Raw genomic sequence first — 47,537 nt, forward strand, 5'->3', positions numbered from 1 at the left:
CCCCCCCCCCCCCCCCCCCCCCCCCCCCCCCCCCCCCCCCCCCCCCCCCCCCCCCCCCCCCCCCCCCCCCCCCCCCCCCCCCCCCCCCCCCGCCGGTGCGTTCAGGACCGGCGCGTTCAGGACCAGGCGGCGACGGTGTAGCCCACGCCGTACGGGGCGTCCTCGTACAGCAGCCGTCCGGCGAGCCCGGCACCCCGTGCGGCACCGCCGAGCAGCTGCCAGGGGGCGCGGCCCGCCGCCTGGAGTTCGTGCCCGAGCGTCGCGTCGAGGGCCGCGAGGGCGTCGAGGTCCGCGGAGCCGAGCGCTTCGGTGGCCCGGGCGTCGAACCCGGCGGCCCTCTCGTCGAGGTAGCCGGGCGCCTTGAGCGTGCGGCAGGCGCTGCCGTCCCCCATCACCAGGAGCGCGACGCGCTCCGCACGCCGGGCCAGTGCGCCTCCGGTCTCCGCGCACTCCCCGGAGCTGCTGCGGGTTCCCACGGCGAACCCTTCGACGGGGGCGCCCGACCAGTGGGCCCGGCCCAGCAGCCACGCGCCCACCGCGAGGGACTGCGGCAGCGGCCGGCCCGCCGGGGCGTCGTCCCCCGGTCCGTGGCCCAGGGTCACGTCGAGGTCCACGCCCAAGCCCCGGAAGGAGCCCCGCGCACCGGCCGGGTAGGCCCCGGCGACCCGCTCGTCGCCCGGACCGACGACGACGAGCAGATCCGGGCGGGCGGCGGCGAGCACCCCGAGGGCGTCGAGGCACGCGTCACGCGCGGCGTCGAGCTCGGGTGCGGCCCCGGCGGCCACCTCGGGCACCAGGAGCGGCGGACAGGGGCACACGGCGGCGGCGACAAGCATGCCGGTCAGCGTACTGGCCGGGGTGACGGCTCAGAGCGGCCCCCGTCGCCCCCGTACGGATCAGCCGACGCCGCAGGCGGGGGCCTCGGCGGCCGGGAGCGGGGCCGGGGCGCCGATGCCGGGGAGGCCGAGCATGACGCCGGCGGGCTTGGCCGCGGCGGCCGCGGTGCGCTTCTCCCAGGCGTCGCCCGAGCGGGTGGCCCGTACCGCGAGCGGCGTGCCCTCGGCGAGCAGGTGGTGCGGGGCGGCGTAGGTGATCTCGACGGTCACCACGTCGCCGGGGCGCACATCCTGGCCGGGCTGGGTGAAGTGGACCAGGCGATTGTCGGGGGCACGGCCGGAGAGGCGCTGTGTGGCGCCGTCCTTGCGGCCCTCTCCCTCGGCGACCATGACGTCCAGGGTGCGGCCGACCTGCTTCTTGTTCTCGTCCCAGGAGATCTGCTCCTGGAGGGCGGACAGGCGCATGTACCGCTCCTGCACGACCTCCTTGGGGATCTGGCCGTCCATGTCGGCGGCGGGGGTCCCGGGGCGCTTGGAGTACTGGAAGGTGAACGCGTTGGCGAAACGGGCCTCGCGGACCGCGTGCATCGTCTGCTCGAAGTCCTCCTCGGTCTCGCCGGGGAAACCCACGATGATGTCGGTGGAGATGGCGGCGTCCGGCATCGCGGCGCGCACCTTCTCGATGATCCCGAGGAAGCGCTCCTGACGGTAGGAGCGGCGCATCGCCTTCAGGACGCGGTCGGAGCCGGACTGCATCGGCATGTGCAGCTGCGGCATCACGTTCGGCGTCTCGGCCATGGCGGCGATGACGTCGTCGGTGAAGTCGCGCGGGTGCGGTGAGGTGAAGCGGACGCGCTCCAGGCCCTCGATCTTCCCGCAGGCCCGCAGCAGCTTGGAGAAGGCCTCGCGGTCGCCGATGTCGGAGCCGTACGCGTTGACGTTCTGGCCGAGGAGGGTGATCTCGGAGACGCCCTCGGCGACCAGGGCCTCGATCTCGGCCAGGATGTCGCCGGTGCGGCGGTCCTTCTCCTTGCCGCGCAGCGCCGGGACGATACAGAAGGTGCAGGTGTTGTTGCAGCCGACGGAGATGGAGACCCACGCGGCGTAGGCGGACTCGCGGCGGGTGGGGAGGGTGGAGGGGAAGGCCTCCAGGGATTCGGCGATCTCGATCTGCGCCTCCTCCTGGATACGGGCGCGTTCCAGGAGGACCGGCAGCTTGCCGATGTTGTGGGTGCCGAAGACGACGTCCACCCAGGGGGCCCGCTTGACGATGGTGTCGCGGTCCTTCTGCGCGAGGCAGCCGCCGACGGCGATCTGCATCCCGGGGCGCTTGGTCTTCATGGGCGCGAGGCGGCCGAGGTTGCCGTAGAGCTTGTTGTCGGCGTTCTCCCGCACCGCGCAGGTGTTGAAGACGACGACATCGGCATCGCCGTCGGCTCCCTCGGGGGCCCGGACGTAACCGGCGTCCTCCAGGAGGCCCGACAGCCGTTCGGAGTCGTGGACGTTCATCTGGCACCCGTAGGTGCGTACCTCGTAGCTCTTCTGGACGTCCACTGCTTCGCTCCGGTTGCCGCTGCTCATGGGACAAGGGTAGGCGGTCGCCGGACAGGGCCGTCCCTTCCCGGTCGCTGTGGGCCGGGCCTCGCCGGGAGACCTGGTCAGCGGGGCGGGTGAGCTGGCAGGATCGCGCGCATGTCCCACGCTCTGTCCCGATTCGGCCTCCGGCGCACCCTGCAGACGGGCGCCGTCCTCGCGGTCGTGCTCGGGCTGCTCGCGTGGTGGCTGCTGCCCCAGCGGGAGGGGGACCCGAGCGGGTCGCTCACCTTCTCCACCGGAGTGCCCAGCGGCGTCTACCAGCGGTACGGGGAGCGGCTCGAAGGGGCGCTGGCCAAGGACCTGCCCGAGGTGTCGATACGGCTGCGGACGAGTGAGGGCTCGCAGCAGAACCTCGCCCGGGTGGCGACGGGCGAGGCCGACTTCACCATCGCCACCGCCGACGCCGTGGCCACCTATCTGCGGGACGGCAGGCCCGGGGCCCAGCGGCTGCGCGGCTGCGTCCGGCTGTACGACGACTACGTCCAGCTGGTCGTCCCCCGTGACTCCGACGTCCGGACGGTCGCCGATCTGCGGGGCAAGCAGGTGGCCGTCGGCCAGCAGGGCTCCGGGGTCCGGCTGATCGCGGACCGGCTGCTGACGGCGGCGGGCCTCGACCCGGCCGAGGACATCACCCCGGTGCCGGTGGGCATCGACACCATGCCGATCCGGCTGATCCAAGGACAGCTGGACGCCTTCTTCTGGTCGGGGGGGCTGCCGACCGCCGCGGTGCAGGAGCTGTCGCAGCGCTTCGACATCCGGCTGGTGCCGCTGGAGGCGGCCCTGGTCGCGAAGTTGCAGGCGGCGACCGGCCCCACCCGCTTCTACCGGTCGGCGATGATGCCCGCCGACGCCTATCCGCTGGCCCAGCAGGGCCAGGCGGTGCCCACGGTCGCCGTCTCGAATCTGCTCGTCACGACCGACCGCACGGATTCGGCGCTGACCGAGGCCTTCACCCGGACCGTGATCAACAGCCGGGACCGGATCGGCCGTGAGGTCCACGCGGCGCAGCTGGTGGATCTGCGGACGGCGATCTACACGGATCCGCTGGATGTGCACGAGGGGGCCAAGGACTACTACCGGTCGGTGAAGCCGTAGGGGCGTAGCACCCCACGGCCACGGCCGTGAAGCGGTGAGCTTGCCCTCCCGTGGCGGGCGCCCCTCACCCCTGAGCCGGATTGCGCGGCACGGAGACCCGCACCCGCAGCCCGTGCGGTTCGTGGTGTTCGTACGCGATCGAGCCACCGCCCGCCGCGAGCAGCACCCGGGAGATGGAGAGGCCCAGGCCCGATCCGCTGACGTTCTGGTGGCGGGTGCTGCGCCAGAAGCGGTCCCCGACGCGCTCCAGCTCCGCTTCGGTGAGGCCGGGGCCCCGGTCGGCGACCACGACGGTCGTCGCGGCGGCTGTCGCGGCGACCGTGACCCGTACGTCCTGTCCGGCGGGGGTGAACTTCAGGGCGTTGTCGATCACCGCGTCCAGGGCGCTGGAGAGCGCGATGGGGTCGGCCCACGCGGTGGCCGCAGGGGCGCCGTCCAGGGTGAGGCCCACGCCCTTCCGCTCCGCCATCGGGCGCCAGGAGGCGACGCGCTCGGCGGTGAGCGGGACGATGTCGATGAGCTGGAGGTCCGCCTCGGCGTGCTCGGCCAGCGCGAGGTCCAGGAGGTCGTCCAGGACCCGGGCCAGCCGCTTGCCCTCGGTGCGCACGGCGGCGATCTCCTCGTTGCCCTCGGGCAGTTCCAGGGCGAGGAGCTCGATGCGCAGGAGCAGGGCGGCAAGCGGGTTGCGCAGCTGGTGGGAGGCGTCGGCGACGAAGGCGCGCTGCTGTTCCAGCACGTCCTCGACGTTGTCGGCCATCTCGTTGAACGAGCGCGCCAGGCGTCTGAGTTCCGGCGGTCCGGCGGAGGCGGCGACCCGGGAGCGCATCCGGCCGCCGGCGATGTCGTGGGTGGCCGCGTCCAGGGTCCGCACGGGCAGCAGCACCCAGCCGGTGAGCCGGACGGCCGCGCCGATCGCCACCAGCAGGGCCAGGGCCTCGCCGAGGCCGATGAACAGCCAGGTCCGCAGAATCCTGGACCGCATCTCGCCGGTGGGCGAGTCGATCACGACGACGGCGACCACGTCCCCGTCGCGTACGACGGGCGAGGCGACGACGACCCGGCCGTCGTGCCAGGGCCAGACCTGCGGGGGGTCGTGCGAGCGGCGGCCGAGGAGCGCTTCCTTGAAGGCCGTGCGTCCCTCCCCCGCGACGGGCAGGGTCCAGAAGCTGGGAGCCTTCGCCAGGGGCCGGTGGTCCCGGAAGAAGACGCCCGCCCGGATGTCGTAGACCGAGGTGTAGACCTCCAGGTCGGTCTGGAGGGTGCGGCGGCGCTCCTCGCTGTCCGGGGAGGTGTCGGTGATGGACTGTGCCAGGGCGGCGAAGCGCGCGGTGTCGTCGATCCGGTCGATCACGAGGCGCTGCTGTTCGGCGGCGGCCACGCTCACCGCGAGCGGGAGGCCCAGGGTGATCAGGATGGCCGCCATCAGGATGATGAGCAGCGGAAGGAGACGGGCGCGCACCGGGGACGTACCCGCCCGTTACGCGGACGGGGCGACGAGCCGGTAGCCGACGCCCCGCACGGTCTCGATCAGGGCGGGCAGCCGCAACTTGGAGCGCAGGGAGGCGACGTGGACCTCAAGCGTGCGCCCGGTCCCCTCCCAGCTGGTGCGCCACACCTCGCTGATGATCTGCTCGCGGCGGAAGACGACACCGGGGCGCTGGGCGAGGAGGGCCAGCAGGTCGAACTCCTTGCGGGTGAGCTGCACTTCGGCACCGTCGACGCTGACCCGCCGGGTGGACAGCTCGATGGCGACCGGGCCCAGGCGCAGGGCGGCCGCGGGGGTCGGCACGGTGTCCTCGCCGCCGGTGGTGCGCCGGGCGACCGCGTGGATGCGGGCGAGCAGCTCGCCGGTGTCGTAGGGCTTGACCACGTAGTCGTCGGCACCGAGGTTGAGTCCGTGGATGCGCGAGCGCACGTCGGCGCGGGCGGTCACCATGATCACGGGGGTCGCGGTGCGCTTGCGGATCTTCCCGCACACCTCGTAGCCGTCCTGATCGGGCAGGCCGAGGTCGAGGAGGATCACCCCGAAGGGCTCCTTCTCGGCGGGCAGCAGCGCGCGCAGGGCCTCCTCGCCGTTACGGGCGTGCACGACCTTGAACCCGTGCCGCGCGAGCACGGCGGACAGGGCCGCCGCGACGTGGTCGTCGTCCTCGACGAGCAGCAGTCTCATGCCCCTCCTCTCCGTCCTCCCGGGCCGTCCGGCTCCTCGGTCGTTCGCGTAACGGCGTTCACCGTCGACTAACGGGCTTTCACCGTCACATGGCGTCAACCTTCACCGGCGTCAACCGTTGCATGGCGTCACTGGATGAAGCCCGACATTAACGCGTGCTTCATCCACAAGATCCCAGGTGAGGCTCCCCGTTCAGCGGCGTTTCACCTATCTCTCGCATATCTCCCGCTCCAGGCATCCACGCCGATGACCGGCACGCCAGTCAAGAGCCTGTCGGTTACAGCACGGTTTCCGTTATGCACCCGGTACGCCTCGGGGCAGCGCGTGACGTCCCGTTCACACGGAGTGTCCGGTTGCGGCCGGATCGTTATGCTCAATTTCCGCTCAGATGTAATGACGCTGGTCGCACTGCGTCACTAAGGTCCTTGGCAACCGAGGAGGACGGAGCAAGAAGCCGATGAGCGGAGTTTCAGTGACCAAGGCCGCCGAGGGTGCCGCACCCGCGGCGAACGACCTGGTCGTACTGAGCAACGTCAACAAGCACTTCGGCGCGCTGCATGTGCTCCAGGACATCGACCTGACCATCGCCCGTGGCGAGGTCGTGGTCGTCATCGGGCCTTCCGGGTCCGGCAAGTCCACGCTGTGCCGCACGATCAACCGCTTGGAGACGATCGATTCGGGCGCGATCTCGATCGACGGCAAGCCCCTGCCCCAGGAGGGCAAGGAGCTGGCCCGGCTGCGCGCCGACGTGGGCATGGTCTTCCAGTCGTTCAATCTCTTCGCACACAAGACGGTGCTGGAGAACGTGATGCTGGGTCAGGTCAAGGTCCGCAAGGCCGACAAGAAGGCCGCGGAGGAGAAGGCCAGGACCCTGCTCGACCGGGTGGGCGTCGGCGTACAGGCCGACAAGTACCCGGCACAGCTCTCCGGTGGTCAGCAGCAACGCGTCGCGATCGCGCGGGCGTTGGCGATGGACCCGAAGGTCATGCTCTTCGACGAGCCCACGTCGGCCCTCGACCCGGAGATGATCAACGAGGTCCTCGAAGTCATGCAGCAGCTGGCCCGGGACGGCATGACGATGATCGTCGTCACGCACGAGATGGGATTCGCCCGCTCCGCCGCCAACCGCGTCGTGTTCATGGCCGACGGGAAGATCGTCGAAGAGGCCACGCCCGAGCAGTTCTTCAGTAATCCTCGCAGCGACCGGGCCAAGGACTTCCTGTCGAAGATCCTTCACCACTGACGGCCGAACGCCCGACGCCCGAGCGCTGGGCGATCGAATGCCTGACGACTTGGCGCCTGAACGCCCGACGACAACGACCCATGACCTAAGGACTGTTCACATGAAGCTCCGCAAGTCGGCCGCCGTCGCGGCCATCGCCGTACTCGCCCTGACCGCGACCGCGTGCGGCGGCAAGGAGGGCTCCGCCGGTGACAAACCGGGCGGCACGAAGCCCGGTTCCTCCGAGGCCCCCGCGCTGCCCACGTACACCGCGGCCAAGGACGTCGACCTGGACTCGCCGGTCTTCAAGAAGGCGAAGCAGCGCGGGAAGCTGATCATCGGCGCCAAGGCCGACCAGCCCTTCCTCGGTTTCGAGGACCAGTCGACCAAGGAGCGCTCCGGCTTCGACATCGAGATCGCCAAGATGGTCGCGGCGGACCTCGGCTTCACGGAGAAGCAGATCGAGTGGAAGACCGTCGACTCCGGCGTCCGTGAGACGGCCATCTCCAAGGGCCAGGTCGACTACTACGTCGGCACCTACACGATCAACGACGAGCGCAAGAAGCAGGTCGGGTTCGCCGGTCCTTACTACAAGGCCGGCGCGGACCTCCTGATCCGCAAGGGCGACGACTCGATCAAGGGCAAGGATTCGGTCAAGGGCAAGAAGGTCTGCTCGATCGTCGGCTCCACGCCGCTCCAGGAGATCAAGAAGCCCGAGTACGGCGCGAGCGTCGTCGAGCTGGCCAAGTACTCCGACTGCGTGCAGCAGCTGCTGACCAAGCAGGTCGACGCCGTCACCACGGACGACTCGATCCTCAAGGGGTACGCCGCCGCCAACTCCGGCAAGCTTGAGGTCGTCGGCGAGCCGTTCACCGATGAGCCCTACGGCGTCGGCCTGGACAAGGACGACAAGGTGCTGCGCGAGGCCATCAGCAAGTCGCTGGAGGAGCGCGTCAAGGACGGCACGTACAAGAAGATCTACGAGGGCACGCTGGGCCTGTCCGGCGCGGAGTACACCGACCCGCCGGCCATCGAGCGCTACTGACACTCGTCGGCCGCCCGACGGCTGACACCGGTCAGCTGCCGGGCTGCTGACACCCGTCAGCTGTCCGGCGGCTGACATCTCGTCACCGACGCCACGCGTGTGACCCAGGCGTCCCGTACCCCACCGCTGTCCGAGCTCCCTCGGGTACAGCGGGCGTGCGGGGCGCCCCTTCCCCTGCCCCCGATGCCGATGACCGCCGACGCGGAGAACTCATGAACGTACTGCTCGACAATTTCCCAGCGTTCCGCGACGGCTTCATAGGAACCGTGTCGATCACCGCCGTCAGCTCGGTTGTCGCCCTGGTCCTCGGTGTGGCCATCGCCGGATTCCGCGTATCGCCGGTGCCGCCGCTGCGGTACTTCGGCACCGCGTGGGTCACGCTGATGCGCAACACCCCGCTGACGCTGCTCTTCCTGATCTTCTTCTTCGTCGTGCCGGAGATCCTCTTCCCGGGGATGAGCCCGTTCGTTCTCGGCTCGCTGGCGCTCGGCTTCTACACCTCCTCGTTCGTCTGCGAGGCGGTCCGCTCCGGCATCAACACCGTGCCGCTGGGGCAGGCCGAGGCGGCCCGCTCGATCGGTATGACGTTCGCCCAGACACTGCGAATCGTGGTGCTCCCCCAGGCGACCCGGACCGTGATCCCGCCACTGAGCAGCATCTTCATCGCGCTCACCAAGAACTCCGCGATCGCCGGGGCCTTCAGCAACGCCGAGCTGTTCGGCTGGCAGAAGCTGATGAGTGACAAGGGATACGACATCATCCCCGTCTTCGTCTGGGTGGCCCTCGGCTATCTGGTCGTCACGTTTACCATCAGCGGCCTCTTCCGGCTGCTGGAGCGTCGCATGGAGGTCGCCCGATGAGCGCCAGCGTTCTCTACGACGCCCCGGGCCCCAAGGCCCGCGTCCGCAACCGGGTCTACGCCGTCGTCGGCACCCTCGCCATCGCGGCGCTGATCCTCGTGAGCGTGCTGCGGCTGGCGGACAAGGGCCACCTGGCCCCCGAGATGTGGGACATCTTCAACTACTCGGGCATCCGGCAGAACATCGCCGACGCGGTGCTCGCCACGCTGAAGGCGTTCGGGCTGGCCGCGGTCGGCTCGCTGGTCCTCGGTGTGCTGCTCGCGGTGGGCCGGCTCTCCGACCACCAGCCGATCCGCTGGGCGGCGACGACCTTCATCGAGCTGTTCCGCTCGCTCCCGCTCCTGATCACCATCTACGCCATCTGGGTCGGCTTCCTCACCGACCACTCGATGTGGGCACTGGCGGCGGGCCTGTCCGTCTACAACGGCTGTGTCCAGGCCGAGGTCCTGCGCGCCGGAATCAACTCGGTACCCAGGGGCCAGAGCGAGGCCGCGTACGCGCTCGGCATGAGCAAGACGCAGGTCATGGTGACGGTCCTGATGCCGCAGGCCATCCGGTCCATGCTGCCGACGATCATCAGCCAGCTCGTGGTGACCCTGAAGGACACCTCGCTCGGCTTCATCATCCTGTACCCGGAACTGCTCCAGACCGCGCGTCTGATCGCCTCGAATACGCAGGTGAACGGCCAGTACCCGTACGTCTCGACGATCGTCGTCATCGGCACCATCTACATCGCGATGTGTCTGGTGCTCTCGGCACTGGCGACCTGGATCGAGAAGCGCGGCCGTCGCGCCAAGACCGGCATCAAGGTGGCGCCCGGCGTCCAGGCCGCCGGCATCCCCACGGTGGACGACGTCCCGGCGGCGAACCCGGGGGGCGCAGGGGGCGCGGGCACCGGGGCCGACGGTGCCGGCGGGACCGATGTGACGAAGAGCTGATCCTCACCGGGCCGTCCCGGCGGGAGCATTCGAGGCAGCGGCGCACGCGTCGCTGCCTCGGTCACTTGACGCAAGCACCACCAGTGGGTTGCATACGTTCTGTGATCACGCACCCGGCTTCCCCTGCCACGTTCCGCATGGCCGTGCGAAACGTCAGCATGACCGTACGGCCCGTCAGCATGCCTGTGCGGACCGGAGGGTACGCGCCGTGGACCCGGTGATCGTCGTCGGCGCCGGACCGGTCGGTCTGACGCTGTCACTGACCCTCGCCGCCCAGGGGGTCCCCTCGGTCGTCCTCGACGAGGGCCCCGGCACGGAGGAGACCCGGCTCGCCCGCACGGTCGTGCTGCGGGAGGACACCGCCGATCTGATGGGCCGTCTCGGCTGCCGGGGTCTGGACCGGGCCGGGCTGCGCTGGGCCGGGTGGCGCTCGATGCGCCGGAAGCAACTGGTCCGGGAAGTGCCGCTGGGCGAGGGCCCGGAGGGCGAGGACGGCCTGCCTCGCCCCGCGCTCCTGCCCGCACCGCTCCATGTACCGCAGCACGCGCTGGGCACCGCGCTGCGGGCAGCGGTCGGCGCGGCACCGCTGGTCCAGCTGATGCCGCTGAGCCGGATCGACGCCCTGGAGCAGGACGCGCACGGCGTCACGGTGCACACCAGGGAGCCCGGTTCGACCTGGTGGCGCGGGAGTTACGTGGTCGGCTGCGACGGCGCCCGGTCGACCGTGCGCAAGCTGCTGGACATCCGGTTCCCGGGCCGTACTGCGGTGGAGCGGCACGCCGTCGCCGCGCTTCGGGCCGAACTGCCCTGGCCCGGCGAGGCCGTCCTGCACCGGCAGCCCCCCTGGCGCACGGGCGGCGCCGAGGCCACCGCCCGGCCGCTGCCGGACGGCGTCTGGCGGGTGGACTGGCTGCTGCCGCCGCGCGGCGAACTGGTCACCCCCGAAGCCCTGATCACCCGCATCCGGGACACCCTGGCGGGCTGGTGCGGCGAAACCCCGGCGTACGAGCTGCTGGACACCGGTGTCCACACCCTTCACCACCGGCTCGCCCGCCGCTGGCGGCGACAGCGCGCCTTCCTTGCGGGGGACGCGGCACATCTGCTGGGAGCCCTGGGCACCCAGGGCCTGGACGAAGGCCTCCGGGACGCCGAGAACCTGGCCTGGAAGCTGGCTCACGCCTGGCACCACGGCCCTGCCGAGCAGTTGCTCGACAGCTACCAGTCCGAGCGCCGGGCAGCGGTGGCCGCCCGGCTGCGCGCCGCCGACCAGTCCCTGCCGATACTGCGCGGCGGGGGCGGCCTGCGGACCCTGGTCCCGGGAGCCGCACGCGGCCACGACACCCTGCTCGCCGACGGCCATCTGGGCCGCGGAGCCCTGGGGGCGCCCCCCTCGTACTCGCACTCCCCCCTTTCACCTCCACGCGCCGAGGCGCACACAGCCGTCGGTACGCCCCCCGGTGCGCCGGTCGCCGATGTACGGGTGACGGCGCCGGACGGGACGACGGTTCGCCTGCGGGATCGGCTCGGGCAGGGGCATCCGCTGGTCGTCCTGGTCGCGCCCGGGACGGGGGTGTGGGACCGGCGGCACTGGCAGACCGCGGGCGTCATGCCGCGCCTCACGGACGCCGTGGCGGCACTGCCCGTCACGGCGGAGCTGCTGGTCACCGAGAACTACCCGGGGGCCTCGGCGCACACCGTCCTCCTGATCAGGCCGGACGGGCACCTGGTAGCGGCCTTCGGCGGCGTACGGCCCGCCGAACTGTTCGCCGCGGCCCGGGCCGCGCTGGGCGGTGCGGGCCACGGTACGGAGGGGGGCGCGGAACCGAAAGGACCTGGGGGCCCGGAGGGAGCGGAGCAGGCGGAGAAAGTGGAGACGGAAAAGGCGGAGAGGGTCGAGGTCGAGAAGGTGGACGAGCCGGAGGGGGGCATGGACGACGATGCTGCGGGGCACGAGCAGCGGTCCCAGGCCCGGGCCCGGGTCCACGCCGACGGGACCGCCGGGATCAATTGATCGTCACGGGCGCACATGCCGTACTCCAGATCATGACCGACACCGGTGTACGCCTGTGGCGGAGGTTCCCCTATGGACCTCGTCCGATACGCGGGCTGCGTGTGGCCCGCCCTGCTGAATCGCCCTCCTCTGCCGGTCCGTGCCGCTTCCCGCACGGCCGGGCTCGCGCGCACTCTCAGGGCGGTCCTCGTGTCTTCCCCTCGCCCCGCCGCGCCGACGGCTGCTTCCGTACCCTCTCCCGCCACCCCTGCCGCGGTGCCCCAGCCCCTGTGAGTGACTTCGGCCGACCCCCGGGGACCGGCGAACGGGCTGGCACGATCACGCCGATTCGGTCGGCGCGTTCACCACCGCGGCGGGCACGCTCAAGGAACACTCGCTGGCCGTGCGGCTGCCCACCGACGGACGGCTGGACGGAACCCTGGAACTGACCGACGGGGTGGACCGGTCCAGGGAACTGGCGGCCGACCAGGGCCGAGCCTTCGGGAAGCACTACGTCCACGAGGTGCTCAACGAGTCCGACACCCCGCACGCCGTCTCGGTCCACGCCCACTACCCGCCGCTGCCGCGCATCCGCCGGTTCAGCCGCACCGGCACGGTGCTCCGCCTGGAGCAGACCGAGAGCCCGGAGGACTGGCAGTGAGCGAGAACCGGACCGGAAGCACACCGGACACGAGCGCTTCGGCCACCGTGGGCATCGACGAACCGGCCACTGGGCATCGACGAACTGCTGGAGCGGGTCAGGGCCGGGTACGACCGGATCGGCCCGCACGAGGACGCCGCGGCCGCCGAGGCCGGGGTCCTCCTGGTGGACATCCGGTACGCGGCGCTCCGCGACCGGGACGGACTGGTCCCGGGTGCGCTCGGCGTCGAACGCAACGAGCTGGAGTGGCGGCTCGACCCCCAGGGCAGCCACCGCGCCGCCGAGGCCGTCGGCCACGACCTCCAGATCGTGGTGCACTGCAACGAGGGGCACGAGTCGAGCCTCGCGGTTGCCTCGCTGCGGCAGCTGGGGCTGCGCCGAGCCACCGACCTGATCGGCGGCTTCCAGGCCTGGCGCGCCGCCGGCCTCCCGGTCACCTCACCACCGCCCGAGGCCTGACGGAGCCCGGGGAAGCACGGTCACCGCCCTGACGGCGTCCGTTCCTCCCTCGGCCCTGGACCCCGAGGCCTGCGGCCCTGGGTGCCCCACACCCGAACGCCACGTTCCAGTAGAGCAATCGCCGTGCGTGACCGACATTCGCCTCACACAGAGGACCGAAATGTACGGAGATGACGCACCCATGGCGACCGCTGTCCTCACCCCCGGCCAACTCGACGACCAGGCCGCCCGGCTGCACGACACCCAGGCGTGGCAGCGGATCGTCACGGGCTGGGAGCACACCGCCCCGGAGCCTGCGCTCCCCCCGGCGAGGCCGACGCGGCCCGCGCCCCCGCGCCCCGCCGACTGGCGGAGCCTGCTCTCCGTCCCCGTGGACCGGCTCATCGACGACTCCTTGCGGGCGCTGCCGGCCGCGCCCCCGCACGAGCGTCCGCTGCCGGGGCGACTGGGTGCGATGCTGCCCGACCGCCTCCATGGCTGGCGGCGGGTCGGCCAGGGTGACCTGCGCCCCTCGACCCACCTGGGCTACGCCCGGCAGATCCTGTCCGAATGGGGCTGGCAGAACACCCCGTACCGGCTGCGGAACGCCCGTGGCGCACGCTGCGTCTGCGGTGCCATGGTCTCCGCGCACCGCCTCGGCTATGGCTCCCTCGACACGGTGAACCGGGCGGGCGCCTGGCTGATCACGGAGCTGCGCTCGCAGGGATGGCCAGGCCTGATCGGCCCCTGGAACCGCCACCCCGGCCGCACCGCCGCCGACGCCCTGGCCCTGCTCGACACCACGATCCGCCGCGCGGCCCTGGCCGGACACTGACACGAACGAGCCCCGTGCCCCGCCTTGCTCCCCCACCGCCTGGCTCCCCCGCTCCCCCTATGGCTCGGCTCGCCCGTTCCTCCGCTCCTCTCATGAGGCTCGACTCCCCGTTTCCCTGCTCCCATTCCCCGTAGGGCTAAGGCCCCCGTTCTGTCCCTCAGGGCTCGGCGCCCCCGTTGAACTCGGCTCCCCCGCTCCCCCGCGCCTCCCCGGTAGGGCTCGTCTCCCCCGTCCCCTCGCGCCCTGTAAGGCGCGTCCCCTCGTCGGCCTCAGAAGGGCTCGTCCAAGCCCTCCGTGTCCTCGCCCTCCTCCTCCAGCGCCTGACGCACCACGCGCAGGGCCATGCCCTCCCCGTATCCCTTGCGTGCGAGCATGCCCGCCAGTCGGCGCAGCCGCTTGTCGCGGTCCAGGCCCCGCGTGGAGCGGAGCTTGCGGGCCACGAGCTCGCGTGCCGTCTCCTCCTCCTGGTCCGCGTCGAGCTGTCCGACCGCCTCGTCGATCACGGCGGAGTCCACGCCCTTCGTCCGCAGCTCGCGGACGAGGGCGCGGCGGGCGAGCCCCCGGCCGTGGTGCCGGGACTCCACCCACGCCCCGGCGAACGCCGCATCGTCGATCAGCCCCACGTCCTCGAAGCGCGCGAGGACTTCCTCAGCGGCCTCGTCCGGAATCTCCCGCTTGCGCAGTGCGTCCGCGAGCTGCTTGCGCGTTCTGGGCGTGCCGGTCAGCAGCCGCAGGCAGATATTGCGTGCCTGCTCGACCGGGTCACGCGGCTCCCCCTTCTCGGCCCTCGACGAGGAAGGGGAGCCGCTGCTTCTGCTGGAGCGGGCACGGCGGCCCGCCCCCTCACTGAACCCGCCGTCCGCGTCTCCCCCACCGCGCGAGCGGCGCCCGGAGCGCCCCTCGCCACCGGACCCCGGCCCGGAGGCGAACGCATCGGTGGACCCGTCGCCGAATCCGGACCCGGCACCGGGCTCGGCGGGGCGGTCCGGCCACTCCGTACGACGTGTCACGGCCTAGCTCTTGGCCGCCGCGGCCTTGGCGGGCTTGGCCTTGGCCGCCGCAGCGGTCGTCGGCTTCGCCGCCCCTTCGGCCACCGGGGCCGCAGCGGTGTCACCGGCGGACTCGCCCGACGCGGCGTCCGGGCGGATGCCGACACCCAGCTTCTCCAGGATCTTCTTCTCGATCTCGTTGGCGAGGTCGGGGTTGTCCTTGAGGAAGTTGCGGGCGTTCTCCTTGCCCTGGCCCAGTTGGTCGCCCTCGTACGTGTACCAGGCGCCGGCCTTGCGGACGAAGCCGTGCTCCACGCCCATGTCGATCAGACCGCCCTCGCGGCTGATGCCCTGGCCGTAGAGGATGTCGAACTCGGCCTGCTTGAACGGCGGAGCGACCTTGTTCTTGACGACCTTGACGCGGGTGCGGTTACCGACGGCGTCGGTGCCGTCCTTGAGCGTCTCGATCCGGCGGATGTCGAGGCGCACCGAGGCGTAGAACTTCAGTGCCCGGCCACCGGTGGTGGTCTCCGGGGAGCCGAACATCACGCCGATCTTCTCGCGTAGCTGGTTGATGAAGATCGCGGTGGTCTTCGACTGGTTGAGCGCGCTGGTGATCTTACGGAGGGCCTGGCTCATCAGCCGGGCCTGGAGACCCACGTGCGAGTCGCCCATCTCACCCTCGATCTCCGCACGGGGCACCAGGGCCGCGACGGAGTCGATGACGATCAGGTCCAGGGCACCGGAGCGCACCAGCATGTCGACGATCTCCAGCGCCTGCTCACCGTTGTCCGGCTGAGACAGGATGAGGCTGTCGATGTCGACGCCGAGCTTCTTCGCGTACTCCGGGTCAAGCGCGTGCTCGGCGTCGATGAACGCCACCGAGCCGCCGAGCTTCTGCGCGTTCGCCACGGCGTGCAGCGTCAGCGTCGTCTTACCGGAGGACTCCGGTCCGTACACCTCCACCACGCGGCCGCGCGGCAGGCCGCCGACGCCGAGGGCGACGTCGAGGGCGGTCGATCCCGTGGGGATGACCTCGATGGGCTCGTTGGGACGCTCGCCGAGGCGCATCACCGCGCCCTTGCCGAACTGTCGTTCAATCTGTGCGAGTGCGGCGTCCAACGCCTTCTCGCGGTCGGTTCCTGCCATGGGTTCCACCCGATTTGCTTGAGTCGATCGCTTCACGTCAAAGACGCTAACCCCTGCCACTGACAATGGGCCTCGACGTCCTCCCGGCCTGTGGACAACTCCACGGTCGAGCCCGGGAAACCCGGCCGGAAATCCCATCAGAATGGATGTTCGATTTCCATGTCAAGCGCACCACGCGGGACCTGTGGACAGCGCCATCAGCCACGGTCGAGGCTGCACTCGTGGTGGATTCACCCTATATTCGGCCAGTATGGGAGTGAGTGCGGAACGCGGAACGCCCGGCCCTGAGCCTGCGGACGAGTCCGGCCTGCCCGGCCCATCCGACCTACCCGGCTCGTCCGTCCCGGCCGACCTGTCCGACCTGTCCGGCCGTGTGGCACTCGTCGCGGGAGGCACCCGCGGGGCCGGCCGGGGAATCGCCGTGCAGCTCGGCGCCGCCGGGGCGACCGTGTACGTCACCGGCCGTACGAGCGGTTCCGAGCGCTCCGAGATGGACCGGCCCGAGACGATCGAGGAGACCGCGGCCCTGGTCGACGCGGCGGGCGGCCGTGGCATCCCCGTCCAGGTCGACCACCTGGACCCCGACCGGGTCAGCGCGCTCGTGGCCCGTATCGCGAGCGAGCAGGGGGCCCTGCACATCCTGGTCAACGACATCTGGGGTGCCGAGATCGAGTGGAACAAAACGGTCTGGGAGTCCTCGCTCGACACCGGGCTGCACACCCTGCGGCTGGCCGTCGACACCCACGCCATCACCAGTCACTTCGCGCTGCCGCTGCTGATCGAGACACCGGGAGGCCTGGTCGTCGAGATGACCGACGGCACGCACGAGTACAACGCGTCCCGCTACCGCGTCTCGTTCTTCTACGATCTGGCCAAGGCTGCGGTGAACCGGATGGCCTTCGCCCTCGCCCACGAACTCGCACCGCACCGGGCGACCGCCGTGGCGCTCACCCCGGGCTGGCTCCGGTCCGAGGCGATGCTCCAGGCCCACGGAGTGACCGAGGCCACCTGGCGCGACGCGATCGCGCACTCACCCCACTTCGCGATCTCCGAATCCCCCGCGTACGTCGGCCGCGCGGTGGTCGCCCTCGCCCTCGACGCCGACAGGGCACGCTGGAACGGGAAGTCGCTCTCCAGCGGCCAACTCGCCCAGGTGTACGGCTTCACCGACGTGGACGGCAGCCGCCCCGATGCCTGGCGGTATCTGACCGAGGTCCAGGACCCGGGCCTGCCGGCCGATGTGACGGGATACCGCTGATTCGCGGTCGAAGTCGAAGTGCCGATGAGAAGTGCCGATGATCCGTGTCGTTCGGAGTCGGAGTCGAGCACGCGCTGATCCGTATCGCCCTGATGGACATCCGTATACCCGGGACCGACGGCCTGGAGGCCACCCGCCGCATCACCGCCGACCCGCTCCTTCAGCCATCCGGGGGGACTCTGGCCTGTCGCTGTTCGCAGGCCGGTCGCGCCGTCTGACGGCGAAGACAGCGAAGGCGGCGGACGGGGCGGCGCTCACCCTGCTCGTACCGTGCTGATCGCGTACTGCCCGTTGCTGGTCGCCGCCCAGGCGTGGACCTGGCGCTCCGTCCGGCACCGGGTGACGCACCCCTCGTACCTCTGGACCGCCACCGGCGGTGGCTCCGGGCCGGTCTCAGCCGCCCGCCCGGCCGGGGCCTCCGAGCGTCCGGCGTATCCGGGCGAGGACCGGAGCCCCGCTCCGGGGGCGGGGGCCGTCGTGCATCCTGGGGTCGTCGGTGACGTCGTACCGCTTCACATAGGCACCGAGGAACGCCTGGAGCGTGGCGACGGCGGGAATGGCGATCAGCGCGCCGATCGCGCCCAGCAGGGCCGTCCCGGCGATGACCGAGCCGAAGGCGACCGCGGGGTGGATGTCGACGGTCTTCGCGGTCAGCTTCGGCTGGAGGACATAGTTCTCGAACTGCTGGTACACGACGACGAACCCGAGCACCCACACCGCGTACCAGGGGTCGATGGTGAAGGCGATCAGCATCGGCAGGGCGCCCGCCAGGTAGGTGCCGATGGTGGGGATGAACTGCGAGACGAGGCCGACCCAGACCGCGAGCGCAGGGGCGTAGGGCACTCCGAGGATCACCAGCAGGATGTAGTGCGCGACTCCGGAGATGAGCGCCATCAGGCCGCGGGAGTAGATATAGCCGCCGGTCTTGTCGACCGCGATCTCCCAGGCGCGCAGGACTTCGGTCTGCCGGGCGGGCGGCAGTACGGAGCACAGGGCACGACGCAGACGGGGGCCGTCGGCCGCGAAGTAGAAGGAGAACAGGAAGATCGTCAGCAGCCGGAACAGCCCGCCGAGGACCGTGGTGGAGACGTCCAGGACACCGGTGGCGCTGTTCTGGACGTACCTCTGGAGCCAGTCGGAGTGCAGCAGGCTGTCCTGGACCTCGACCCGGGAGAGCTCCGTGTGGAAGGTCTGGTTGACCCAGTTGATCACCGAGTCGATGTACTTGGGGAAGTCGTCGACCATGTCGAGGATCTGGCCCGCGAGCATCGACCCCAGCAGCACGACGAACCCGATGCCGAAGATCAGCAGGCCGAGGAAGACCAGGAACGTGGCCAGTCCGCGACGTATGCCGCGCGCCGACATCCGGCCCACCGCGGGCTCGATGGCGAGTGCGAGGAAGAAGGCGATCAGCACGTTCGTCAGCAACCCGATGAGCTGGTCGAACGCCCAGCTGCCGAGCTGGAAACAGGCGTACAGCGCGAGGGCCAGGACCATCGCGCGCGGCAGCCAGCCGGGCATGCGGACCGCGCCGGACGGCGGCGCGGGTGGCGCGGCCGGCGGGACGGACGGCGAGGCGGGCTGCTGGGCCGGGACGGTCTCGTCTGTCGCTGACACGGGACAAGTCTCGCCTACGCCGCTGACAGCGGATCCCCCCGCCCCGATTCCGGAGTCAGCGCCGGCCCCGCCCGATTCCGGAGGTCAGCGCTTGGAGGTCAGCGCTTGTCCGCGGGCACGTCCATGGCGGCGCAGACTCCGCGCCAGACGTCCTTGGCGTCCCAGCCGGCGTTCAGGGCCTGATGCACCGTACGGCCGCCGAGCTCGGCCATCACATGGTCACGGGCGAAGGAGTCCGCGTACGCCGCACCGAAGTGGTCCGCCATCCGCTCCCAGAAAATCGTCAACCGCATGACATCAGTATCGCGCTCCTGAGAGTGCAGCCCGTCCGCGTGGCATGTGCCGGGCCCTCTTTCCGTTCTACGGTCGCTCCATGGCTGGAACCGGATCAGACCCCCTCTCCCGCGCTGAGCAGTTCATCTGGCTGACGGCGCGCGTCCTCGAACAGCGGAGGTTCGCCCATGGCTTTCTGGGCGGAGATCCCGACGCCGTCGAAACGGCCCTGACCGCCTATCTGAACAAGGACGGCGGTTACGGCCACGCGCTGGAGCCCGACCTGCGTGGTCCGGTCAGCCAGCCCCTGCACACCGCCCACGCCCTGAGCGTTCTTGACTCGATCGGCCGCTGCAATGGACCGCGAGTGGAGCGAATCTGCCGCTATCTGACCGAGGTGTCCACCAAAGAGGGGGCATTACCCGCGCTGCTCCCCTCACAGCGGGGGTATCCCGCAGCACCGTTCATCCCTGTCGTCGACGATCCGCCAGCTGAGCTGTTGGCGACCGGTCCGGTCGTCGGGCTGCTGCACCGCAATCAGGTGTGGCACGCCTGGCTGTTCCGGGCGACGGATTTCTGCTGGAGCGCGGTCGATGCTTTGGAACAGTCCCACCCCTACGAGATCGAGGCGGCGGTCGCCTTTCTGGACGGCGCCCCGGACCGGGCCCGCGCCGAGGTGGCGGCCGACCGCCTCGGCCGGCTGGTGCGCGAACAGCGGCTCGCGGTGCTCGATCCGGGGCGCCGGGCCGACTATCCGGTGGCGGCGGGCTACGCACCCGGGGAGCACCACTTCCCGCACGACTACGCCCGTACGCCCGGATCGCTGGCCCGCCGCTGGTTCACGGACGAGGAACTGGGACGCTCGCTCGACCATCTGTCCGCCCAGCAGCAGGACGACGGCGGCTGGCCCGTGAACTGGCGGCAGTGGGCGCCGGGAACGGCGCTGGAAGGGCGCCCCCTGGTGACGCTCAGGGCGTTGGACACACTCCGCGCGTACGGCCGCGGGCTCGGCTGAGCCCTCAGCCCAGCGCGCGTACGACGGCCGTCACGACCACGGCGGAGGCGACGACGACCAGGAAGTGCGCGCGCAGCACCAGGGCGAGGGCCGCGGCGGCGAGCCCGGCGGCCCGGGCGTCGAGGGCCAGCTCCTGGCCGGTCCCGAAGGTCTGCTGCGCTGTGAGCCCGGCCAGCAGCGCCACCGGGAGCAGCGCGGCCATCCGCTGGACGAGCGGCCGCTCCAGGGCGCCTGCGGGCACCAGCAGCCCGAGCAGTTTGGCGAGGTAGCAGCCGACGGTGGTCAGTCCGATGGCGATCCAGATGGTCATCGGCGTTCTCCGGTGGCGTCGGTGCCGTTCGTCGTGGGCGTCGGCCGCTTGCCGCGCCCCATGAGGAAGAGGACGACGGGAGCGGCGAGTGCGGACAGGAGCACCGGAACGCCCGCGGGCAGGACCGGCAGCAGGCCGAGCGCCAGGACGACGGCCAGCCCCGCCGTGACGCGTTCGACGGTGCTCCTGAGCATCGGCGCGAGCAGCGCGAGGAACACCGCGGGACTCGCCGCGTCCAGCCCCCAGGCGTCCGTGTCGCCCAGGGCGCCCGCCCCGAGTGCTCCGATCAGCGTGGTGAGGTTCCACAGGACGTACAGGGTGAGCCCGGTGACCGTGAAGCCGATGCGCGCAGCACGCCGGGTGGGCTGTGGCAGGGTGACCGCGGTCGTCTCGTCGATCACCCAGTGGGCGGCGAAGGGCCGCACCGCTCGGGGAAACGCGAGCAGCTGCGAGAGCCGCAGGCCGTAGAAGGCGTTCCGGACGCCGAGGAAGAACGCGCCGGCCGCGGCCGTATAGGGGTTGCCGCCCGCGGCGAGTGCGCCGACCAGGGCGAACTGCGAGGCGCCGGTGAAGACGAGGAGGCTCAGCGCGCAGGTCTGGAGCAGGCTGAGCCCGGACCCGGCGGCGGTGACTCCGAAGGCGAAGCCGGAGAGCCCGACGGCGATACCGACGCCGAGCGCGTCCCGGACGACGGCCGCGTCGGGCTTGTCGGCCTGGACGTCGGTCGCATCGGGCCGGTGGGCCGTGCCGTACCCGGCCGCCCTGACGTCGGTCGTCGGGCCGGGAGGTTCGGCGGCTATGGCACCGGTTGCGCCGGTGCACTCTGGGGATGCTGTCTGTTCTGCCACGCCCGGCACGCTACGGGGACTGGCGAGGCCCGGTCTTGTACGTTCTTGCACGCTCACGCCGGTACGCGCCGGGCGGCACCCCCACGATCCGGGTGAAGTGCCGGTTGAGGTGCGGCTGATCGGTGAAGCCGACGGCTGTCGCGGCCTCGGCGGGGGCGACGCCCGTGTCCAGGAGACGGCGGGCCCTGCGCACCCGGGCGTCGGTGAGCCAGGTGTGCGGCGGCATCCCGAATTCCTTTTTGAAGGCCCTCAGCAGCGCGAACGTGCCGGTGCCCAGCTCTGCCGCGAGCGCCTCCAGCGTGGGCGGAGCGGCCATGCGCTCCTCCAGCACGGCACGGGCACGCGCGGCGTCACGCGCGCCCCCGGCGTACGCGGTCGGGCGGGGCAGCGGGCTGCCGTGCCGACTGAGGAGCCGGACGACCAGGACCCGCAGCAGACTGTCGGCGGCCAGCGCGTTGCCCTCCTCTGCGGCCCGGTGCACCTCGCCGATCAGCCGGGAGGCATGGGGGTCGGTCACCCGGGTCTCGGCGAAACCGACTGTGCCGCGCAGGGACGTCACCTCGGCCGCGATGTCGTTGACGACCCGGGCCGAGGGATAGAGCGTGGCGTACACCCAGCCCTCGGGCGATCCGGAGCGGGCGGTGTGCGGCACCTCCGGGTTGATCATGACGACGGTGCCGGGCACCGCGTGGACCGTGCCGCCCGGCAGCCCCACGTCCTCCACCCCGCGCGTGACCGCTCCGAACACGTACCCCTCGTGACTGTGCCGGGGGAAGGTGTGGCGGACGTACCGGGCACGCAGCAGATCGAGGTCGGGCAGCTCGGCGTACTGCCAGTGCCTCGCCCATTCCTCCGTACTGTCCGCTCCCGCCATGACAGCCATTCTCGCAGGTCCCGGGCGTGCGGCAGGAGCCGAGCGGGCGTCGGGGCAGCGGTTCACCGGCCCGTTGTCAGTGGCGGGGTGCACGATGGGGGACATGACCGGCTCCGCTCTCGATTCGTTCTCGCCCGCGACCCGCAGCTGGTTCGCCGGGGCCTTCAGCGCGCCCACCGCCGCGCAGGAGGGCGCTTGGCGGGCCATCGGCGAGGGCAGCGATGTGCTGGTCGTCGCGCCGACCGGTTCCGGCAAGACGCTGGCCGCGTTTCTCGCCTCGCTGGACCGGCTGGCCTCCGGTCCGCCGCCCGCCGAGGCGAAGAAGCGCTGCCGTGTGCTGTACGTGTCCCCGCTCAAGGCGCTCGCGGTCGACGTCGAACGCAATCTCCGCTCCCCGCTGACGGGCATCCGTCAGGAGTCGGTGCGCCTCGGCCTCCCCGAGCCGGAGGTCCGGGTGGGGATTCGGTCCGGCGACACCCCGCCCGCCGAGCGGCGCTCGATGGTGACCAGGCCGCCGGACATCCTGATCACCACGCCCGAGTCGCTGTTCCTGATGCTGACGTCCTCCGCCCGGGACGCGCTGGCCGGTGTCGAGACGGTGATCCTCGACGAGGTGCACGCGGTCGCCGGGACGAAGCGCGGCGCCCATCTCGCTCTGTCCCTGGAGCGCCTGGACGAGTTGCTGCCCCGCCCCGCCCGGCGGGTCGGCCTGTCCGCGACGGTCCGGCCGGTCGACGAGGTGGCCCGCTTCATCTCGCCGCAGCGCAAGGTGGAGATCGTCCAGCCTCCGTCCACCAAGGAGTTCGATCTGTCGGTGGTCGTGCCGGTCGAGGATCTGGGCGAGCTGGGTGGCTCCCCCGCCACCGACGGCGACTCGGGGCAGGCGGACAAGCCCTCGATCTGGCCGCATGTCGAGGAGCGCATCGCCGACCTGGTACAGGCGCACCGCTCCACCATCGTCTTCGCCAACTCACGACGGCTGGCGGAGCGGCTGTGCAACCGGCTGAACGAGATCGCGTACGAGCGGGCCACCGGCACCGCCTTCGACCCCGACGCCCCCGCCCCCGCTCTGCCGGAGGCGCCCGCCCCGGCGGAGGTCATGGCCCAGTCAGGGGCGGCCAAGGGCGCGCCCGCGCTGCTGGCCCGCGCGCACCACGGCTCGGTCTCCAAGGAGCAGCGCTCCCAGGTGGAGGAGGACCTGAAGGCGGGCCGACTGCCCGCCGTGGTGGCCACCTCCAGCCTGGAGCTGGGCATCGACATGGGCGCGGTCGACCTGGTGGTCCAGGTCGAGTCCCCGCCCTCCGTCGCCTCCGGTCTCCAGCGGGTGGGCCGCGCGGGGCACCAGGTGGGCGCGGTCTCCACCGGTGTGGTCTTCCCGAAGTACCGGGGGGACCTGGTGCAGGCCGCCGTGGTCACCGAGCGGATGCGCGAGGGGGCCATCGAGGCGCTGCGCATCCCGTCCAATCCGCTGGACGTCCTGGCCCAGCAGCTGGTCGCCATGGTGGCCCTGGACAGCTGGCAGGCCGACGATCTGCTGGCCCTGGTCCGGCGGGCCGCCCCGTTCGCCTCGCTCCCCGAATCGGCGTTCACCGCCGTGCTCGACATGCTCGCCGGGCGCTATCCCTCCGATGCCTTCGCGGAGCTGCGCCCCCGGGTGGTGTGGGACCGGGTCGCCGGTACGGTCACGGGCCGCCCCGGTGCGCAGCGGCTCGCCGTCACCTCCGGCGGCACCATTCCGGACCGCGGGCTCTTCGGGGTCTTCCTGGCGGGCGCCGACCCGAAGAAGGGTGGCGGCCGGGTGGGCGAGCTGGACGAGGAGATGGTCTACGAGTCCCGGGTGGGCGACGTCTTCACCCTGGGCACGACGTCCTGGCGGATCGAGGACATCACCCGGGACCGGGTCCTCGTCTCGCCCGCCCCCGGCGTTCCGGGGCGGCTGCCGTTCTGGAAGGGCGACCAGCTGGGCCGCCCGCTGGAGCTCGGCCGGGCCCTGGGTGCCTTCCTCCGGGAGATCGGCGGTCTGTCCGTGGAGGACGCCCGGCTGCGGCTGCTGGCCGCCGGGCTGGACGCCTGGGCGGCGGACAACATCGTGGCCTATCTGGACGAGCAGCGCCGGGCCTGCGGGCACGTCCCGGACGACCGGACCATCCTGGTCGAGCGGTTCCGGGACGAGCTGGGCGACTGGCGGGTGGTCGTGCACTCCCCGTTCGGCGCCCAGGTGCACGCCCCGTGGGCGCTTGCCCTCTCCGCCCGCCTCGGTGAGCGGTACGGAATGGACGCCCAGGTCATGCATGCCGACGACGGGATCGTTCTGCGCCTGCCGGACGCCGAGCTGATGGGCCTCGACCTGCTCGACTTCGACGCGCCGCCCGCCTCGGACTCGGGAGGTGACCTCCCGCCGCCGGGGGCCCTGGCGTACGACAGCGACCAGCCGCCGGTCGCGGCCGCAGACGTTGTCTTCGATCAGGGCGAGGTCCAGCAGATCGTGACCGACCAGGTGGGCGGTTCCGCGCTGTTCGCCGCCCGGTTCCGCGAGTGCGCGGCGCGCGCCCTGCTGCTGCCCCGGCGCTCCCCCGGCAAGCGCACCCCGCTCTGGCAGCAGCGCCAGCGTGCCTCCCAGCTGCTCCAGGTCGCCTCCGAGTTCGGCTCGTTCCCGATCGTCCTGGAGGCCGTCCGCGAGTGCCTCCAGGACGTGTTCGACGTCCCCGGGCTCACGGAACTGATGGGTGACCTGGAGGCACGCCGGGTCCGGCTGGTCGAGGTGACCACCCAGGAGCCCTCACCGTTCGCCCGCTCGCTCCTCTTCGGTTACGTCGCCCAGTTCCTGTACGAGGGCGACTCGCCGCTCGCCGAGCGGCGGGCGGCCGCGCTCTCCCTGGACTCCCATCTCCTCGCCGAGCTGCTGGGCCAGGCGGAGCTGCGCGAACTGCTCGACCCCGAGGTCCTCACCGAGCTGGAGCGGGAGCTCCAGTGGCTCACCGACGACCGGCGGGTCAAGGACGTGGAGGGGGTCGCGGACCTGCTGCGGGTGCTCGGCCCGCTCACCGACGCCGAGCTGGCCCAGCGGGGTGCCGAGCCTGCCTGGGCGCCGCAGCTGGCAACGGCCCGCCGGGCCGTCCAGGTCCGGATCGCCGGGGCCGACCACTGGGCGGCGATCGAGGACGCGGGGCGGCTGCGCGACGCCCTGGGCACCGCGCTGCCCGTCGGAGTGCCCGAGGCGTTCACCGAACCGGTGAAGGACCCGCTCGGCGACCTCCTTGCCCGCTTCGCCCGGACGCACGGGCCGTTCACCGCCGCCCGGGCCGCCGAGCGCTTCGGGCTCGGTACCGCCGTCACGGACGGCGCGCTGCAACGGCTCGCGGCGTCCGGCAGGACCGTCCAGGGCGAGTTCCATCCGGCGGGCATCGGCCAGGAGTGGTGCGACGCCACGGTGCTGCGCCGCCTCCGTCGCCGTTCGTTGGCCGCCCTGCGCCAGGAGCTGGAGCCGGTGCCGCCCGCCGCCCTCGCCTCCTTCCTCCCGCAGTGGCAGCACTTCGGCTCCAACAGCCTGCGGGGCATCGACGGGCTGGCCCGCGCGATCGAACAGCTCCAGGGAGCGCCCGTGCCCGCTTCGGCGCTGGAGAAGCTGATCCTGCCGAGCCGAGTCATGGGTTACACCCCTGCGATGCTCGACGAGCTGACAACCACCGGCGAGGCCGTCTGGGCCGGTGCCGGGGCGCTGCCCGGCAAGGACGGCTGGGTCGCCCTCTACCTCGCCGACAGTGCACCGCTGCTGCTGCCCGCCCCACACCCACTGGAACTCTCGGCGCTGCACGAGTCCGTGCTCACCACGCTGTCCGGCGGGTACGGCCTGTTCTTCCGCCAGATCGCCGACCAGATCCGGGCCACCACCCACCCGGACTGCACGGACCAGCAGCTGGCCGACGCCCTGTGGGAGCTGGCCTGGTCCGGGCGGCTCACCAACGACACCCTCGCCCCGCTGCGCTCACTCCTGGGCTCCGGGCGGACAGCGGGCTCCACCGCCCACCGCTCCCGGCGCAGCGTCCCACGCGGGCGCTACGGCTCGCTCACCGCCGCTGCCCGCCCCGCCTCCCGCACCGGCCCCCCGACGGTCTCCGGCCGCTGGTCCCTGCTGCCCCCTGCCGAACAGGAACCGACCCACCGCGCCCACGCCCTGGCCCGCACGCTCCTCGACCGGCACGGTGTGGTGACCCGGGGCGCGGTGCAGGCCGAAGGGGTGGAGGGCGGCTTCTCCGCGACGTACCGCGTCCTGGCCGCCTTCGAGGACAGCGGTCAGGCGCGGCGCGGCTACGTGGTGGAGGGGCTGGGGGCCGCCCAGTTCGCGATGGACGGGGCGGTGGACCGACTGCGGGCGGCGTCCACGGCCCGCGACCGCCGTGACCCGGGCGCCACGCCCCAGGCCCTGGTGCTCGCCGCCGCCGACCCGGCCAACGCCTATGGCGCAGCCCTGCCGTGGCCGGAGTCCCCGGACGGCGCGGGACACAAGCCGGGCCGCAAGGCTGGGGCGCTGGTGGTCCTCGTCGACGGCGAGCTCACGCTCTACATGGAACGCGGCGGCAAGACCCTCCTGGCCTGGCCCTCCGACCCCGACGCTCCCGCACTGCGAGCGGCAGCGGAGGCGCTGGCCGCCTCGGCCCGCGCCGGAGCACTGGGCACCGTCACGGTGGAGCGCACGAACGGCGTCTCCTCCCTCACCTCCCCGTTGGGCCGGACCCTTGAGGGTGCCGGTTTCCTCGCCACCCCGAGAGGCCTGCGCCTGCGCGCCTGACCCGCGGCCGCCGGGACGTGAACGTACCCAGCGCAGGTGGGGCGCCGGCCGACGCACAAGCGATCCGACGCACGAGCAGTCCAGCGCGCGAGCGATCGAGCGCACAACCGGCGCAGCGGACGAACAACCCAACGCACAACCGGCCCAGTACGCGAGCGATCCAACGCATGGACTGTCCGACGCATGGACGATCCCGCCCAGGCCTGATTCGGCGCAGGCGTGACCCGGCCCAGCCGTGCCCCGGAGCAGGCGTGACCCGGCGCACGAGCGGTCCGGCGCACCCATCATGGAGGCATGCCCGAAGGAGACACCGTCCTCCAGACCGCCGCGCGTCTGCACGCAGCGCTGGCGGGACGGGTGCTGACCCGGTCCGACCTTCGTGTCCCCCGGTTCGCCACCGCCGACCTCACCGGCCGTGGTGTGCTGGACGTCACCGCACGCGGCAAGCATCTGCTGGCCCGCATCGAGGGCGGGCTCACCCTGCACAGCCACCTCCGGATGGACGGGGCCTGGCGGGTGTACGCGCCGGGAGAACGCTGGCGGGGCGGCCCCGGGCACCAGATCCGTGCGATTCTCGCCAACGCCGAGCACACAGCTGTCGGCTACCGGCTCCCCGTCCTCGAACTGCTGCGTACCAGCGAGGAGAGCCGGGCCGTGGGCCATCTGGGACCGGATCTACTGGGCCCCGACTGGGACCCCGGGTCCGCCCTGGACCGACTGCTGGCCACACCGGATCGCCCCGTCGGGGAGGCGCTGCTGGATCAGCGCAATCTCGCGGGCATCGGCAACGTCTACAAATGCGAGCTGTGCTTCCTGGCCCGCGTCACTCCCTGGCTCCCGGTGAACGCCCTTCCGGACGGCACCCTGGCCCGGCTGATCACGCTGGCCGAGCGGCTCCTGCACGCCAACCGCGACCGCCCCACCCGCACGACCACGATCACCGCCGAGCTCCGCACCGCACCGAGCCCGCCCTCCACCGCGGACCACAGGCGTCGGCTGCCGCCCGTCCGCGTACAGGAGCGGCTGTACGTCTACGGCCGGGCCCAGCGCCCGTGCCTGCGCTGCGGCACCTCGATCCGCGTGGCCGACCAGGACGACCGCCCCACCTTCTGGTGCCCGGCCTGCCAATCGGGCCCAACCCCCTGACCACCCTCACCACCCTCACCGCCCTGGCCACCCTGGCCACCCACCTCATTGACGGGCCGTCAGATTCAGCCGTACGGTCCCGTCATGCCTCTGCCTCTCTCCGCGTACGACCTCACGGGCCGCTCCGCGTTCGTCACCGGCGCGGCGAGCGGCATCGGCCAGGCGAGCGCCCTGCTGCTCGCGGAGGCCGGAGCCGTGGTGCACTGCGCGGACCGCGACGAGACCGGTCTGCGCCGGACGTACGACCTGGTCACCGGCGCAGGAGGCAGCGCCCGCACCCACCCCCTCGATGTCACCGACCGCGATCAGGTCCGCGCGGCCGTCGCAGCGGCAGGACATCTCGACATCCTGGTCGCCGTGGCCGGGATCATGCACACCAGCAGCGTGCTGGAGACGACGGACGAGGACCTTGACCGGGTGCTGGCGGTCAATTTCAAGGGGGTTCTGTACGCCTGCCAGGAGGTGGCACGGTCCATGACGGCCCGCTCCGCCCCCGGTTCGCTGATCACGATGGCGTCCGGCGCCGTGGATTCCGCGAGTCCGGGCCTGCTCTGCTACAGCGCGGCCAAGGCGGCCGTGGTGCAGCTGACCAAGACTCTCGCCACCGAGCTGGGCCCGCACGCCATACGGGTGAACGCGGTCGCGCCCGGCTGGATCCGTACGCCGATGACCGACCGGCACGATGCCGACGGACAGCGCCGGGCGGAGGCCGCGATGACCCGGATCTCCCCGCTGGGCCGGGTCGGGGAGCCCGAGGACGTCGCTCACACGGTGCTTCACCTGGCTTCGGATGCCTCGGCCTTCATGACCGGTCAGATCCTCCGCCCGAACGGCGGCGTCGCCATGCCCTGGTGAAGGCCCTGGCGAGGGCCCCGGCCAGCGCTCCGCCAGGCCGCGCAGACCGCGCCCGGCCGCCCGCGGGCCCGGCGCCGTCCTGCCCCCCGGCCCGGTCCACGGAGACGACCGACGCCACATGGACCGGCAACAGGCTCAGCCCCCAGCCCCCCGCCGCCACCGCGCCCTCCACCAGCCCCGCCTGCTCGGGACGCAGAACCACCCGCAGGATTGCCCACCACCACAGCCCGCCGAGGGCCACCGCCGGCACCCACCGCCGTCCCATGGTGCCTCCCGCGGCCGACGTCCTTTCCGGCAGTTTCCCCTGGCCCGGGCGCCGGTGCATCCAGAACGTCCGGCCGAAGGACCACCCACACAGGAGTACCCCCGCCGAAACGGCGGGGGTACCGCAACCCTGGGAGACCGGTCACGTGAGCGCCCACAACACAAGGTGCTGGCGGACCCATCCTCCGCCGCCCGGGCCTAGCCTTCGTCGTCCCGGCGCAGGGAGTCCTTGACACCCTCCGCCCGGTCACCGGCCTCGTCCATCGCTTCCTTGGCCCGACCCTTGACCTGATCGGTCTTGCCCTCGGCCTCCTTGCGGCGGTCGCCGGTCAGCTTGCCGACGGCTTCCTTGCCCTTGCCCTTGAGCTTGTCCATGGCGCTGTCACCACTCATGATGTCGCTCCCTTCCACTCGGATCGGCTTTCCACTCGGATCGGCCTTCCCTCCCGGATCGACCGTTCCCCCCGGACCGGCTCGGTCTTCGTGCCGGACGTTCGCCTTCAGGCGCTTTCCGCCTGGAACATCCAGGCGTGCTTTTCGAGGTCTGCCGTCAGCGCGATCAGCAGGTCCTGGGTGACCGGGTCCGGCTCGTCGGTCGCCTCGATGCGCTCCCGCATCCGGCCGATGACCACGCCCAGCGCCTCCACCAGGATGCGTACGGCATCGGTGTCCTTGATCCAGCCCTCGGGCACGGACGCGATGGCGGTCTCCTTGGCGACCGTGCCCGAGCGCCCGTCCGGGTTGACCCCGACCGCCGAGGCGCGCTCGGCGACCGTGTCGGAGTGCTGCCGGGCCGTGACGACGACGTCGTCCAGCTGAAGGTGGACAGAGCGGAAACGCGGACCGACCACGTTCCAGTGGACCTGCTTGGCCACCAGGGAGAGGTCCACGAGGTCGACCAGGGCGCCTTGCAGCGCTGTACCCACGACCTTGAGACCGCCCTCGGACAACGTGCTCTTGACCACAGACATGTGCACTTCTCCCATCCGTCAGCCTCTTCACTGACCCGTCTCGACCGATCGCCTCGGTGCATCACCCACGATGGCACAAAAGAAACAAAGCGGTCATTCGGGCCTTGTCCTCCGTGTGCCCGCTCATGGAGAGCTCACACACCCCTACAGCCCCGAAACGCAGAAGTCCCGGCCGACCCCGATAGGGGCCGACCGGGACTCCGGTCGTGCGAGTGCCGCGTGGATCAGGCGGCGACGACGTCCACCGCTTCTGCGGGCGCCTTGATGGTCACCCGTCCCGACGGCACACCTGCGACCGACGACACGGAGACGGAATTGAGCATGGGACGAACCGGTACTGGGACCGGATCACTGGCAGCTGCCGACTCGGCCAGCTCAGCGAGCGAGAGCTCATCGCTCACCTCACGCATGAGCTCGGACATCCGTACGTCAAGCGCGTCGCAAATCGCGGAGAGCAGCTCGGAGGATGCCTCCTTCTGCCCCCGCTCCACCTCGGAGAGATAACCGAGCGAGACCCGGGCGGACGAGGAGACTTCGCGCAGAGTACGGCCTTGGCGCTGGCGCTGCCGACGCAGCACGTCACCCAGCAGGCGACGGAGCAGAATCATCGGTGGCTCCCTCCTCGGACCGCGTAGCCGCATCCTTCACGCCCTACCGTACCGCCTTGTGCTGCGGCCGTGCGGGGAGCGATGTCGTGTTCACTCAGGGCTGCAAACATCAATTCCCCCCGTTCTGTTCCGTATCCTGTGCCCGCACATTCTCACCGAGTTCGCTCGCGAGCAGTTCGAGGACGCTTCGCACACTCTCTCTACGGATATCCGCCCTCTCACCATTCAACCGCAGAGCGCTCACTTTCTCGATGCCGGAGGGTCCCGCCACGGCCACGTAGACCGTGCCGACCGGCTGTCCGTCCTGTGGTTCCGGACCCGCGACGCCCGTGGTGGAGATCCCCCAGTCCGCGCCGAGAACACGGCGGACCCCGGCCGCCATCTGCCGTGCGACCTCGGGGTCAACGGCTCCGCGCTCCGCCAGAAGGCCCCCGTCGACCCCCAGCACCTCCCGCTTGAGGCCGGTGGCGTACGCCGTCACCGACCCCCGGAAAGACCGCGAAGCACCGGGTACGGCCGTGAGTTCGGCGGCCACCAGGCCGCCCGTCAGCGATTCGGCGACGGCGAGGGTCCGCCCGTGTTCCGCGAGCAGCCGCAGCACCTGGGCCGCGGCTGTCACCGTTCGGCCTCCGCGGCGTCCCGCGCCTCGGCTCCGAGTGCTCCCCGCGCATCCGCCGCACTTGCCCCGGAGGCCGCACCGGCCATCCCGGCCGCTTCCAACGCCTCCGTCGTCTGCTGCGCCCGCTCGGCTGCGGCGGCACGCTCGGCGGCGAGGCCCTTGCGGCGCAGGCCGACGGCCTGGCGTACGTAGTCGAGTCCGGTGACGACCGTCAGCACGACGGCGACCATCATCACCCAGAAGCGCAAGGTCGCCAGCGGTCCGGTGAGGACCAGGACGTACATCCCGGCCGCCGTTCCCTGCGCGAGGGTCTTCAGCTTGCCGCCTCTGCTGGCCGGGATCACCGCATGCCGGATGACCCAGAACCGCATCAGCGTGATGCCCAGCTCACGGGCGATGATCACCCCGGTGATCCACCAGGGCAGATCGCCCAGGACGGACAGCGAGACCAGCGCCGCACCCATGATCGCTTTGTCGGCGATCGGGTCGGCGATCTTCCCGAAGTCCGTGACAAGGTTGTACGTCCGTGCCAGATGCCCGTCGAACAGGTCGGTGATCATCGCGACGGCGAAGGCCGCCCAGGCGAAGGAGCGCCAGACCGGGTCGTATCCGCCGTTGTGGAACAACAGCAGGACGAATCCGGGCACGAGCAGCAGCCGCACCATGGTCAGGATGTTGGCGATGTTCCACAGGCTGGCCTGGTTGACGGCCGCAGTGCCCAGCTTGCCGCCGCGGACCGGCCTCGCGCCGGAGCCGCCTGCCGCGGATGCCGGGACTCCGGTCATCTGGCTACCTCCGCAAGCTCATGGTGTTCGGCCACCAGGTCGACGCCCTCGGTGCCCACTGCCTTTGCCTCGACCATACGGCCCGGCACGAGCCCCTCGCGTGTGGTGAAGACCACCTGGCCATCCGTTTCGGGGGCCTGGTGGGCAGCGCGCCCGATGGCGACCTCGCCGTCCTCCTCCGACTCGACGGACTCCACCAGCACCTGGAGGGTCTCCCCGATGCGCTCCTCCGCCCGCTGCGAGGTCAGCTCCTCGGCCAGCTGGGAGATGTGGGCGAGGCGCTCCGCGATGACGTCGGCGTCGAGCTTGTTCTCGTAGCCGACCGCTTCGGTGCCCTCCTCGTCGGAGTAGCCGAAGACGCCGATCGCGTCGAGGCGGGCGCCGGTGAGGAAGCGTTCCAGCTCGGCGAGGTCGGCCTCGGTCTCGCCGGGGAAGCCGACGATGAAGTTGGAGCGGGCGCCGGCCTGGGGTGCCTTGCTCCGGATGGTGTCCAGGAGCTCCAGGAAGCGGTCGGTGTCGCCGAAGCGGCGCATCGCGCGCAGCACACCCGGGGCGGAGTGCTGGAAGGAGAGGTCGAAGTACGGGGCGACCTTCGGCGTCGAGGTGAGGACGTCGATGAGCCCGGGGCGCATCTCGGCGGGCTGGAGGTAGCTGACCCGGATGCGCTCGATGCCGTCCACGTCGGCCAGCTCCGGCAGCAGGGTCTCCAGCAGCCGGATGTCGCCGAGGTCCTTGCCGTAGGAGGTGTTGTTCTCGGAGACGAGCATGACCTCCTTGACGCCCTGCTCGGCCAGCCAGCGGGTCTCCTGGAGCACGTCCGAGGGGCGCCGCGAGATGAACGATCCGCGGAAGGAGGGGATGGCGCAGAAGGAGCAGCGGCGGTCGCAGCCGGAGGCGAGCTTCACCGAGGCGACGGGGCTGGTGCCGAGTCTGCGGCGCAGGGGTGCCCGCGGTCCGGAGACCGGGGCGACGCCTTCGGGAAGGTCCTCGGGGGCGGGGGCGGGCGTCTCCTGGGCGTGGCCGGGCAGCGCCACGGCGGCGTCCTGCCGCTCGGCGGGGCTGATCGGCAGCAGCTTGCGGCGGTCGCGCGGGGTGTGCGAGGCGTGGATGCCGCCGTTGAGGATGGTCTGGAGCCGGTCGGAGATGTCGGCGTAGTCGTCGAATCCGAGGACGCCGTCCGCCTCCGGCAGGGCCTCGGCGAGGTCCTTGCCGTAGCGCTCGGCCATGCAGCCGACGGCGACGACGGCCTGGGTGCGGCCCTGGTCCTTCAGATCATTGGCTTCGAGCAGGGCGTCGACGGAGTCCTTCTTGGCGGCTTCGACGAACCCACAGGTGTTGACGACTGCGACATCCGCGTCGGAGGCATCCTCGACGAGGTCCCAGCCGTCCGCTGCCAAGCGGCCTGCAAGCTCCTCCGAGTCCACCTCGTTACGGGCGCAGCCAAGAGTGACAAGGGCGACGGTACGGCGTTCGGGCATGGACTCAAGACTACTTTGTCCCGGCGGCGCCCCTGCCGTGCAGGGTTGCCTGCCCTTCCCGGCCCGGTGCTTCCTGCTACGGGGAGTAACAGGTTCCCGGCCGGGAACGCCGACGGGCGCCCGGCGCGAGGCCGGACGCCCGTCGGAGGGGTAGCGCGTCGAGGGGCAGCGGATCAGCCGGCCTCGGGGTCGCCCTTGGTGTAGGACAGCCGCTCGACCGTGCCCGGACCGAAGCGGTCCTGGACCTGCTTGCCGTTGACGAAGAGGTCGATCGCCCCGGCGTTGCCGAGAACGAGGTCGATGCGCTCCTTGTCCTGGAAGGTCTTGGACTCACCCTGGAGCAGCAGCCCGTCGAAGAGCAGCCGGCCGTTGTGGTCCTTGGCGGAGATCCAGCTCTTGTCCCGGTCCGCGCTGAGCTTGACCGTCACCTTGTCCCGGGGGGCTGCGGCGATGGCGCTCTCGGAGGGCACGGGCTTGGGGTCGGAGGGCTTGGTCGCGGTGGGCTTGGCCGTGGTCTTGTCGGGCTTCGAGCCCTCCGCGACCTGGGCGGTGTTCGAGGGCTTCTCCTCGCCGCTGAAGAGCGTGAAGCCGACGAACCCGATCACGGCGACGATGGCCGTGACCATGGCGGCGGTCCAGTTGGGCCGCCGGGGTTCGGAACGGATGCGTTCCGCTTCGAACAGCGGTGCCGCCGGGGTCGGTGCGGGACGGCCGCCGTGATCGGCGTCGTACTCCTCGACCAGCGGTTCCGGATCGAGGCCGACGGCGCGCGCGAGCGTGCGGATGTGGCCGCGGGCGTAGACGTCGCCGCCGCAGCGGGAAAAGTCGTCCTGCTCGATCGCGTGCACGATGGGGATGCGCACCCGGGTGGAGCTGCTGACTTCCTCGACCGTCAGACCTGCGGTGATACGAGCCTGCTGGAGGGCACGACCGATCGAAGGCCGGTCGTCTTCGGGGGAGTTGCCGATGGACACGGGGGCGCCTTTCGAGCGTGAGCCACCTGCTGGATGTTCAGTCTAGAGGGGGTACGAAAGGGAGGGGCAACCGGGAGGACGACTTTGTAAGCCATCGGGCTCGCCGGACGGCCCCGTCTCCGGCTCCGGGGGCGGAGCGGGGACGGAGCACAGCCCCGATCGAGGACTGGGCAACCTGTAGTGGGCCGAACGAGGTGGGAGGACGGGCAGGACGGGCGGAGCCAGGCGGAGGAGCATGGTTCCGTCCCTCCCTTCAACTGGACGTACGACCGCACGAAACGGTTGCCCACGAAACCTTTACGGGTGGATTCACCCTTCAGGGAGCGGATTCCCCCCGAATGACGGCCAACACCCCGTCGAGTTCCTCGGGTTTCACGAGGACGTCGCGGGCCTTTGATCCCTCGCTGGGTCCGACGATGTTGCGGGACTCCATCAGGTCCATCAGCCGGCCCGCCTTCGCGAAGCCGACGCGCAGCTTGCGCTGGAGCATCGAGGTCGATCCGAACTGGGTGGAGACGACCAGCTCGGCGGCCTGGCAGAGCAGGTCCAGGTCGTCGCCGATGTCCTCGTCGATCTCCTTCTTCTGCTTCGTACCGACCACGACGTCGTCCCGGAAGACCGGGGCCATCTGGTCCTTGCAGTGCTGGACGACGGCCGCGACCTCGTCCTCGGTCACGAAGGCGCCCTGCATACGGGTGGGCTTGTTGGCTCCCATCGGCAGGAAGAGACCGTCGCCCTTGCCGATGAGCTTCTCGGCGCCGGGCTGATCGAGGATGACCCGGCTGTCGGCGAGCGAGGAGGTGGCGAAGGCGAGCCGGGAGGGCACGTTGGCCTTGATCAGGCCGGTCACCACGTCGACCGAGGGTCGCTGGGTGGCGAGCACGAGGTGGATTCCGGCGGCACGGGCGAGCTGGGTGATGCGGACGATGGAGTCCTCGACGTCGCGCGGGGCGACCATCATCAGGTCGGCCAGCTCGTCGACGATCACCAGCAGATACGGGTACGGCGACAGCTCCCGCTCGCTGCCCTCGGGTGCCTTGCACTTGCCGTTGCGTACGGCGTGGTTGAAGTCGTCGATGTGCCGGTAGCCGAAGTTGGCGAGGTCGTCGTAGCGCAGGTCCATCTCCCGTACGACCCACTGGAGCGCTTCGGCGGCCTTCTTCGGGTTGGTGATGATCGGCGTGATCAGGTGCGGGATGCCCTCGTACGCGGTGAGCTCGACGCGCTTGGGGTCGACGAGGACCATCCGCACGTCGTCCGGGGTGGCCCGCACCATGATCGAGGTGATCAGGCAGTTGATGCAGGAGGACTTGCCGGAGCCGGTGGCACCGGCGACCAGGACGTGCGGCATCTTGGCGAGGTTGGCCATCTCGTAGCCGCCCTCGACGTTCTTGCCGAGCGCCACGAGCATCGGGTGGTCGTCCTCGGCCGCGTCCGCGAGGCGCAGCACATCACCGAGGTTGACCATCTCCCGGTCCGAGTTGGGGATCTCGATGCCGACGGCGGACTTCCCCGGGATCGGCGAGATGATCCGCACGTCCGGGCTCGCCACGGCGTACGCGATGTTCTTGGCCAGGGCCGTGATCTTCTCGACCTTCACCGCGGGGCCGAGCTCGATCTCGTAACGGGTGACCGTCGGGCCCCGGGTGAAGCCGGTGACCACGGCGTCGACCTTGAACTCCGTGAACACGTTGGTCAGCGAGGCCACAACGGCGTCGTTGGCCGCGCTGCGGGTCTTGCCGGGACCGCCGCGCTCCAGCAGGTCGAGCGAGGGCAGGGAGTAGGTGATGTCACCGGACAGCTGGAGCTGCTCGGCGCGGGCGGGCAGGCCCTCGGGGCGCTCCGGGGCGGGTTTCGTCAGATCCGGTACGCCGCTGAAGGGGCCGTCTCCACCGCCGGAACGGTCGGCCGCCTCTCCCCCGGAACGTCCGGCCGCGCGGCCGGAGCCCGCGCCCGCCTTCCCCGCGCCGCCGCCGTCCCGCTCGGCCTCCCGGGCCCCGGGCACGGGCGTACCGGTGCGCTCCCGGTCCGCCGAGACGCCCTGGGTGAGGTCGGCGACGATCGGCGAGGGCGGCATGCCGTTCAGAACGGCTCCGTCGAGCGCGGCGGCCGCGGCGGCCGCGACGTCCACCGCGTCCATGGGCCGGTTCATCGCGGGCTGCGCCGCGGGCCGTCGGGGCCTGCGGCGCTTGGTGAGCGCTTCCGCCTCGGCCTGGTCGTGGTCGTGGACCGGCTCCGCGTCCGGGCGGCGCGGGGCCCCCCGCCGCGACCGCCCGGGCAGCGCCTCGCGCCACTGCTCGTCGTAGCGCTCGTCGTCCTCGCCGTACACGTCAGCGGACTCGGGCGGGGCCTCCACGATGCCGAGGCGGACACCGAGCTGACGCAGCCGCTGCGGGATGGCGTTGACCGGGGTGGCGGTGACGACGAGCAACCCGAAGACGGTCAGCAGCACCAGCAGCGGTACGGCGAGCACCTCGCCCATCATGAAGATCAGCGGTTTGGACACGGCCCAGCCCACCAGGCCGCCCGCGTCCTGCATCGCCTCGGTGCCCGCGTCCCGGCCCGGCGAACCGCAGGCGATGTGGACCTGTCCGAGGACGCCGAGAACGAGGGCGGACAGACCGATGACGATGCGGCCGTTGGCCTCCGGGCGCTCCGGATAGAGGATCAGCCGTACGGCCATCGCACCCAGCAGTATCGGCGCGAGCAGATCGAGCCGGCCGAAGGCACCGGTGACGAGCATCTCGACCAGATCGCCGACCGGCCCCTGGAGGTGGGACCAGGTGCCCGCGGCGACGATCAGCGCCAGTCCGAGGAGCAGCAGCGCGAGCCCGTCCTTGCGGTGGGCCGGGTCAAGTCCCTTCGCCCCGCGCCCTATCGAGCGGAACACCGCACCGACACCGTGCGCCGCCCCGAGCCAGACGGCCCGCACCAGGCGGTAGAGGCCACCGGTGGGTGAGGGTGCGGGCTTGGGCGCGGGCTTCTTGGCCGCCGCCTTCTTCGCGGGGGCCTTCTTCGCGGGGGCCGCCGACTTCTTCGGCGCGGTCTTCTTGGCGGGCGCGGCTTTCTTCGCCGGGCCCGGGGTACGGCCGACCCGCTTCGCGGTGCCCGCCGTGCCCTGGGAACCCTTGCCGGACGTACGTGAGGCCATGGTGCCGAGGTTACCGCTGTCGTCGCCCGTGAACACGTTCGCCTACTGGTTCACCCGACTGTGTCGCCTTCCGGCAGCCGGGAACTGACGACGCCTCATGGCGGGGGAGCCGTGATGTCAGCCCTGGGCGGGCAGCACGCCCGTACTGCCACCCGTGCCCGGCTCCAGCGCGTCGAGCGCGCGGCGCAGGCCGGTCAGCTTGCGTTCGAGATGGGCGGCCGTGGCGACTGCCGCGGCGTCCGCGGACTCGTCGTCGAGCTGTTTGGAGAGCGCTTCGGCCTGCTCCTCGACCGCCGCGAGCCGTGCGGACAGCTCGGCCAGCAGACCAGCGGGCTCCTTCTCGTGCTCGCCGCCCGCGTGGCCGTCGCCCTCCAACTGGAGGCGCAGCAGCGCGGCCTGCTCACGGAGCTTGCAGTTCTTCATGTACAGCTCGACGAAGACCGAGACCTTGGCGCGGAGCACCCAGGGGTCGAACGGCTTGGAGATGTAGTCCACCGCACCGGCCGCGTAGCCCCGGAAGGTGTGGTGCGGGCCGTGGTTGATGGCGGTGAGGAAGATGATCGGGATGTCCCGGGTCCGCTCCCGCCGCTTGATGTGCGCGGCGGTCTCGAAACCGTCCATGCCCGGCATCTGGACGTCCAGCAGAATGACCGCGAAGTCGTCCGTGAGCAGCGCCTTCAGCGCCTCCTCCCCTGACGATGCCCGGACCAGTGTCTGATCGAGCGCAGAGAGGATGGCCTCCAGCGCCAGCAGATTCTCCGGCCGGTCATCGACCAGGAGGATCTTGGCCTTCTGCACCATGGCCCGTCCTCCTCGCCCCGGAAATGCACCGGGTGCCGCCCCAGGGGACGACTCCCTTGCGCCGTCCGTCCTTGTGCCGGTCATGGTAGCCGCACCCCGCCCGTCACCACACCCTGTCACCGCGATGTCACTGTGCACATACCTCAAACGCGGTGGGAGACCAGAAGGTTCCCCGAATCCAGCGCGTTCACACCCGTTCGAGCACAGTCGGTCAACAACTCACGTCAACTCGTTCAATATTCGATCACTCTCCGTGCATCCACTGCTCCATCACTGCGAGCAGGTGATCAGGATCGACCGGCTTCGTCACATAGTCGGAAGCTCCGCAATCGATCGCCTTCTCCCGGTCGCCCTTCATGGCCTTCGCCGTGAGCGCGACGATCGGCAGTCCGGCGAACTGCGGCATCCGGCGGATCGCGGTCGTCGTCGCGTAACCGTCCATCTCGGGCATCATGATGTCCATCAGGACAACCGTCACATCGTCGTGCTGCTCCAGGACTTCGATGCCCTCGCGCCCGTTCTCCGCGTAGAGCACCGCCAGTCCGTGCTGCTCCAGCACGCTCGTCAGCGCGAAGACGTTACGGATGTCGTCGTCGACGATGAGCACCTTCTCGCCACGGAAGCGGAACGTCCGCCGGGGCTCCGGCTCCTCCGCAGCAGCCTGCCCCTGACTCCCCTGCGCCCATTCGTCCTGGGCCGGCGCGCTCTCGGCTGCCGTCCGGCCGGACGGCAGCGCGGTCCTGCGGGCCGCGTCCCCCAGCGCCTTGCGCCGGCGCCGGAACAGTCCCGCGGAGTTGGCCGGATCGCCGAGCGGGGCCGTGGACTGCCCGTTCTCAACCGAGCCGCCCAGCACCTCGACCGAACCGGAACCCACCTGCGGGTAGCCCTGGGGCGGCAGTTCGGCGCGGTGCAGCGGCAGGTAGAGCGTGAAGGTCGAGCCCCGGCCCGGCTCGCTCGCCGCGTGGATCTCGCCGCCGAGCAGCCGCGCGATCTCCCGGCTGATGGAGAGCCCGAGGCCCGTACCGCCGTACTTGCGGCTCGTCGTACCGTCAGCCTGCTTGAACGCCTCGAAGATCACCAGCATCTTGCTGGACGCGATCCCGATCCCGGTGTCGGTGACCGAGAAGGCGATCAGATCGGCGTCCGCGTCCCGCAGCGAACCCGCCTCCAGCAGATGTTCCCGGATGGAGTTCGGAACATCGGCGCCCGCCGGCCGGATCACCAGCTCCACCGCCCCGCTGTCGGTGAACTTCACCGCGTTGGACAGCAGGTTGCGCAGCACCTGGAGCAGGCGCTGCTCGTCGGTGTGCAGCGTCGCGGGAAGTTCCGGCGACACCCGTACGGAGAAGTCGAGCCCCTTCTCCGCGGTGAGCGGGCGGAAGGTCGCCTCCACGTAGTCGACCAGCTGGACCAGCGCGATCCGGGTCGGGCTGACGTCCATCTTGCCCGCCTCGACCTTGGACAGGTCCAGGATGTCGTTGATCAGCTGGAGCAGGTCGGAACCGGCCCCATGGATCGTCTCGGCGAACTCCACCTGCTTCGGCGAGAGATTGCTCTCGGCGTTGTCCGCGAGCAACTTGGCGAGAATCAGCAGCGAGTTGAGCGGCGTACGCAGCTCGTGCGACATGTTCGCCAGGAACTCGGACTTGTAGCGCATCGAGACCGCGAGCTGCTCGGCGCGCTCCTCCAGGACCTGCCGCGCCTCCTCGATCTCGGTGTTCTTCACCTCGATGTCGCGGTTCTGCTGGGCCAGCAGCTCGGCCTTCTCCTCCAGCTCGGCGTTGGACGCCTGGAGGGCCTTCTGCCGGTTCTCCAGCTCCTGCGAACGGTCGCGCAGTTGCTCGGTCAGCTCCTGCGACTGCTCCAGCAGCTTCTCGGTCTTGGTGTTGACGCTGATCGTGTTGACGCTCGTCGCGATCATCTCGGCGAGCTGGTTGAGGAAGTCCCGCTGGATGTGCGTGAACGGCTGGAACGACGCCAGTTCGATCACCCCGAGCACCTTGCCCTCGAAGAGCACCGGCAGCACGATCACATGCGCGGGTGGTGCCTCGCCGAGACCGGAGGAGATCTTCAGATAGCCCGGCGGAACATTGTCGACCTGGATCGTCCGCTTCTCCTCGGCCGCCGTCCCGATGAGCGTCTCGCCGGGCCGGAACGAGGTCGGCATCGAACCGGCGGAGTAGCCGTAACTCCCCCGCATCCGCAGCTCGTACGAACCGTCGTCGTCGTTGTCCGGCCCCACCTCGTCGGAGTCAGGCGCCATCGCCAGGAAGAACGCGCCGTGCTGCGCGGAGACCACCGGCGTCAGCTCGCTCATGATCAGCGAGGCCACGTCGTCCAGGTCGCGGCGGCCCTGCATCAGTCCGGAGATCCGGGCCAGGTTGCCCTTCAGCCAGTCCTGTTCCTTGTTGGCGAGGGTGGTGTCGCGGAGGTTCGCGATCATCGTGTTGATGTTGTCCTGAAGGACCTGGATCTCGCCCGCCGCGTCCACGTCGATCTTCAGATTCAGATCGCCGCGGGTCACCGCGGTGGCGACGGCCGCGATGGCGCGCACCTGCCGGGTCAGGTTCCCGGCCATCTCGTTCACCGACTCGGTGAGATCGCGCCAGGTGCCGTCCACGTCCCGCACCCGCGCCTGGCCACCCAGCTGCCCCTCGGTACCCACCTCGCGGGCGACCCGGGTCACCTGCTCGGCGAACGAGGACAACTGGTCGACCATCGTGTTGATGGTGTTCTTCAGCTCCTGGATCTCACCGCGCGCGTCGATGTCGATCTTCTTGGTCAGATCACCCTTGGCGATGGCCGTCGTGACCGTCGCGATCTGCCGCACCTGCCCGGTCAGGTTGGAGGCCATCGAGTTCACCGACTCGGTGAGGTCCTTCCACGTACCGGAGACTCCCGGCACCCGGGCCTGGCCGCCCAGCTCACCTTCCGTACCCACCTCGCGGGCCACGCGCGTGACCTCGTCAGCGAACGAGGACAGCGTCGTCACCATGGTGTTGACAGTGTCGGCCAGCTCCGCGACCTCGCCGCGCGCCTCCACGGTGACCTTCTTCGTCAGATCGCCGTTGGCGACCGCCGAGGAGACCCGCGAGATGTTGCGCACCTGGCTGGTCAGGTTGTTGGCCATCAGGTTGACGTTCTCGCTGAGGTCCTTCCAGATGCCGGTCGCACCGCGCACCCGCGCCTGACCGCCGAGAATGCCCTCGGTACCCACCTCACGCGCCACACGCGAGACCTCGTCAGCGAAGTTCAGCAGCTGGTCGACCATCGTGTTGACGGTCGTGACGAGTTCGAGGATCTCGCCCTTGGCGTCGACGGTGATCTTCTTGGACAGATCGCCCTTGGCGACCGCGGTGGTGACCTCGGCGATATTGCGGACCTGGAGGGTCAGGTTGTTCGCCATGCCGTTGACGGACTGGGTGAGGTCCTTCCACGTACCGGACACACCCTGCACCTCGGCCTGACCGCCGAGGATGCCCTCCGTACCCACCTCGCGGGCGACCCGCGTCACCTGCTCCGCGAAGTTGGACAGCTGGTCCACCATCGTGTTGAGGGTGTTCTTCAGCTCCAGGATCTCGCCCCGGGCGTCCACGTCGATCTTCTGCGACAGGTCACCCCGCGCCACCGCCGTGGCGACCTGCGCGATGTTACGGACCTGAGCGGTCAGGTTCCCCGCCATACCGTTCACCGAGTCGGTCAGATCACGCCACACTCCGGCCACGCCGGGCACCTGCGCCTGACCGCCCAGGCGCCCGTCCGTCCCCACCTCGCGGGCGACCCGGGTCACCTGGTCGGCGAAGGCGGAGAGCTGGTCGACCATCGTGTTGATCGTGTTCTTCAGCTCCAGGATCTCGCCCCGGGCGTCCACGTCGATCTTCTGCGACAGGTCACCCCGCGCCACCGCCGTCGTCACCTGGGCGATCTGCCGCACCTGGGAGGTGAGGTTCCCGGCCATGAAGTTGACGGAGTCCGTGAGCTCTTTCCACGTCCCCGAGACGCCGTCCACGCGCGCCTGACCGCCGAGGCGGCCTTCCGTACCCACGTCCCGGGCCATCCGCGTCACCTGGTCGGCGAAGTTGGACAGCTGCGCCACCATCGTGTTGACGGTGTTCTTCAGCTCCAGCATCTCCCCGGCCACGTCCACGGTGACCTTCTGCGACAGGTCACCGTTGGCGACGGCAGTCGTCACCTGTGCGATGTCCCGGACCTGACCGGTCAGGTTGCGGAAGGCGGTGTTCACCGAGTCGGTGAGGTCCTTCCACGTCCCCGCGGCGCCCGGCACCTCGGCCTGGCCGCCGAGCCGGCCCTCGACGCCGACCTCACGGGCCACCCGCGTCACCTCGGAGCCGAAGGCCTGGAGCTGGTCCACCATCGTGTTGACGGTGTTCTTCAGCTCCAGCATCTCCCCGGCCACATCGACCGTGACCTTCTGCGACATGTCGCCGCTGGCCACCGCCGTCGTCACCTGCGCGATGTCACGCACCTGCGTCGTCAGGTTCCGGAAGACCGTGTTCACCGAGTCGGTGAGGTCCTTCCACGTCCCCGCGGCGCCCGGCACCTGCGCCTGGCCGCCGAGCAGCCCCTCACCACCGACCTCGCTCGCCACACGCGTCACTTCGTCCGCGAAGGTGCGCAGCGTCTCGGTCATCTGGTTGATCGTCTCGGCGAGCTGGGCGACCTCGCCCCGCGCGCTCACCGTGACCTTCTGCGTCAGGTCGCCACTGGCGACCGCCGTCGTCACCTCCGCGATACCACGCACCTGGGAGGTGAGGTTGCCCGCCATCGTGTTGACGGAGTCGGTGAGGTCCTTCCACACCCCGGCCACACCCGGCACGGTCGCCTGACCGCCGAGCTCGCCCTCCGTGCCCACCTCACGGGCGACGCGCGTCACCTCGGAGGAGAACGAGGACAGCTGGTCGACCATCGTGTTGACGGTGTTCTTCAGCTGGAGCATCTCACCGGCCACATGGACAGTGACCTTCCGCGACAGATCGCCCTTGGCCACCGCGGTCGTCACCAGCGCGATGTCGCGCACCTGCGCGGTCAGCCGGTACGCCATGGTGTTGACGGAGTCCGTGAGGTCCTTCCACGACCCGGACATCCCCCGCACCTGGGCCTGCCCGCCGAGCTTGCCCTCCGTGCCCACCTCGACGGCGACCCGGGTCACCTGCTCGGTGAAGACCGACAGCTGGTCGACGAGGTTGTTGACCGTACGGGCGACCTTCAGGAACTCGCCGCGCAGCGGGCGTACCGTCTCGTCCGTCGTGTGCGACCGCAGCTCCATCCGCTGCTCCAGATCACCGTCGGCGACCGCCGACAGCACCCGGCCCACCTCGGACACCGGTCGCGCGAGATCGTCCACGAGCTCGTTGGAGGCATCGATCGCGGCCGCCCAGGAACCCTCACAGGCCCCCGTCTCCAGCCGCTCCGTGAGCTTCCCCTCACGCCCGACCACCCGCCGTACGCGCGCCAGCTCACCGGTCAGATGCAGATTCCGGTCGGCGACCTCGTTGAAGACCGCCGCGATCTCCGTCATCACGCCGTCACCGGAGACGGTCAGCCGCCTGCGGAAATTACCGTCGCGCATCGCCACAAGTCCCGCGAGCAGTCTGTTCAGAGCTGCCGCGTCGACCTCGACGGTGCCATTGCGCTGCTTTTTCACGGACTGTCCGCCTTTAGTACGCGTCTTCGAACCCCGCGCCGCCACGCCAGACTCCACCGTGTCCCTCCCGCAGGGGTTGACCGATTCGCTCGGGCCTATCCGGATAGCTTGCCCAGTTCCACTTTGGCTCACCGCCACAGCACACCGTCAACGGGTGACCGGGCAGACGTCAAATCGTTGCAACGTACCAGGCTGGAACCGGTCGGCAGGCAACCTCCCCCGGTTGCCCCGCATCCCTTCCATCGGAAGTCCATACTTGTGCGCCCGCGCACCACCACGGACCGTCCTGTCCCGATCTCGGCCCTCGTGTACCCGGCACCCTGAACGAACGTCTAGCCTGGCAAGCGAATCGAAGCGGCGAGAAACGGGCACAGGACTCGGGGAAGCGACGAGACACCATATGGGGAGTGCTGTGATCACCGCGCGCGCGGCCGCCACCTTCGAACCGGTCGGGCGCTCCGTCGCGACCGCCCGCGCCTTCGTCCGGGACACCCTCCAGGGGTGGGGCTACAACGATGTCGTCGACGACGCCGTCGTCCTCACCAGCGAGCTCGTCACCAATGCCGTGGTGCACGCGGGGACAGCGGCCGACGTGCTGTGCCTGCGTACCGAGGACGGCGTACGGGTCGAGGTCTCCGACCACTATCCGGAACGCGAGGTCCCGCTCCAGAGCAACGGCCTCGACTTCGGCAGCCCCGACCGTGAGAACGGCCGCGGGCTGCTCCTCTGCGCCGCCCTGGCCGCGCGCTGGGGCGTCGAGTACTCGCCCACACGCAAACATGTCTGGTTCCAGCTGGACCTGCCCGACCGCCCGGTGGGCATCCGCTCCGCGGGCCCGGTCCTGCCCACCTCGCTCCTTCCCGTCACCGACCAGCGCGTCCGGGTCGCCGTCGTCCAGATCGACAGCACCGGCTCCATCACGGCGTGGAACGACGACGCGGCGTATGTCTTCGGACACAGCGCGGAGCAGGTCACCGGCAAGCAGTTCACCGACTTCGTGGCCTGGCCGCACACCCCCGGCACCAACACCGGCATCGCCGACGCCCTCCAGCTCTCCCGCTGGGAGGGCAGCTACGGAATCCGCGGCGCCGACAGCCGGAACATCGCCGTCTACGCCTCCCACCTGCGCGTCCGCGACACCGACGGCGAACCCTCCACGGTCTGTCTCCTCGTCCGCGACGACGAACGCGCCGTACTCCAGTCCCCGGCCCGCGCCCCGGTCTCCGACGCCTCCGAGAACCGCACCGCGGACCCCTTCGAGGTCTTCATCGGCTCCCCCGCCCCCGACGACCTGGACGGCCTCCTCCAGCGCACCGTCGAGCGGGCCCGCGACATGCTCGACGCCGACGCGGCCTTCCTCCTGCTCGCCACGGACGACGAGACGGAACTGGAAGTCCGCGCCACGACGGGTCTCCCCTCGGCCCGGCAGCGCTTCGCCCGCGTCCCCGTGGAAGCCGGAGCGGGCCGCTACGGCTCCGCCCGGATGCCGGCCGTCCACGAGGACCTGACCGCCGTACCCGGCGCCGTCCCGCTCCTCGCCGACACCGGGATGCGCTCGGTCGTCACAGTCCCGCTGAAGGTAGAGGGCCGCCTCACCGGCTCCCTCGGCGTCGCGGCGGAGGGCCCGGGCCGCTACTCCAACGAGGAGGCCCTGCGCCTCCAGTTCGCCGCCGACCGCATCGCGCTCGCCGTGGAGTCCGCCCGCCTCGGCGAGCTGGAACGCCTGCGCCGCGGCTCCCTGTCCTTCCTCGTCGAGGCCTCCGACCTGCTGGCCGGGACTCTCGACCGGGACCAGACCCTGGCCCTCATGGCCCAGATGACGGTCCCGACCCTCGCCACCTGGTGCGCCGTCTACACGATCGCCGACCAGTCCTCCGACCCGTACCTCTCGTACGTGCTCCACGAGGACGAGGACCTCATCGACGGCCTCAAGGCCCTCCTCTCCAAGATCGCCCCGCCCGACCCGGTCCCCGCCCCCGGCGCCCGCATCTGGGCCGCCCCCTCGGAGGCGGGCCACCGCGCGGCGCTGTCCACGTCGACCCGCAGCCTGCGACACGACGCGCCCCTGAGCATGAGCACGGCCACCCGCACCACACTCGCCACGGCCCAGGCCGTCGGCGGCGAGACGGTGGTGCTCCCGCTGGTCGCCCGCAACCGCGTGATCGGCATGCTGACGCTCGGGAAGCCCTCGGACGACCACTTCCGCCAGGAGATCCTGGAACTGGCCGAGGACCTGTCCCGACGGGCCGCCCTGGCCCTGGACAACGCCCGCCTGTACTCGGAGCGCACGGCGATCAGCCAGTCCCTCCAGCGCAGCCTGCTGCCCCCGGGCCTCCCCGACGTGCCGAACGTCGAGATCGAGGTCATCTACCGCGCGGCGGGCGAGGGCAACGAGGTCGGCGGCGACTTCTACGACGTCTTCCCCATCCGTGACGGCGCGTACGGCTTCGCCGTCGGCGACGTCTGTGGTACGGGCCCCGAGGCCGCCGCGGTCACCGGCTTGGCCCGCCACGCCCTGCGCCTGCTCGCCCGCGAGGGCTTCGGCGGCCCTGCGGTCCTGGAGCGCCTCAACGCGGCGATCCTCGACGAGGGCGCCCGCAGCCGCTTCCTCACCCTCCTGTACGGCGAGCTGTGGCCCCAGGAGGACGGCAGCGCCCTCCTGAAGGTCGTCTGCGCCGGCCACCCACTGCCGCTGCGCCTGCGCCAGGACGGATCCGTAGAGGCAGCCGCCGAGCCGCAGCCGCTGCTCGGCGTGATCGAGGACCTCGACCTGTACGAGCAGGAGGTAACCCTCAACCCGGGCGACGTCCTCCTCTGCGTCACGGACGGCGTCACCGAACGCCGCGAGGGAGCCCGCATGCTGGGTGACGACGGCCTCGCAGACGTCCTGTCTACTTGTACGGGTCTGACGGCCGGCGCGGTCGCCGCACGCATCCTTAGGGCCGTGGAACGGTTCGCGGCCGAACCCGCCTCGGACGACATGGCGATCCTCGCGATGCGCGTCCCGGAGCCGCCCCACATCTGACCCGCAGCGTCTGCCCGTCAACGCGAAAGGCCCCCGCCGTGTGGCGGGGGCCTTTCGTCTTTCTCTGAGCCCCAATGCGGAATCGAACCGCAGACCTTCTCCTTACCATGGAGACGCTCTACCGACTGAGCTATTGGGGCCTCGTTGCGCTGCGGCAACGAGGTAAACCATACACGGGATCCGGGGATTCACACAATCGTGCCCGGCAGAGGTCCACCAGAGCCCCAAGGACTGCGGTCGCCTGCGACTGTAGGGCTGTTCCTGAACGCCTCCCGGAAACCGGCCTCGAAATGCAGAAAAGCCCCGTACCTTGCGGTACGGGGCCTTCCCGGAAAAATTGTTCGGCGGCGTCCTACTCTCCCACAGGGTCCCCCCTGCAGTACCATC

Annotated in this window: 37 protein-coding genes, 1 tRNA gene and 1 pseudogene; 16 read left to right on the top strand and 23 right to left on the bottom strand. The window is 70.9% G+C overall.

The genetic code is table 11. The annotated features are described in order from the left end of the window. Window positions 1-116: 116 nt before the first annotated feature. Both ACZ5WC_RS32045 and miaB read right to left on the bottom strand, forming a co-directional pair. Window positions 117-836, bottom strand: a complete 720-nt coding sequence (locus tag ACZ5WC_RS32045) for a class III extradiol dioxygenase subunit B-like domain-containing protein (RefSeq protein WP_468544115.1) — start codon at window positions 834-836, stop codon at window positions 117-119. Window positions 837-896: 60 nt separating this feature from the next. Continuing rightward, window positions 897-2,417 carry a tRNA (N6-isopentenyl adenosine(37)-C2)-methylthiotransferase MiaB gene (gene miaB, locus ACZ5WC_RS32050; protein ID WP_468544116.1) on the bottom strand — a complete coding sequence of 507 codons (1,521 nt, stop codon included), beginning with the start codon at window positions 2,415-2,417 and terminating at the stop codon, window positions 897-899. A 111-nt stretch (window positions 2,418-2,528) separates the two neighbouring features. Between miaB and ACZ5WC_RS32055 the strand changes: the two genes are divergently transcribed. After that, window positions 2,529-3,527, top strand: a complete 999-nt coding sequence (locus tag ACZ5WC_RS32055) for a TAXI family TRAP transporter solute-binding subunit (protein WP_468544117.1) — start codon at window positions 2,529-2,531, stop codon at window positions 3,525-3,527. Window positions 3,528-3,591: 64 nt separating this feature from the next. Here ACZ5WC_RS32055 and ACZ5WC_RS32060 read toward each other — a convergent pair whose 3' ends face one another. Both ACZ5WC_RS32060 and ACZ5WC_RS32065 read right to left on the bottom strand, forming a co-directional pair. Further along, window positions 3,592-4,986: a sensor histidine kinase gene (locus tag ACZ5WC_RS32060; RefSeq protein ID WP_096628510.1), complete on the bottom strand. Its 1,395-nt coding sequence runs from the start codon at window positions 4,984-4,986 to the stop codon at window positions 3,592-3,594. 18 nt (window positions 4,987-5,004) lie between these two features. Continuing rightward, window positions 5,005-5,697, bottom strand: a complete 693-nt coding sequence (locus ACZ5WC_RS32065) for a response regulator transcription factor (protein ID WP_468544118.1) — start codon at window positions 5,695-5,697, stop codon at window positions 5,005-5,007. Between the two features lie 457 nt (window positions 5,698-6,154). On the opposite strand from ACZ5WC_RS32065, the gene ACZ5WC_RS32070 reads away from it, so the two are divergent. The 8 genes and pseudogenes from ACZ5WC_RS32070 (at window position 6,155) to ACZ5WC_RS32105 (ending at window position 13,686) form a co-directional block, all read left to right on the top strand. Further along, window positions 6,155-6,940 carry an amino acid ABC transporter ATP-binding protein gene (locus ACZ5WC_RS32070; protein WP_311121828.1) on the top strand — a complete coding sequence of 262 codons (786 nt, stop codon included), beginning with the start codon at window positions 6,155-6,157 and terminating at the stop codon, window positions 6,938-6,940. Window positions 6,941-7,040: 100 nt separating this feature from the next. After that, a complete protein-coding gene (locus tag ACZ5WC_RS32075) occupies window positions 7,041-7,964 on the top strand; it encodes a glutamate ABC transporter substrate-binding protein (protein ID WP_468544119.1) in 924 nt (307 codons plus the stop codon). Window positions 7,965-8,176: 212 nt separating this feature from the next. Next, window positions 8,177-8,824: an amino acid ABC transporter permease gene (locus tag ACZ5WC_RS32080; protein WP_468544120.1), complete on the top strand. Its 648-nt coding sequence runs from the start codon at window positions 8,177-8,179 to the stop codon at window positions 8,822-8,824. After that, window positions 8,821-9,762: an amino acid ABC transporter permease gene (locus ACZ5WC_RS32085; protein ID WP_468544121.1), complete on the top strand. Its 942-nt coding sequence runs from the start codon at window positions 8,821-8,823 to the stop codon at window positions 9,760-9,762. Before ACZ5WC_RS32080 ends, ACZ5WC_RS32085 begins: the two co-directional genes overlap by 4 nt. 208 nt (window positions 9,763-9,970) lie before the next feature. Beyond that, window positions 9,971-11,773 (top strand): FAD-dependent monooxygenase, encoded by a 1,803-nt coding sequence (locus ACZ5WC_RS32090; RefSeq protein WP_468544122.1) that lies wholly within the window; start codon window positions 9,971-9,973, stop codon window positions 11,771-11,773. A 281-nt stretch (window positions 11,774-12,054) separates the two neighbouring features. Next, window positions 12,055-12,413, top strand: a pseudogene (locus ACZ5WC_RS32095) (cupin domain-containing protein); the annotation flags it as partial. 69 nt (window positions 12,414-12,482) lie between these two features. Next, a complete protein-coding gene (locus tag ACZ5WC_RS32100) occupies window positions 12,483-12,872 on the top strand; it encodes a rhodanese-like domain-containing protein (protein ID WP_468544143.1) in 390 nt (129 codons plus the stop codon). 181 nt (window positions 12,873-13,053) lie between these two features. Continuing rightward, window positions 13,054-13,686: a DUF6197 family protein gene (locus ACZ5WC_RS32105; protein ID WP_468544123.1), complete on the top strand. Its 633-nt coding sequence runs from the start codon at window positions 13,054-13,056 to the stop codon at window positions 13,684-13,686. Window positions 13,687-13,955: 269 nt separating this feature from the next. On the opposite strand, the gene recX is transcribed toward ACZ5WC_RS32105, so the two are convergent. Together recX and recA are read right to left on the bottom strand one after the other, a co-directional pair. After that, a complete protein-coding gene (gene recX, locus ACZ5WC_RS32110; protein ID WP_468544124.1) occupies window positions 13,956-14,696 on the bottom strand; it encodes a recombination regulator RecX in 741 nt (246 codons plus the stop codon). 3 nt (window positions 14,697-14,699) lie between these two features. Further along, window positions 14,700-15,824 (bottom strand): recombinase RecA, encoded by a 1,125-nt coding sequence (gene recA / locus ACZ5WC_RS32115; RefSeq protein WP_468544125.1) that lies wholly within the window; start codon window positions 15,822-15,824, stop codon window positions 14,700-14,702. Between the two features lie 250 nt (window positions 15,825-16,074). On the opposite strand from recA, the gene ACZ5WC_RS32120 reads away from it, so the two are divergent. Both ACZ5WC_RS32120 and ACZ5WC_RS32125 read left to right on the top strand, forming a co-directional pair. After that, window positions 16,075-17,082: an SDR family oxidoreductase gene (locus tag ACZ5WC_RS32120; protein WP_468544126.1), complete on the top strand. Its 1,008-nt coding sequence runs from the start codon at window positions 16,075-16,077 to the stop codon at window positions 17,080-17,082. 44 nt (window positions 17,083-17,126) lie between these two features. Then, window positions 17,127-17,300 carry a hypothetical protein gene (locus tag ACZ5WC_RS32125; protein WP_468544127.1) on the top strand — a complete coding sequence of 58 codons (174 nt, stop codon included), beginning with the start codon at window positions 17,127-17,129 and terminating at the stop codon, window positions 17,298-17,300. 175 nt (window positions 17,301-17,475) lie between these two features. Here ACZ5WC_RS32125 and ACZ5WC_RS32130 read toward each other — a convergent pair whose 3' ends face one another. Next, window positions 17,476-18,603: an AI-2E family transporter gene (locus ACZ5WC_RS32130; protein WP_468544144.1), complete on the bottom strand. Its 1,128-nt coding sequence runs from the start codon at window positions 18,601-18,603 to the stop codon at window positions 17,476-17,478. A gap of 194 nt (window positions 18,604-18,797) precedes the next feature. Continuing rightward, window positions 18,798-18,992, bottom strand: coding sequence for a DUF3046 domain-containing protein (locus ACZ5WC_RS32135; protein WP_200718779.1), 195 nt, complete (start codon window positions 18,990-18,992; stop codon window positions 18,798-18,800). 80 nt (window positions 18,993-19,072) lie between these two features. Here ACZ5WC_RS32135 and ACZ5WC_RS32140 point away from each other — a divergent pair, with 80 nt between their 5' ends. Continuing rightward, a complete protein-coding gene (locus ACZ5WC_RS32140) occupies window positions 19,073-19,987 on the top strand; it encodes a hypothetical protein (protein ID WP_468544128.1) in 915 nt (304 codons plus the stop codon). A 4-nt stretch (window positions 19,988-19,991) separates the two neighbouring features. Here the strand turns inward: ACZ5WC_RS32140 and ACZ5WC_RS32145 are convergent, their stop codons facing one another. The 3 genes from ACZ5WC_RS32145 to ACZ5WC_RS32155 are packed head-to-tail and all read right to left on the bottom strand — an operon-like array spanning window position 19,992 to window position 22,019. Then, the gene (locus tag ACZ5WC_RS32145) at window positions 19,992-20,297 is read right to left on the bottom strand and encodes an AzlD domain-containing protein (RefSeq protein WP_468544129.1); all 306 of its coding nucleotides are present in this window, start codon (window positions 20,295-20,297) and stop codon (window positions 19,992-19,994) included. Further along, window positions 20,294-21,145 (bottom strand): AzlC family ABC transporter permease, encoded by an 852-nt coding sequence (locus ACZ5WC_RS32150; protein ID WP_468544130.1) that lies wholly within the window; start codon window positions 21,143-21,145, stop codon window positions 20,294-20,296. The genes ACZ5WC_RS32145 and ACZ5WC_RS32150 overlap by 4 nt, the downstream gene beginning before the upstream one ends. 10 nt (window positions 21,146-21,155) lie before the next feature. Further along, on the bottom strand, window positions 21,156-22,019 hold the full coding sequence (locus tag ACZ5WC_RS32155; protein ID WP_468544131.1) for an AraC family transcriptional regulator: 864 nt from the start codon (window positions 22,017-22,019) through the stop codon (window positions 21,156-21,158). Between the two features lie 103 nt (window positions 22,020-22,122). On the opposite strand from ACZ5WC_RS32155, the gene ACZ5WC_RS32160 reads away from it, so the two are divergent. From ACZ5WC_RS32160 to ACZ5WC_RS32170, 3 genes are all read left to right on the top strand, one after another. Continuing rightward, on the top strand, window positions 22,123-26,808 hold the full coding sequence (locus ACZ5WC_RS32160) for an Lhr family ATP-dependent helicase (protein ID WP_468544132.1): 4,686 nt from the start codon (window positions 22,123-22,125) through the stop codon (window positions 26,806-26,808). Between the two features lie 294 nt (window positions 26,809-27,102). After that, window positions 27,103-27,954, top strand: coding sequence for an Fpg/Nei family DNA glycosylase (locus tag ACZ5WC_RS32165; protein ID WP_468544133.1), 852 nt, complete (start codon window positions 27,103-27,105; stop codon window positions 27,952-27,954). Window positions 27,955-28,044: 90 nt separating this feature from the next. Then, complete coding sequence (locus ACZ5WC_RS32170; protein ID WP_468544145.1) at window positions 28,045-28,809, top strand: SDR family NAD(P)-dependent oxidoreductase; 765 nt, start codon at window positions 28,045-28,047, stop codon at window positions 28,807-28,809. On the opposite strand, the gene ACZ5WC_RS32175 is transcribed toward ACZ5WC_RS32170, so the two are convergent. From ACZ5WC_RS32175 to ACZ5WC_RS32225, 11 genes are all read right to left on the bottom strand, one after another. Then, window positions 28,757-29,074: a hypothetical protein gene (locus ACZ5WC_RS32175; protein WP_468544134.1), complete on the bottom strand. Its 318-nt coding sequence runs from the start codon at window positions 29,072-29,074 to the stop codon at window positions 28,757-28,759. The genes ACZ5WC_RS32170 and ACZ5WC_RS32175 overlap by 53 nt on opposite strands. 197 nt (window positions 29,075-29,271) lie before the next feature. After that, complete coding sequence (locus tag ACZ5WC_RS32180; protein ID WP_468544135.1) at window positions 29,272-29,466, bottom strand: CsbD family protein; 195 nt, start codon at window positions 29,464-29,466, stop codon at window positions 29,272-29,274. A gap of 107 nt (window positions 29,467-29,573) precedes the next feature. Further along, window positions 29,574-30,044: a Dps family protein gene (locus ACZ5WC_RS32185; protein ID WP_096628482.1), complete on the bottom strand. Its 471-nt coding sequence runs from the start codon at window positions 30,042-30,044 to the stop codon at window positions 29,574-29,576. Between the two features lie 224 nt (window positions 30,045-30,268). After that, window positions 30,269-30,652, bottom strand: coding sequence for a helix-turn-helix domain-containing protein (locus ACZ5WC_RS32190; protein WP_003965837.1), 384 nt, complete (start codon window positions 30,650-30,652; stop codon window positions 30,269-30,271). 109 nt (window positions 30,653-30,761) lie between these two features. Next, window positions 30,762-31,271: a CinA family protein gene (locus ACZ5WC_RS32195; RefSeq protein ID WP_468544136.1), complete on the bottom strand. Its 510-nt coding sequence runs from the start codon at window positions 31,269-31,271 to the stop codon at window positions 30,762-30,764. Beyond that, window positions 31,268-32,056: a CDP-diacylglycerol--glycerol-3-phosphate 3-phosphatidyltransferase gene (pgsA, locus tag ACZ5WC_RS32200; RefSeq protein ID WP_468544137.1), complete on the bottom strand. Its 789-nt coding sequence runs from the start codon at window positions 32,054-32,056 to the stop codon at window positions 31,268-31,270. Before pgsA ends, ACZ5WC_RS32195 begins: the two co-directional genes overlap by 4 nt. Continuing rightward, window positions 32,053-33,534: a 30S ribosomal protein S12 methylthiotransferase RimO gene (gene rimO / locus ACZ5WC_RS32205; protein WP_468544138.1), complete on the bottom strand. Its 1,482-nt coding sequence runs from the start codon at window positions 33,532-33,534 to the stop codon at window positions 32,053-32,055. Before rimO ends, pgsA begins: the two co-directional genes overlap by 4 nt. A 173-nt stretch (window positions 33,535-33,707) precedes the next feature. Further along, complete coding sequence (locus ACZ5WC_RS32210; RefSeq protein ID WP_468544139.1) at window positions 33,708-34,508, bottom strand: helix-turn-helix domain-containing protein; 801 nt, start codon at window positions 34,506-34,508, stop codon at window positions 33,708-33,710. Window positions 34,509-34,824: 316 nt separating this feature from the next. Beyond that, window positions 34,825-37,659: a DNA translocase FtsK gene (locus ACZ5WC_RS32215; RefSeq protein WP_468544140.1), complete on the bottom strand. Its 2,835-nt coding sequence runs from the start codon at window positions 37,657-37,659 to the stop codon at window positions 34,825-34,827. 117 nt (window positions 37,660-37,776) lie between these two features. Next, on the bottom strand, window positions 37,777-38,460 hold the full coding sequence (locus tag ACZ5WC_RS32220; RefSeq protein ID WP_311121807.1) for a response regulator: 684 nt from the start codon (window positions 38,458-38,460) through the stop codon (window positions 37,777-37,779). Between the two features lie 244 nt (window positions 38,461-38,704). Then, window positions 38,705-44,125 (bottom strand): HAMP domain-containing protein, encoded by a 5,421-nt coding sequence (locus tag ACZ5WC_RS32225; protein WP_468544141.1) that lies wholly within the window; start codon window positions 44,123-44,125, stop codon window positions 38,705-38,707. A 400-nt stretch (window positions 44,126-44,525) separates the two neighbouring features. On the opposite strand from ACZ5WC_RS32225, the gene ACZ5WC_RS32230 reads away from it, so the two are divergent. Next, a complete protein-coding gene (locus ACZ5WC_RS32230; RefSeq protein ID WP_468544142.1) occupies window positions 44,526-47,150 on the top strand; it encodes a SpoIIE family protein phosphatase in 2,625 nt (874 codons plus the stop codon). A gap of 67 nt (window positions 47,151-47,217) precedes the next feature. Here the strand turns inward: ACZ5WC_RS32230 and ACZ5WC_RS32235 are convergent. Beyond that, window positions 47,218-47,290 (bottom strand) — tRNA-Thr (locus ACZ5WC_RS32235). Window positions 47,291-47,537 lie beyond the last annotated feature (247 nt).

This window comes from Streptomyces sp. NPDC033165 (genome assembly GCF_055577965.1).

Coding starts and splice junctions, on each gene's coding strand:
- ACZ5WC_RS32185 (WP_096628482.1), bottom strand. CDS start 30,044: ATGTCTGTGGTCAAGAGCACGTTGTCCGAGGGCGGTCTCAAGGTCGTG.
- ACZ5WC_RS32140 (WP_468544128.1), top strand. CDS start 19,073: ATGGCTGGAACCGGATCAGACCCCCTCTCCCGCGCTGAGCAGTTCATC.
- miaB (WP_468544116.1), bottom strand. CDS start 2,417: ATGAGCAGCGGCAACCGGAGCGAAGCAGTGGACGTCCAGAAGAGCTAC.
- rimO (WP_468544138.1), bottom strand. CDS start 33,534: ATGCCCGAACGCCGTACCGTCGCCCTTGTCACTCTTGGCTGCGCCCGT.
- ACZ5WC_RS32230 (WP_468544142.1), top strand. CDS start 44,526: ATGGGGAGTGCTGTGATCACCGCGCGCGCGGCCGCCACCTTCGAACCG.
- ACZ5WC_RS32080 (WP_468544120.1), top strand. CDS start 8,177: ATGAACGTACTGCTCGACAATTTCCCAGCGTTCCGCGACGGCTTCATA.
- ACZ5WC_RS32045 (WP_468544115.1), bottom strand. CDS start 836: ATGCTTGTCGCCGCCGCCGTGTGCCCCTGTCCGCCGCTCCTGGTGCCC.
- recA (WP_468544125.1), bottom strand. CDS start 15,824: ATGGCAGGAACCGACCGCGAGAAGGCGTTGGACGCCGCACTCGCACAG.
- ACZ5WC_RS32180 (WP_468544135.1), bottom strand. CDS start 29,466: ATGAGTGGTGACAGCGCCATGGACAAGCTCAAGGGCAAGGGCAAGGAA.
- ACZ5WC_RS32070 (WP_311121828.1), top strand. CDS start 6,155: ATGAGCGGAGTTTCAGTGACCAAGGCCGCCGAGGGTGCCGCACCCGCG.
- ACZ5WC_RS32085 (WP_468544121.1), top strand. CDS start 8,821: ATGAGCGCCAGCGTTCTCTACGACGCCCCGGGCCCCAAGGCCCGCGTC.
- ACZ5WC_RS32215 (WP_468544140.1), bottom strand. CDS start 37,659: ATGGCCTCACGTACGTCCGGCAAGGGTTCCCAGGGCACGGCGGGCACC.
- ACZ5WC_RS32145 (WP_468544129.1), bottom strand. CDS start 20,297: ATGACCATCTGGATCGCCATCGGACTGACCACCGTCGGCTGCTACCTC.
- ACZ5WC_RS32055 (WP_468544117.1), top strand. CDS start 2,529: ATGTCCCACGCTCTGTCCCGATTCGGCCTCCGGCGCACCCTGCAGACG.
- ACZ5WC_RS32065 (WP_468544118.1), bottom strand. CDS start 5,697: ATGAGACTGCTGCTCGTCGAGGACGACGACCACGTCGCGGCGGCCCTG.
- ACZ5WC_RS32160 (WP_468544132.1), top strand. CDS start 22,123: ATGACCGGCTCCGCTCTCGATTCGTTCTCGCCCGCGACCCGCAGCTGG.
- ACZ5WC_RS32075 (WP_468544119.1), top strand. CDS start 7,041: ATGAAGCTCCGCAAGTCGGCCGCCGTCGCGGCCATCGCCGTACTCGCC.
- pgsA (WP_468544137.1), bottom strand. CDS start 32,056: ATGACCGGAGTCCCGGCATCCGCGGCAGGCGGCTCCGGCGCGAGGCCG.
- ACZ5WC_RS32105 (WP_468544123.1), top strand. CDS start 13,054: ATGGCGACCGCTGTCCTCACCCCCGGCCAACTCGACGACCAGGCCGCC.
- ACZ5WC_RS32220 (WP_311121807.1), bottom strand. CDS start 38,460: ATGGTGCAGAAGGCCAAGATCCTCCTGGTCGATGACCGGCCGGAGAAT.
- ACZ5WC_RS32155 (WP_468544131.1), bottom strand. CDS start 22,019: ATGGCGGGAGCGGACAGTACGGAGGAATGGGCGAGGCACTGGCAGTAC.
- ACZ5WC_RS32175 (WP_468544134.1), bottom strand. CDS start 29,074: ATGGGACGGCGGTGGGTGCCGGCGGTGGCCCTCGGCGGGCTGTGGTGG.
- ACZ5WC_RS32165 (WP_468544133.1), top strand. CDS start 27,103: ATGCCCGAAGGAGACACCGTCCTCCAGACCGCCGCGCGTCTGCACGCA.
- ACZ5WC_RS32120 (WP_468544126.1), top strand. CDS start 16,075: ATGGGAGTGAGTGCGGAACGCGGAACGCCCGGCCCTGAGCCTGCGGAC.
- ACZ5WC_RS32135 (WP_200718779.1), bottom strand. CDS start 18,992: ATGCGGTTGACGATTTTCTGGGAGCGGATGGCGGACCACTTCGGTGCG.
- ACZ5WC_RS32190 (WP_003965837.1), bottom strand. CDS start 30,652: ATGATTCTGCTCCGTCGCCTGCTGGGTGACGTGCTGCGTCGGCAGCGC.
- ACZ5WC_RS32130 (WP_468544144.1), bottom strand. CDS start 18,603: ATGCCCGGCTGGCTGCCGCGCGCGATGGTCCTGGCCCTCGCGCTGTAC.